Genomic DNA, 57,671 nt, shown 5'->3' with positions numbered 1-57,671 from the left:
ATCGCGAAGAAGCTGACGACCCAGGTCCTGGGGTCGCTGAAGGGCAAGACGGGCGCGTGATCAACGGCATCGGCGGCCGGGCTCCACGGGGGCGCCCGGCCGCCGGGCCGGTCAGCGGGCCGGCCAGCAGGCCGGTCAGCAGGCCGGTCAGCGGGCGCGGAAGCGGTCCGGTGCGCTGGTCGGGTTGCCGCCGGTGGGGAGCTTCTGGTCGGGGCAGGTGGCGAGCACCTTGCGCATCGCGGACTTCTCGGCGGCGGTCACCCACAGGCCGTACTTCTTCTTGACGGCGACCTGGGCGGCGACGTAGGTGCAGCGGTAGGCCTTGTCGGGGGGAAGCCAGGTGGCCGCGTCGCCGTCCCCCTTGCCGCGGTTGGTGCTCGCGTCGACCGCGAGAAGGTTGAGGGGGTCGTTGGCCAGGGCGATGCGCTTGCCGGGGTCCCAGTACTTGGCGCCCTTCTGCCAGGCGTCCGAGAGGGCCACGACGTGGTCGATGTCGACCTGGCTGCGACCGCGCCGGTAAGTGATCTCCTTGCCGGAGTAGGGGTCGGACGCCAGCAGCCCGTACGAGACCTTGCAGTCGCCGCCGGTGAACCTGACCTTCTCCAGGTCGCGTTTGAGTATGTCGTCGCGCGTGTCGCAGGAGTTGGAGTCGGTGTCCGCCCAGGCGGTGCCGAACCGCTCCCGGGAGTAACCGGTCTTCGGCGCACGCCCCTTGACGGCCAGTGAGCCGGCGGCGGCCATGGCCGGGCCCCCGCCCGCGGTCCGCTGCGGTCCGCCGGACCCCTTCGTCTGCTCCACCTTGCAGCCGGTCACGGCGACCATCATGGCCACGGCGATGACCGCCCCGCCCCTCAGACGCGTCACGGTGCGCCCCCTCGCTCGCCCTGAACCGCCCTCCGGGTACGGGCGGATCGTTCCGCCCCCAACGGTAACGTCCCTTCGGCGCCCATCAGATGGGGCACAAAGGGGCGATTACCGGGCAAGCAGGGCTTTACGGGGGGGGCGGTCGGCGCCGTGGCGGGGAGAGCGGGGACCAGCCCCACAGCCGCTCCGCGCCCGCGCCCCCCGTCGGTCAGTTGAGGACCGAGGTGAGGAACTCACCTACCCAGCCCAGCAGTTCGCGGCCGACCACCGGCTTGCCGCCCACCTTGGCGGTCTTGGGGCGCGGGACCAGGATCTGGTGGGCGGTGGGCTTGATGACCGTGCCGGGGTAGAGCCGCTTGAGCCGCAGTTCCTGCGATTCGCGCAGCTCCACCGGCGCGAAGCGGATGTTGGTGCCCTGGAGGACGATCTCGCCGACGCCGCTCGCGCGCGCGAGCATGCGCAGGGCGGCCACCAGCAGCAGGTTCTCCACCGGCTCGGGCAGCTTGCCGTAGCGGTCGGTGAGTTCCTCGCGGACGGCCTTGATGTCCTCCTCGCTGTTGGCGGAGGCGATGGCCCGGTACGCCTGGAGGCGCAGCCGCTCGCCGGGGGCGTAGTCGTGCGGGACGTGGGCGTCGACGGGCAGTTCGATCTTGACCTCGAGCGGCGGCTCCTCCTCGGCCCCGCCGGTCTCCAACTGCCGCCGGTAGTCGGCGACGGCCTCGCCGACCATGCGGACGTACAGATCGAAGCCGACGCCCGCGATGTGCCCGGACTGTTCGCCGCCGAGCAGGTTGCCGGCGCCGCGGATCTCCAGATCCTTCATCGCGACGTACATGCCGGCGCCCATCTCCGTGTGCTGGGCGATCGTCGCGAGCCGCTCGTGGGCGGTCTCCGTCAGCGGCTTCTCCGGCGGGTACAGGAAGTAGGCGTAGCCGCGATCGCGGCCCCGGCCGACCCGGCCGCGCAGTTGGTGCAACTGGGACAGGCCGAAGGTGTCGCCGCGTTCCACGATCAGGGTGTTGGCGTTGGAGATGTCGATGCCGGATTCGACGATCGTGGTGGAGACGAGGACGTCGAACCGCTTCTCCCAGAAGTCGACGACGACCTGCTCCAGGGCCGCCTCGGACATCTGGCCGTGGGCGATGGCGATGCGGGCCTCGGGGACGATCTCCCGCAGCTTCGCCGCCGCGCGGTCGATGGACTCGACCCGGTTGTGGATGTAGAAGACCTGGCCCTCGCGCAGCAGTTCGCGGCGGATGGCGGCGCCGATCTGCCTCTCCTCGTACGGCCCGACGAAGGTGAGCACCGGGTGGCGCTCCTCCGGCGGGGTGGTGATCGTGGACATCTCGCGGATGCCGGTGACCGCCATCTCCAGGGTGCGGGGGATGGGCGTGGCGGACATGGTCAGCACGTCGACGTTGGCGCGGAGCTTCTTGAGCTGCTCCTTGTGCTCGACGCCGAAGCGCTGCTCCTCGTCGACGATGACGAGGCCGAGGTCCTTGAACTTGGTCTCGGAGGAGAACAGGCGGTGGGTGCCGATGACGACGTCCACGGTGCCGTCCTTCAGGGCTTCCAGGACGGCCTTGGCCTCGGTGTCGGTCTGGAAGCGGGAGAGCGCCCGCACGTTGACCGGGAACTGCCCGTACCGCTCGGAGAACGTGCCGAAGTGCTGCTGCACCAGCAGGGTCGTGGGCACCAGGACGGCGACCTGCTTGCCGTCCTGTACGGCCTTGAAGGCGGCCCGTACGGCGATCTCGGTCTTGCCGTAGCCGACGTCGCCGCAGACCAGGCGGTCCATGGGGACCGACTTCTCCATGTCCTCCTTGACCTCGGCGATGGTGGTGAGCTGGTCGGGGGTCTCGGCGTAGGGGAAGGCGTCCTCCAGCTCGCGCTGCCACGGGGTGTCGGTGCCGAAGGCGTGGCCGGGGGCGGCCATGCGCGCGCTGTACAGCTTGATCAGGTCGGCCGCGATCTCCTTGACGGCCTTCTTCGCGCGCGCCTTGGTCTTCGTCCAGTCGGCGCCGCCCAGTCGGTGCAGGGTGGGCGCCTCGCCGCCGACGTACTTGGTGATCTGTTCCAACTGGTCGGTCGGGATGTACAGCCGGTCGCCGGGCTGGCCGCGTTTGGCGGGCGCGTACTCGACGACCAGGTACTCGCGGGTGGCGCCCTGCACGGTGCGCTGCACCATCTCGATGTAGCGGCCGACGCCGTGCTGTTCGTGGACGATGTAGTCGCCCGGTTCCAGGCTGAGCGGGTCGATGGTCTTGCGGCGGCGGGCCGGCATGCGGGCGCCGTCGCGGCTCGCGGTGCGCTGGCCGGACAGGTCGGTCTCGGTGAGCACGGCGAGCTTGAGCGCCGGATCGACGAAGCCGTACTCGACCGAGCCGCAGGAGACGTGCACGACGGAGGGGCTGAGCGTGCCGAGGTCGGAGTCCAGGCGGGCGGCGATGCCCTCGCCGCCGAGCACCTCGACGGTGCGGGCGGCCGGGCCGTGGCCCTCGGTGATGAACACCGTGCGCCAGCCGTCGGCGAGCCAGCCCTTGGTGTCGGCGAGGGCCCGCGCCGTGTCGCCGCGGTAGGTCTCGGGGGCGTGCATGCCGAGCTTGAGGGTGTCGGCGTCCGGTTCCAGGTCGGCCGCGAACGGGGACACCGACCACCACATCATGTCCAGCTCGCGCGCGCGGTCGCGTACGTCGGCGATGGACCACAGGGAGGCGGCGCCGACGTCGATCGGGGCCTCGCCGCCGCCCGCGGTGGCCGCCCAGGAGGCCAGGAGGAACTCCTGGGAGGTCGCCACGAGGTCGGCGGCGCGGGTGCGGACCCGCTCGGGGTCGCAGACGACGGCCATGGCGCCCTCGGGCAGCACGTCGAGGAGCAGTTCCATCTCGTCCACCAGGACCGGGGCCAGGGACTCCATGCCCTCCACCGCGATGCCCTCGGCGATCTTGCCGAGCAGTTCGCCCAGCTCGGGGTGTTCCTCGGCGAGGGCGCGCGCCCGCGTGCGGACCTCGTCGGTGAGGAGCAGCTCGCGGCACGGGGGCGCCCACAGGCCGTGCTCGGCGACTTCGAGGGAGCGTTGGTCGGCGACCTTGAAGTAGCGGATCTCCTCGATGTCGTCGCCCCAGAACTCGACGCGCAGGGGGTGTTCCTCGGTGGGCGGGAACACGTCGAGGATGCCGCCGCGCACGGCGAACTCGCCGCGCTTCTCGACCAGCTCCACGCGCGCGTAGGCGGCGGCCGCGAGGGCTTCGACGGTCTGGTTCAGGTCGGCGGTCCGGCCGGTCCTCAGGGACACCGGCTCCAGGTCGCCGAGGCCCTTGACCTGCGGCTGGAGCACGGAGCGTACGGGTGCGACGACGACGGAGACGGGGCCGGCCCCGGGGTCGTCGGTGCTGGGGTGGGCGAGGCGCCGCAGGACGGCGAGGCGGCGGCCCACGGTGTCGCTGCGGGGGCTGAGCCGCTCGTGCGGGAGGGTCTCCCAGGAGGGGTACTCCACGACGCCGTCGGGAGGCAGCAGCGAGCGCAGGGCCGCGGCGAGGTCCTCGGCCTCGCGGCCGGTCGCCGTCACGGCCAGCACCGGCCGGCCGGTCTCGCGGGCCAGGGCGGCGAGGGCGAAGGGGCGGGCCGCCGGGGGGCCGACGAGGTCGACGTGCTTGCGGTTGCCGTCCGCTGCCGCGCCGATCGCTTCCGCGAGGGCGGGGTCCTTGACGACGGCGTCGAGCAGACCGTGCAGGCTCATGGAGGGGGCTTTCCGTCCGGGTCGTGGGGGCAACGCGAAGAGCCCGACGCTTGGAGCGGCCGGGGGTGTCCAGCGTACGACGCCTCGCCCGACGGTGCGGGAGCTGTGGACAACCACCGGGGCCGCGGCTGTGGACAACCACCGGGCACACGGCTGTGGACGCCCCCTGGGAACACGGCTGTGGACGACGCCCGCTTTTGACGACCGCCGTCGTCCGGCGTCCCGCGCGGTGGCGGAGAGGAGCCGGTGCCGACTCGGGGAAACCCGGTGCCGGTGGCGCCCGAAGGCGTCCCGGCACCGGGTTCTTCCCCCGCAACCCCCGTGTGCGGTGGCGGTCGGCGCGGTGCGGTGCGGCTAGTCCGTCGCGATGGCGTTCAGGACGTTCAGCCGGCCCGCCCGGAACGCCGGGACGAGCGCGGCGAAGAGGCCCACGAACGCGGAGCCCACGAAGACCGCGATGATCGTCGGCCAGGGGATGTCCAGGACGGTCAGACCCTCCAGGGCGAGGAGTTCGTGGGCGGTGGCGCCCCAGCCCATGCCCAGGCCGAGGCCCAGGAGCGCCCCGAAGACGGCGATGACCACGGACTCCAGGCGGATCATGCGGCGCAACTGGCGGCGGGAGAGGCCGATGGCCCGCATGAGGCCGATCTCCCGGGTCCGCTCGACCACCGACAGGGCCAGGGTGTTCACCACGCCCAGGACGGCGACGATGATCGCGAGGGCGAGCAGGCCGTAGATCATGTTCAGGAGCTGGCCGATCTGGTCCTTCAGCTCCTGCTTGTAGTCGGTCTGGTCGCGCACGGTGTACTGCGGGAACTCGTGCAGGGCCGACTTCAGCGCCCGGTAGGCGGTCTTCTCCTGGCCGTCCTTGGCCGTGGCGAGGACCGACTGGTCCAGCGGCATCCGGTCGGCGGGCACGTACCGCGCGGCGGTGGCGATGGACGCGTACATCGCGCCCTTGTCGATGACGGCGTCGTCGCTGGTGATCGCGCGGACGGTGAGTTCCGCCGTCCTGCCGCCCTTGAAGTGGACGGCGACGGTGGAGCCCAGCCTGACGCCGTGGTCCTTGGCGAAGCCCTCGAAGACGGACATCGAGTCGGGTGCGTAGGCGTCGGCGAGCCGGCCGGCCACGGTCTTGGTGCGCACGTCGCGCGCGTAGGCCGGGTCGGCGGCGTTGACCGTCTTCCTGCTGGTGGTGCGGCCGTCGGGGGTGGTCAGGGAGGCGTCCAGCACCTTGTACTCGGTGACCCGCGCGAGGCCGGGTGCGCGCTTGACGGCTTCGACGGCCGGCGCGTCGATGACCTGGCCCTGGTCCTCCTCGACGATGAAGTCCGCGCCCACGGTCCTGTCGAGCTGGTCGGTGGCGGAGGCCACCACGGAGGAGCCGACCACCGACAGGCAGGCCACGAGGGCGAGGCCGATCATCAGGGCGGCGCCGGTGGCGCCGGTGCGGCGCGGGTTGCGCAGGGCGTTGCGTTCGGCCATCCGGCCGACGGGCCCGAAGACCCGCAGGACGGCCACGCCGAGGACGCGGACCAGACCGGCGGCGAGCAGCGGGCCGATGACGACGAACCCGATCAGGGTGAGCACCACGCCGAGGCCGAGCCAGACCGACCCGGTCGTGGCGCGGTCGGCGGTGGCGGCGGTGGACAGGCTCCAGGCGCCGGCGGCGGTGAGGAGCAGGCCGATGCCGGCCCGGACGGCGCCGGCCCTGGCGTCGGTGGGGGCGCCCGCGTCGCGCAGGGCGGCCATCGGGGAGACCTTGCCGGCGCGCCGGGCGGGGAGGTAGGCGGCGAGCACGGTGACGACCACGCCGAGCAGCAGGCCGATCGCCGGGGTGGTCCAGGCGACCGTCAGGTCGTCGGTGGACAGGTGCATGTCCATCTGGCCCATGAGTTTCATCAGGCCGACGGCGAGGCCGATGCCCGCGCCGACACCGAGCACGGAGCCGATCACGCCGAGCAGCAGCCCCTCGACCAGCACCGACCGGTTGACCTGCTTGCGGGAGGAGCCGATGGCGCGCATCAGGCCGATCTCCCGGGTGCGCTGGGCGACCAGCATGGAGAAGGTGTTGATGATCAGGAAGATGCCGACCAGGAAGGCGATCCCGGCGAAGCCGAGCATCGCGTACTTCATGACGTTCAGGAAGCTCCCGACGCTCTTCCGGTTGGCGTCGGCGACCTCCTTGGCGGTCCGCACCTTGTAGGTGTGCCCGAGGGCGGCGGTGACGTTCTTCTTCAGCCGCGCGTCCGTCACGCCCTTGGCGGCGGTGACGTTGACGTCGGTGTAGACGCCGGTCCGGCCGACGATGACCTGCTGGGCGGTCCGGGTGTCCAGGTAGAAGAGGGCCGCGCCGGGGTTGGTGACCCGGAAGGCGGCGATGCCGGACAAGCGCGCGTGGTGCGTGCCCACGGCCGTGATCACGCCGATCTCGTCACCGAGACGCAGGTGGTGCTTGCCCGCGGTGTCGGCGTCGACCATCACCTGGTTCGGGCCCTTGGGCGCCGTACCGGAGGTGATGTCCATCGTGCGGGCGTCGTTGCGGTTCCAGCCGCCGACGATGGTGGGCGCGCCGCTGCTCGGTGACAGTTTGTCCTTGCCGGCGTCCACGACGGTCGCCGTGGTGGAGAACACCGTGCCCTCGGCGGACTCGACGCCCCGGGTGCCGCGGACCCGGCCGAGCACGGAGGCCGGCATGACGGGCGGCTTGCCGGTGCGGGAGACGGTCTGCCCGTTGTCGGAGGAGCCGTCGGCGCTGACCGTGACGTCCGAGGCGGTCGCCTGGAACAGCTTGTCGAAGGTGGTGTTCATCGTGTCGGTGAACACCAGGGTGCCGCACACGAAGCCCACGGACAGCAGGACGGCGACCGCCGACAGCGCCATGCGTCCCTTGTGCGCGAAGAAGTTGCGCATCGACGTCTTCAGGACGGTCATGACGTGCGCCCCCGGGCGTCGAAGTCCTTCATGCGGTCCAGGACCTGGTCGGCCGTCGGGTGGTGCATCTCGTCGACGATGCGGCCGTCGGCGAGGTAGAGCACGCGGTCGGCGTAGGAGGCGGCCACGGGGTCGTGGGTGACCATCACGATGGTCTGCCCGAGTTCGTCCACGGAGCGGCGCAGGAAGCCCAGGACCTCCGCTCCCGCGCGCGAGTCGAGGTTCCCGGTCGGCTCGTCCCCGAAGATGACCTCCGGGCGGGCGGCGAGCGCGCGGGCCACGGCGACGCGCTGCTGCTGGCCGCCGGAGAGCTGGGTCGGCCGGTGCTTGAGCCGTCCGGCGAGCCCGACGGTCTCCACCACCCGGTCCAGCCAGGCCCGGTCGGGCTTGCGGCCGGCGATGTCCATGGGGAGCGTGATGTTCTCGATCGCGTTCAGCGTCGGCAGCAGGTTGAACGCCTGGAAGATGAAGCCGATCCGGTCCCGGCGGAGCTGGGTGAGCTTCTTGTCCTTCAGCCCGGTGATCTCGGTCTCGTCCAGGTGGATGTGACCGCTGGTCACCGTGTCGAGGCCGGCGAGGCAGTGCATCAGGGTGGACTTGCCGGACCCGGAGGGGCCCATGATCGCGGTGAACCGGCCGCGGTCGATGTCCACGTCGACATGGTCGAGGGCGACGACGCGGGTCTCGCCGGACCCGTACGCCTTCACGACCTGTCGCGCCCGTGCGGCAACGGCCGTACGCCCTCCAGTGCCCCCGTGCCTGGGAATGGTCACAGCCGATGTCACGGTATGTCTCCTATGTCATGGACAGGTCGGTGCGAAGCCCCGGTGTGCCGGGCGGCCGTCCTGGATACGTCGTCGAGTCTCGCGGCCGACGGGGGTGGCGCGCGCTGGTGCGGAGCCCCGTCTTTCCGGGGGGTGAACCCCACCCCCGCCGGTACGGTCCGCCACCCCCCAGCGGCGTTGAAACCAGGTTAGGGACTCCCCCCGGCCGGCCTCGTCCTCCGCCGGGACGACCCCTCCCCGAGCCGTGATACGGAGATACCCCTAGGGGTGCTCCACCGCCGGGTGGAGCCGTTTCCGGGGTCGCCTCCACCCTTCGGTGCGGGAGGCCTCCACCCTTGTGCCGCGTCAGGGCCGGTGTCCCGCCCGCCGTGGGAGGCTGTCGTCCGGGCGACAGGTGCAGGGGGCACGGAACGCCGCCCGGCAGGGCTGACGGGAGGGGAATGCGGTGGGGAGCACGACACCGGCGATACGCGGCGGGGCCGCGCGACAGTTCAACACCGGCCGACGGGGTGCGGTGGTCGCCGCCCTGATGCTGGCGATGGCACTGGCGGCGCTCGACTCCACCATCGTCGCCACGGCCGTACCGCAGATCGTCGGCGACCTGGGCGGGTTCTCCGTCTTCTCGTGGCTGTTCTCCGGCTATCTGCTCGCCGTCACCGTCACGCTGCCCGTCTACGGCAAACTGTCCGACACCTTCGGCCGCAAGCCGGTGCTGGTGGTGGGCGCGGCCGTGTTCCTGCTGGGTTCGCTGCTGTGCGCGGCGGCCTGGAACATGGCGGCGCTGATCGCGTTCCGGATCGTGCAGGGCCTGGGCGGCGGGGCGTTGCAGGGCACGGTGCAGACCCTGGCCGCCGACCTGTATCCGCTGGCGGAACGCCCGAAGATCCAGTCCAGGCTGTCCACGGTGTGGGCGGTGGCCGCGGTGGCCGGCCCCGGGCTGGGCGGGGTGCTCGCCGCGTACACCGACTGGCGCTGGATCTTCCTGGTCAACCTGCCGATCGGCACCGCCGCGCTGTGGCTGATCGTCCGTCACCTGCACGAACCCGAACGGCGGCACCCGCGCCACGCGCGCGTGGACTGGGCCGGCGCGCTGGCGGTGTTCGCGTGCGGCGGGGTGCTGCTGACCGCGCTGGTGCAGGGCGGGGTGGCCTGGCCGTGGCTGTCGGCACCGTCCCTGGCCCTGTTCGCCACCGGCCTCGCCCTGGTCGGCGTGGTGGTCGCGGTGGAACGGCGGGCCGCGGAGCCGGTCATCCCGGGGTGGGTGTGGCGGCGCCGGACGATCGCGGCCGTCAATCTGGCGCTCGGCGCGCTGGGGCTGCTGATGGTGGCACCGGCGGTGTTCCTGCCGACGTACGCGCAGTCGGTGCTCGGGCTCGCGCCGGTGGCCGCGGGGTTCGTGCTGTCGGTATGGACGCTGAGCTGGCCGGTGACGGCCGCGCTCAGCCAGCACGTCTACCGCAGGATCGGCTTCCGGGACACCGCGCTGCTCGGCATCGGCCTGGCCGCGCTGATCCTGTCCGCGTTCCCCTTCCTGCCGTACCCCGGGTCCTGGTGGCAGCCGACGCTGCTGATGCTGCTGCTCGGCGGGGCGCTCGGACTGTTCCAGCTACCGCTGATCGTCGGGGTGCAGTCGACGGTGGGCTGGTCGGAGCGGGGCACCACGACCGCGTCGGTGCTCTTCTGCCGGCAGACCGGGCAGACCGTGGGCGCGTCCCTGTTCGGCGCCGTCGCCAACGGCGTGCTGGCCGCGCGGCTGGGCGGCGCGGGCGACCTGGACTCCGTCACACGCGCGCTGCGCGCCGGTACGGCCCCGGAGACCACCCGGCGGGCGATCGCGGAGGCGGTGCACGCGGTGTACCTCGGCGCGGCGGCAGCGGCGGCACTGGCGTTCGTCCTCCTGCTGCTGGTGGCGCCACGCCGGTTCCCGGTGCTCGACGAGGAGTGAACGGCGCGGAGACCTTCCTGTTCACCCTGGTCACCGCCGCGATCTTCCTGACCCTGCTCGCCTCGGTGGCCGGGATGATCCTCGCCTGCGCCAACTCCCTCGCCCACGACGTGTTCGCGGCCCGGGTGCAGGAGATGCCGGCCCGCCGCGAGATGACCCTGGCGCGCGTCTCGGCGCTCGCCATCGGCGCGCCGACGATCCTGCTGGCCACCCTGGTGCAGCACCACAGCCTCCAGCCCCTGGTGACGCTCTCGTTCTGCCTGGGCGCCTCCGCGCTCGCCCCCGCCCTGGTCTACGGCCCTCTTCTGGCGCCGCTACACCCGCGCCGGGCTGCTCGGCGCGCTGATCGGGGACTCCCTGCCCGTGCTGCTGCTCATGCCGGGCACCGAGCTGGTCTCCGGATCGCTCACCGCGGCGTTCCCGCACGCCCACTTCGCCTGGTTCCCGTTCACCACCACCGGCCCCGTCTCCATCCCGGCCGGCTTCCTCTTCGGCTGGCTGGGCACGGTGCTGTCCGGCCGCGCGGGGGCGGAACGGCAGCGGCACCGGTACGAGGCGGTGGAGGCCCGGATCCTGGCGGGCGCGGTACGGGAGGAGGACTGACGACGCGTGCGCCGCACCGGCCGCCGCTCCGGGACCCCGCGGTGACCGCACCGGCCGCTACTCCATGGCCACCCTCCCGGTCAGCGAGATGAGGCTGTCGCGTACGGAGTCCATGTGCGCCTGGACGTCGTCCCAGGTCTCACTGTGCTCACGCAGCACCCGCTCGGTCTCCCGGGCGATGCGCTCCCCGCGCACGCGCGCGTCGGCGACGGTCTCGGCGGCACGCGCGTGTGCCTCCTCCTCTCGGCGGCGCGCGGACTCCTGGGCCTCCGCCAGAGCCCGCTCGGCCGCGGACAGCTCCGCCTCGGCCCGGCTCACCCGTTCGGCGTGCCCGGCGTCCAGCGCGGCCACCCGTTCGGCCTCCTCACGTTCGGCCTCGGCCCAGCGTTCGGCCTGCTCCCGGGCGTGCTCGGCGAGCATCGCGGTGATGCGCTGCCGCGTCTCGCGCAACGCCGCGAGCGCCTGCCCGCGCCCTTCCTTCACCTCGCACCGGGCGCCGACCCGGTGGCCGTCGGCCTCGGCACGCGCGGCGAGGAGGCACTCGCCGGCGCGTTCGTCGGCCTCCGCGCGGACCGCGTCCGCGGCCTCCCGCGCCTCCCGGCGCACCTCCTCGGCCCGCTCCTCGGCCCGCGCGACCTCCTGCCCGGTCTCGCACCGCGTGCGTTCCCGCAGGTCGGCACATGTCTCCAGTGCGAGCTGGAACAGGCGCCGCGCGGGCTCCCCGAGCGTCTCGTACGTCTGCGGCGCGAGCTGCGCGACGGTCTCCCGCAGCCGTACGGCCTCCTCCTCCATCTCCCGGGCGAGCACCGTCAGCCGGGCGGCACGCTCCCAGGCGGCGTCGCGGTCCTCGGAGAGCGCCTCCAGGTACGCGTGGACCTGGTCGGGGCGGTAGCCGCGCCCCCGGACGGTCACGAAGCCGTGCGGCGGCATCGCTGCGCTGCTCATCCTGGAACCCCTCTCCACCGGACATACACGACGGGATGATTTCGCGCACATCTTGATGGATGGGACGTAAGTGTTCATAACGCGACACTCCGCAGTCACGTCACGGTCGGTGTCCCCGCACGCCTCACCGACGGGTGCCCCAGGTGCCCGCAAACGCCTCGTGCCCTTCACGCGCGCGTGAAGGGCACGAGGGCTCACACCCGGCCGGTGTCCGCTACAGCAGTCCGTCCCACATCTGCTCCAGCAGCACCGACCACCAGCTCTCCGGCGACCCGAGCGCCGCCGGGTCCAGCGCGGCCAGTTGCGCCTGGAAATCGACGGTCCAGCGGCCCGCCTGCTCCTGGTTCAGCCCGTACCGCAGCCGCCACATCCGGCCCAGCAGGGCCAGGCAGCGGACGAACTCCGGCAGCCCGGAGTTCACGAACTGCGGCGGCACCGGCGCCCCGCCCGGCCCCGCCTCCACCGGAACGGCCACGATGTTCGCCGTCCCGTACTGCACACAGACCGCCTTGCCGAAGTCGGTGCCCATGACGAGGTACGAGCCCGCGTCCGCGGCCGGCTGCACCCTCCGCTCCGCCGCCAGCTCCGCCAGCGTCGGCACCGGACGGCCCGGCTGCGCCTGCGCCCAGAAGAACGGGCCCATGTCCAGCGGCAGCCCCGCCACCACCAGCGTGTGCGCCACGACCGGCGGCACACCCTGCCGGGAGACCGCCTGCTGCTCGAACCGGAAGACCCCCGGCCCGAACGCCGCGGCCAGCTCCTGCGCGACGCCCTCCGGCGGGACGGGCGGCACGGCCTGCACCGGCGGCAACGGCGCCCGCACCGGCGCCGGCCGCGCGGGACCGTCCGCCACCTGGTGCAACTCGCCCTGGTGCGCCAGCAACTGCCGCATGCCCTGCTGCCGGCTCGCGTGATCGGTGCCGTACGGCGCGATGCTCGCGATCCGCGCCTGCGGCCACTGCTCCCGGATCATCCGCGCACAGTAGGCACCCGGCAGCTCGCACGACTCAAGCTCCGTGTGCAGCTCCAGCACCTGGTCCGGCGGTACGTTCATCACCCGCAGCTCATGGAAGATCTGCCACTCCGGGTGCGGCGTACCCGGCGCCGAACGCCGGATCAGCTGCTGCTCCGAACCGTCCTGCGCGCGGTAGCGCAGCACCGCCTGATAACCGGGGCCGACCGTCGGCTGCCCCAGTTGCGGATACCCGTACGCCCCGGCCTGCCCGGGGAACGGCCCACCGGGCGGTGGCATCGCACCAGGCGGCGGCATCGCACCAGGCGGCATCGGCGGGGCTCCCGGTGCGCCCGGGGACATGCCGGGTGCGCCCGGCGCACCGAGCGCGCCGGGGGCGGGCGGCGGGGGCATGCCCGGGCCGGACGGCGGAGGCGCGGACAGCACGGTCTCGGCATGGTGCACGGCACCGTGCATCCCGGGAGCGCCCGGAGGCTGGGGCGGGCCGGGGTGGTGGGGCATACCCGGGCCACCCGGGCCCCCCGGAGCGCCGGGCGGGTACGGCATGCCCGGGGAGCCCCCCGCAACCGGCGCGCCCGGGGCGCCCGGAGGCTGGGGTGTGCCGGTCCCGCCCATCGGGCCGGGACCGGCCAGCATCGTGGCCGCCTGGTGGACGCCGCCCGCAGGCGTACCGCCCGGAGCGCCCGGGGGTGCGACAGGCGGACGGGGGGCGCCCGGAGCGTTCGGCGCGCCCGGCGCCCGCGTCCCGTCCACGCTCCCCGGACCGGCCGGCGCGCCCGTGCCACCCCGGCCCTCGGACCCGGCAAGCCCCTCAGGCCCCGCCGGCCCCTCGGGTCCGAGCGCCGAGACAAGCTGCGTCGGCACGTATCCGCCCTCGGACGCGCCCGGCGCGGGCGGCGTCGCCGCGTTCCCCGGGCGCGCGCCCGGCAGACCGGGGACACCCGGGGGCGGCGGAGGTGCTCCCGCTCCACCGCGGGCCTTCTTCGGCGGCGGCGCCGCCTTGCTCGTCGCGGCGTCCGCGATGTCCCCGGCGTTCGGCGCGAGCCGCCGTCCCGGGACGCCCGGCCCGGCCGGCGCCAGCGGGTAGCCGTACCCCGGGGCATCCTGCGGACCGGCGCCCTGCGGATAGCCGGACGACGGCCCGACCGGCGGCAAAGGCGGCGGCGTGCTGCTCTGCGGGGCGCCCGGCGCGCCCGGCATCGTGGGAGGCGGGGGCGGAGTCCCCGGGACCGTCTGCGCCTGCGGGGTGCCGTACACCGGCGCGCCCGACGGGGGCGGGGGCGTGCCGCCCTGCCCGGCACCCGGCGCGGCGCCGGCGGCGGACGCGTCTCCCGGCACGCCCGGCGGAACGTCCTGCGCGCCCGGCGCGAACGACGCGTCGAGCGCCGGTGCGATCGCCGTCGGCGGCAACTGGCTACCGCCCGACATCAGCGCCGTCGGCGCGTCCGGCGCGGCCATCGGCGGGCGCGGCGGGGCGCCCTGGTCGCTGAGCGGCGGCGCGAACACCGTCGCGGGCAGCGGCACGGAACGGTCGTCCTCACCGCCGTTGGTGTCGGTACCGGCCCAGGGGGTGGCTCCCGGAGGCACGTCCACCGGGCCGGGCGCCCCGGCACCGCTCCGCTCCCCCGCGGACGCCCCCATCGGCAGCCCGGCCTGCGTCTGCGCCGGCGCGCCTCCGCCCAGGGAGGCCGCGGCGCCGGAGGACGCCACGCCCGGCACCGCGTCAGCGACCGCGGCAGCAGAGGCCGAACTCGCAACCGGACCCGGGCCCGCAGCCGCAGCGCCAGCCGCAACCGGACCCACGGCCGCACCGGCAGCGCCAGCCGGACCCGGTCCCGGACCCGCAGCGCCAGCCGGACCCCCAGCCCCAGCCCCAGCCCCAGCCGGATCAAAGCCCGGCCCGGAAGCCGACCCCGGCCCCCCGGACGGCCCCGAACCCCCGGCGACACCCGAACCCTCGGACGATTCCGGCCCCGTTGCCGGCCCCGAGCCGGCCTCGTCCCGGCGCTCTCCCACTCCCAGCCTGTCCGCCGCCTCCTGCAACCACTCCGGCGGAGTCAGCAGGAACGACGTCTGGTTCAGGTCCACCCGGGCGGCAGCCACCGGTGCCGCGTCCTCGGGCCCGTCGGGGCGGCCGTACTCCTCCTCGTACCGGCGGATCACCTCACCCACCGGCAGGGCGGGCCACAGCGTCGCCTCCCCGCTGTCCCGGGCGATGACCAGTCGCTGGCCGCCCGCGTCGGACCGCGGACCCTCCGCCCGGTCCTCACCCCACACCACGAAACCCAGCTCGAACTCCCGCACCCGCACCTCACGGTGCTGGTACGCCGGCACGTCGCCGTTGACCCACTCCTCGGCGCGCTCCTGCGCCTGCGCGTACGTCACCATCGTCGTCAGCTCACTCCCCCGCCGGACCCGGCGACGCCGAGCCGGAGGACACCGGGACGGCACGTACGAAACCGCCGTCGACCATCAGATCCGCCACCGTCTCCAACTCCGGCGGATGGCCGGCCAGCCGGGACAGGAAGGCGTCGAAGTCGTCCCCGCACGGCAGCAGCAGGCGCTCCACCCGCTCCGCCGGCGACCACGACGGGTCCACGTCCCGCACATCGTCGTACGCGCAGAACCACACCGAACCGGCCCGCTCACCCTTCACCTTCACCGCGAGCAGGCCGCCCTGCACGAAGACGACACCGAGGTAGTCCTTCGTCAGATGGTCCCGCAGGCACTTGTTCACGTACGCCAGGTCGTTGACCGCGGCCTCGTCCCGCACCGTGAAGAACGGCTGGTCCAGCAGCAGCCCCAGCTCGGCGTCCAGCGCCGCGCCGACGGGCGCGCAACCGCCCGCCGCCTTCAGGAACGAGCGGTACGCGCCGGGGAGCCGGTAGCCCAGATCCTCCTCCAGCCCCTGCACCTGCGTCTCCGGCACCGCCACACCCGACTTCGGCAGACGGAAGTGCGCCGGCCGCGCCTCCTGCAACGGCCGCGTCCCCCGCTTGGTGTGGTCCACCGGCGCCGTCGCCACCCCGCCGTGGTGCCGCAGCAACGCCTTCACCTCGACCGGGATCAGCTCCAGCCGCCGCGTTCCCGCCACGTGATGCCACGTCCAGCCGTGCGGCGTCGCCACATCCGGCACCGTGTCCCACAACGTGTGGCCCTGCGCCGCCAGCGCGGCGTTCGCCGACACGTAGTCCGTCAGCCGCAGCTCGTCCACGCCGAACCCCTCCGGGGGCTCGGCGATCTCCACCGCCACGCGCGCGTACGGCGAGAAATCCGGGTGACCGTGCTCGTCGACCCGTACCCCTCTCGGGTGACGCGCCGCCCGCACCGGGTCCGGGAAGTGCACGACCTGCCCGGCGTAGGCCGCGTTCGGCGGCGCGACTCGTCCCCCGGCCTGGCGGCTGGGCGGTGCCCCCAGCCCGAGCCGACCTGTCGTCATGGCGGTTGCCCCCTGCGGCGTTGTCTGTGGCGCCTGAACGGCGGTGTCGATCGCGGACGGCGACAGCCTATGCGGTACGCCCACCACGGTCACCGGCCCACCGCGTCCCCGCCACCACCCCCGCTCCCCGCGCGCCGCACCCCCTCGCCCGCCTCCGTGACCAGCCGTCAACCCACCGTCACCACCCACCCTCGCACGGGCGTGTCGCGCCGCCCCAGCTTCCCCACCAGCCACGGCATTTGGCACCCTGTGTCCGTCAGGGGGACGCCCCGGGAGGGAAAACGACCATGAACGCGTTGCAGACCGGAGGTGCCGACGTGCGGGCCGGCGACCCCCGCATCGGCTGGAGCGGCACCGGCACACCCCCCGCCCCCACCCTCCGGCACCGCCGCGACGGCATCATGCCCACCATCGCCGCCGCCCTCTCCGTCCGCGGCGCCATCCTCACCTGCACCGCCACCCGCAGCGACCAGCCGCCCGCCCTGCACCCCCTGGTCCAGGACTTCCTCGACACCCTCACCAGCGCCCAACGCGACCGCTTCACCGGACGCTGCGCCGAGACCATACTCATCTCACGGCACCTCACCACCGCCGACGCCGCCCGCAGCAAACGCGCCGCCCGCAGACCCATGACCAACGGCGAGGCCCGCAAAGCGCTCCGAAACGCCAAGCTCACCGCCCGCCGCATACGCGAGGACGGCGACCCCCTCCACGGCAGCTTCGCCGCCCCCTGCCGCGCCTGCACCGCCCTCAGCGCCCACTTCGGCGTCCGCATCGTCGACCCCACCCCGACCGACGGCTGACCACACCCGTGACCACACCCGCCGGGCCCGACCGACGGCGACCGCCCCCGTCCACCACGACAGGACCACTGGCAGGAACCACTGACGGAGACGACTGACAGAAACCGCCGACACAACCCGCCGACACAACCCGCCGACGGAACCCGCCGCACCGGCACGACCCCGCGAGCACGACGAACGAAGGGCAGATGCACCCCGACCGCGCCTCCACCCCCCAGCCCCCGGCCCCCCGCACCCCGGCAGGGTCCTCCACACGCTTCTCCGTGCCCGTCGACGCCGCCCTGCGCGCCGCCGGCTGGCACCCCGGACGCTGGGACATAAAACAGGCCGAGATCTGGGCCGACACCCTGCGCGAACACACCTCACCCGCAGGCCACCGGCACACCATCTTCCCCGCCGCCGTCGAGGCCTGGGCCGAGTTCGGCGGACTCGACATCACCCCCACCGGCCCCGGCCGCCAGATCGCCCCCGCCACCCTCCGCCTCGACCCCCTGCACGGCCGCCACCTCGCCCGCACCCTCGGCGACCTCGGCCGCGCCCTCGGCACCGAGCTGTGCCCGCTCGGCGAGGAGACCGACACCGCCGCCGTCCTCGCCATCGACACCGAAGGCCGCGTCTACACCGTCGACCACACCGGCGACTGGTATCTCGGCCCCGACATCGACCACGCCCTGACCACCCTCATCACCGGCATCCCACCCGTACGCCTCACCGCCGGCTGAGCGACGGCCGAGCACCCGCCCCACACCACCGGGACCACGGCCACCACCCGCCCGCCCCGCCCTACACCGCCGGAATCACCGCCGACACCCGGAACCCGCCCGCATCCGTCGGCCCCGACACGAACACCCCGCCCAGCGCCGCGACCCGCTCCCGCATCCCCACCAGCCCGTTCCCGCCCGACGGCAGCCCCGCCGACGCCGACGCGGGCTCCGGCGGCGGCTCGTTCTCCACCTGCATCGCGATCTCCGACACCCGGTGCGCCAGCCGCACATACGTCTTCGCACCCGCCGCATGCTTGTGGACGTTCGTCAACGCCTCCTGCACCACCCGGTACGCCGTCTGCTCGACCTCCGCCGCATACGACCGCACCTCCCCCTGCACCGACAGCTCCACCACCATCCCCGCGGCAGCCGACTGCCCCACCAGCTCCTCCAGCTCCGACAGCCAGGGACCCTCCAACCGCCCCCTCCGCCTCGGCCACCCGCGAAGCCGCCGCCGCGGCAGCCTCCCCGACCGCCGCCAACGACGACGCCGAAGCAGCCCGCCGGCCCACACCCTCCCCCGCCCGCAACACCCCGAGCATCTCCCGCAACTCGGTCAACGCCTGCCGCCCCATGTCCCCCACCAGCGCGGCATTCCGCACAGCCTTCTCCGGCTCCTTCCGCGCCACCGCCTGAAGCGCCGCCGCGTGCACCACCATCAGACTCACCCGGTGCGCGACCACGTCGTGCATCTCACGCGCGATCCGCGTCCGCTCCTCGTTACGCGCCCACTCGGCCCGCTCCTCCGCCCGCTCCGCGAGGAGCTGCAACTCCCGCTCCAGCGAGTCCGCCCGCTCCCGCAGACTCTCCATCAGCCGCCGCCGCGCCCCCACGTACAGCCCCAGCAGCAGCGGCGGCGCCGTCAGACCCAGCGCCGTCGTCACCGCCGCGAACGGCAGGAACCAGTCACCGAGCGTCAGATCCCCCCGCGCCATGTCCTGCCGCACCCGCACGAACGTCACCACCGCCGTCCCCAGCAGCGACATCCCCGCCAACGCGGCGAGGACCCGCCGCGGCAGCTCACACGTGGCGAGCGTGTACAGGCCCACCACCCCCAGCAGAAAGCCCATCTGCGCCGGCGTGATCGCGATCGCCACCAGCACCACCGCGATCGGCCACTTCCGCCGCAGCAACAGCACCGACCCGGCGATCACCCCGAACACGATCCCCACCCACACCGGGACACCCGAGTCCCGGGCGAACGGGATCCCCTCCGCACCGCACTCCACGGCGGACACCAGCGCGACACTCCCGTCGAGCACCGCGCTGCGCCACCTGGCCCACCACCAGGGGCCGGTCAGAGCCCTGGCATGGTCTTCCCCCGTCGTGGTCATGCACCCAGCCTACGGGCGGGAGGTGCGGCTTTTCCGGTGAGTTTCCCCTACCTCCACACGCCACACTCCGTAACCGAACGGCCTCGAAACCCACCGCTATCCCCCGAACTGGTGAACCGCCGCCGTCCACCCCCGGAACCCGACATTCCACCCGGACGGTATGCGTATGACACACGCACCCGGCACACCCCCCGACTTCGAGTCCCTGCGCCGACGCGCGGTCGCCCTGCGACGGGCGGGTCACAGCCTCCGCCAGATCCGGGACGAGCTGAAGGTCTTCAACAACGACACCCTCAACCAGCTGGTGAAGGGGGAGCCGCCGCAGGAATGGACGAAGCGCCCGAACGCGAAGGACGGCCTGCGGGAGAGGGCGCGGGAGCTACGACGCGAAGGCTGGACCTACGACCGGATCCAGGCGGAGCTGGGGTGTTCGCGGAGTTCGGTCTCCCTGTGGGTACGGGACCTGCCGAAGCCGGAGCCGCGCTACACCCCCGAGGAACAGCGGGCCCTGATGAACGAGGGCCTCGCGGCCGTGCGGGCGGCGCAGGACCGCGAACGCGCCGCGACCAAACGGCGGCCGCGGCGGAGGTCGGCGAACTCTCCGACCGCGAGCTGTTCCTGATCGGTGTCGGCCTCTACTGGGCCGAGGGCGGCAAGGACAAGCCCTACGACCGCCGGGAGTGCGTCGTCTCCGTCAACAGCGACCCCGGCATGATCAGGGTGTTCCTCGCTCGGCTGCGCCTCGTCGGCGTGGAGCGCGACCGCATCCGCTACACGGTGACGATCCATGAGAACGCCGACGTGGCGGGCGCCGAGCGGTACTGGGCGGACCTCGTCGACGCCGACATCCGCGCCTTCAACAAGACCACCCTCAAGAAGCACAACCCCAGGACGGTCCGCAGGAACACCGGTGTGACGACTACCGCGGCTGTCTCGTGATCAAAGTCCTGAAGGGTGCCGACTTGTACCGTCGCATCGAGGGCTGGTGGTGCGGCATAGTAGGTGCCGCGGCCTCCACGGACTAGCCAAATGTCCGTTAAGGGGCTTACACACTCCCCTGTGGTGTAATCGGCAACACGGGTCACTTTGGATGATTTGTTCCAGGTTCGAGTCCTGGCAGGGGAGCCACACACGACCGGGCCCTGACCTCACCGTCAGGGCCCGCACTCATTTCCCCCCCAACCCGCCCCGGTATCCTGCGGCTGTCACCCCCACCCATCCAGAGCCGAAGGGCAACCCCGTGAGCGCCATCCGCCCGGCCGCCGTCGTCGTTCTCGCCGCGGGTGAGGGCACCCGTATGAAGTCGGCCACACCCAAGGTCCTCCACCAGCTCTGCGGCCGCTCCCTGGTCGGACATGTGCTGGCCGCCGCGCGCGAGTTGGACCCGCAGAACCTGGTCGTCGTGGTGGGGCACGCCCGTGAGCAGGTCACCGCGCACCTGACGGAGATCGACCCGGACGTGCGCACGGCCGTGCAGGCGCAGCAGAACGGCACCGGACACGCCGTACGGATGGGCCTGGAGGAGCTGGGCGGGACCGTGGACGGCACCGTCGTGGTGGTGTGCGGGGACACCCCGCTGCTCACCGGGGACACGCTGACGCGTCTCGCCGAGACGCACCGGGCGGACGGCAACGCGGTGACCGTGCTGACGGCCGAGGTGCCGGACGCGACCGGGTACGGCCGGATCGTGCGGGACGGGGCGACGGGGGCCGTCACCGCGATCGTGGAGCACAAGGACGCGACCGGGGAGCAGCGGGCGATCCGGGAGATCAACAGCGGGGTGTTCGCATTCGACGGGCCGTTGCTGGCGGACGCGCTGAAGAAGGTGCGGACGGACAACAGTCAGGGTGAGGAGTACCTCACGGACGTGCTGGGGATCCTGCGGGAGGCCGGGCACCGGGTCGGGGCGTCGGTGGCCGGTGATCACCGGGAGATCGCCGGGATCAACAACAGGGTGCAGTTGGCTCAGGCGCGCCGGATCCTGAACGACCGGTTGTTGACGCGGGCGATGCTGGACGGGGTGACGGTGGTGGATCCGGCGACCACCTGGGTGGATGTGACGGTGTCGTTCGAGCGGGACGTCGTCGTGCATCCGGGGACGCAGTTGTCCGGGTCGACGCATCTGGGTGAGGGGTGCGAGGTCGGGCCGAACAGCCGGCTGAGGGACACGCTCGTGGGTGCGGGGGCGCGCCTGGACAACTCGGTGGCGGAGGGGGCGCGGATCGGTGCGCGGGCGGTCGTCGGGCCGTACGCGTATCTGCGTCCGGGGACGCGGCTGGGTGCGAAGGGCAAGATCGGGACGTACGTGGAGACGAAGAACGCGTCGATCGGTGAGGGGACGAAGGTTCCGCATCTGTCGTACGTGGGGGATGCGACGATCGGTGAGTACACGAACATCGGGGCGGCGAGTGTGTTCGTGAACTACGACGGTCAGGACAAGCACCACACGACGGTCGGGTCGCACTGCCGGACGGGTTCGGACAACATGTTTGTGGCTCCTGTCACGGTCGGGGACGGTGCCTACACCGCTGCCGGGTCGGTGATCACGAAGGATGTGCCGCCGGGTTCGCTGGCCGTGGCCCGTGGCCAGCAGCGGAATATCGAGGGTTGGGTGGCGCGGAAGCGTCCGGGGAGTGCGGCGGCGAAGGCGGCGGAGGCGGCGTCGCGGCAGGGTGAGCGCGAGGACTGAGCGCGAACGGGTGGGCCGAACACGGCGTACCGTGATAAGTGCACATCCGCACGCGTGCACCCGCACCCCTATCCGCTGATACGGCCTCTCACGCCCAGCCGAGAGGTCGCCGAGCAGCCGGTTGGCTGAGACAACCTCTGAGGAGACAGTGCTGTGACCGGGTTCAAGACGACCGGCGAGAAGAAGTTGATGTTCTTCTCCGGCCGCGCCCACCCCGAGCTTGCCGAGGAGGTCGCCCAGCAGCTAGGTGTCGGGGTCGTCCCGACGAAGGCCTTCGACTTCGCGAACGGTGAGATCTACGTCCGTTACCAGGAGTCGGCTCGTGGTGCGGACTGCTTCCTGATCCAGAGCCACACGGCTCCGATCAACAAGTGGATCATGGAGCAACTGATCATGATCGACGCGCTGAAGCGTGCGTCGGCTCGTTCCATCACGGTGATCGTGCCGTTCTACGGTTACGCCCGGCAGGACAAGAAGCACCGGGGCCGTGAACCGATCTCGGCGCGGCTGATCGCCGACTTGATGAAGACGGCGGGTGCGGACCGGATCCTGACGGTGGATCTGCACACGGACCAGATCCAGGGCTTCTTCGACGGTCCGGTGGATCATCTGTTCGCGTTGCCGCTGCTGGCGGACTACGTGGGCCGCAAGGTGGACCGGAGCAAGCTGACGGTGGTCTCGCCGGACGCCGGCCGGGTGCGGGTGGCGGACCGGTGGTGCGACCGGCTCGGTGCGCCGCTGGCGATCGTGCACAAGCGGCGTGACAAGGACGTGGCGAACCAGGTGACCGTCCACGAGGTCGTGGGTGAGGTCGAGGGCCGGGTGTGTGTCCTGGTCGACGACATGATCGACACGGGTGGGACGATCTGTGCGGCAGCGGACGCGCTGTTCGCGCACGGTGCGGAGGACGTCATCGTGACGGCGACGCACGGTGTGCTGTCGGGTCCGGCGGCGGACCGGCTGAAGAACTCGCGGGTGAGCGAGTTCGTGTTCACGGACACGCTGCCGACGCCTGGTGAGCTGGCGGTGGATCTGGACAAGATCACGGTGCTGTCGATCGCCACGACGATCGCGAGCGCGGTGCGTGAGGTCTTCGAGGACGGCTCGGTGACCAGCCTCTTCGACGAGCAGTGAGGTTTCTGCACCGTCGTCGCCGGCGTTAGCCGTTGATCCTTTTGGGTGCGGCCTCCCTTTCCGAGTAAACTGCACGAGTTGCTCGGCGAGGGAGGCCGTGTTCGTTTCCGCGAACGTGGTGGTCCGTTATCGACGCGCTCTTCGTAGCAGGCCGTTCGTGGCCGGGTGACCACGTCCGTTCCGAGTTCTACGAGGAGTGATTCACATGTCCGAGGTCAAGCTCGCCGCCGAGACCCGCACCGAGTTCGGCAAGGGTGCCGCCCGCCGCATCCGCCGTGACAACAAGGTTCCCGGTGTGCTGTACGGCCACGGTTCCGACCCGCTGCACCTGACCCTCCCGGGTCACGAGCTGCTGCTGGCGCTGCGTACGCCGAACGTCCTGATCTCGCTGGACATCGACGGCAAGGCCAACGAGCTGGCGATCCCGAAGGCCGTGCAGCGTGACGCGGTGAAGGGCTACCTGGAGCACGTCGACCTGCAGCTCGTGAAGCGCGGCGAGAAGGTCAACGTCGAGATCTACGTGCACACCGAGGGCGAGCTGGCCCCGGGCGGCAACCTGCTGGAGCACGTGCTGAACACCGTGCCGGTGGAGACCGAGGCCACGCACATCCCCGAGTCGGTCACCGTCTCCATCGAGGGCCTGTCGGCCGGTGCCTCCGTCCTCGCCAAGGACATCCCGCTCCCGTCCGGCACCACGCTGGCCGTCGACGGTGACACGGTCGTCCTCCAGGTCCTGGCCGCGCAGGCCGAGGAGGCCGCGGGCGAGGCCGAGGGCGGGGAGGCGGCCGAGGCCTGATCCTCGCCGTCGTCGTCAACCGGTCAGCCGCCGCTCCCCTCGCCGGGAGCGGCGGCTGGCGCGTATCGAGGAGAGATGGACGTGAGCACTCCCGCCAGCGAGCCCTGGCTCATCGTCGGGCTCGGTAATCCCGGGCCGGATTACGCCATGAACCGGCACAACGTCGGTTTCATGGTGGCCGACCTGCTCGCGGAGCGGATCGGGGGAAAGTTCAAGCGGGCGGGCAAGGCGCAGGCACAGGTCCTGGAGGGGCGGATCGGTCCGGTGGGGCCGGCCAACCGCCGGGTGATCCTGGCGAAGCCGATGTCGTACATGAACCTGTCCGGCGGCCCGGTGAACGCGCTGAAGGACTTCTACAAGGTGCCGGTGGCGAACGTCGTGGCGGTCCATGACGAGCTGGACATCGACTACGGCACGCTGCGGCTGAAGCTGGGCGGCGGCGACAACGGGCACAACGGTCTGAAGTCGATGACGAAGGCGATGGGGCCGGCCTATCACCGGGTGCGGTTCGGGATCGGCCGGCCGCCGGGGCGGATGCAGGTGGCGGACTTCGTGCTGAAGGACTTCTCCGGGGCGGAGCGCAAGGAGCTGGACTACTTCGTGGACCGTGCGGCGGACGCGGTGGAGGCCCTGGTGATCGAGGGGCTGGAGCGGGCGCAGGGCACGTACAACTCCTGAGGCGGTGCCGCGGGCTGCTGACGGCGGCGGCGTTCGTGGCGTCGCGGTGACGGCGGACGCGGACACCGACGCGGCTACGACGGGTGCGGATGCGCCTGACGCGGGATGCCCCCGGGGCCTGGTGGCCTCGGGGGCATCCTTGTGCCGGGGCGGGGGTGGTCAGCCGGTGTTGCGCAGGCCGGCCGCCACGCCGTTGACGGTGAGGAGCAGGGCGCGGGAGAGCAGCGGGTCGGGGTTGGCTCCCGCGGCGGCGGCGTCGCGCTGCCGCTTGAGGAGGGTGACCTGGAGGTAGGAGATCGGGTCGAGGTAGGCGTCGCGGATGGTGAAGGTCTGCTTGAGGACCGGGTGGGCGTCGAGGAGTTCGGTCTCGCCGGTGACCCGCAGGACCTCGCGGACCGTCAGCTCGTGCTCGGCCCTGATGGTGTCGAAGACGTGCCGCAGCTCGTCCGGGACCAGGGTGTCGACGTAGTGCTGGGCGATCCGCAGGTCGGTCTTGGCGAGGGTCATCTCGACGTTGGAGACGAAGTTGCGGAAGAAGTGCCACTGCTGGTGCATCTCGTCCAGGACCGTGTCCAGGCCGGCCTCGCGCAGGGCCTTCAGGCCGGTGCCGACGCCGAACCAGCCGGGGACGATCTGCCGGGACTGGGTCCAGCCGAACACCCACGGGATGGCGCGCAGGCCGTCGAGGCCGGCGCCGGAGTCGGGCCGGCGGGAGGGCCGGGAGCCCAGGTGCAGGTCGGCGAGCTGGTCGACGGGGGTGGAGGCGAAGAAGTACGCCGGCAGGTCGGGGTCCTCCACCAGGCGGCGGTAGGCGCCGTGGGCGGCCTCGGAGACGACGTCCATGGCGGCGTCCCAGCGGGCGAGGGCCTCGTCGGACTGGCGGGGCGCGGTGTGCAGGGCGGAGGCCTGGAGGGTGGCCGCGACGGTCAGTTCCAGGTTCTCGCGGGCCAGCGAGGGGATGAGGTACTTGTCGGAGATGACCTCGCCCTGCTCGGTGACCTTGATCTCGCCCTCCAGGGTGCCCCAGGGCTGGGCGAGGATGGCGTCGTGGGAGGGGCCGCCGCCACGGCCGACGGTGCCGCCGCGGCCGTGGAAGAGGCGCAGCCGGACGCCGTAGCGGTGGGCGACGTCGCGCAGGCGGCGCTGGGCGCGGTGGATCTCCCACTGGCTGGTGGTGATGCCGCCGAACTTGGAGGAGTCGGAGTAGCCGAGCATGACCTCCTGGACGTCGCCGCGCAGCGCGACCAGGCGCCGGTAGGACGGGTCGGAGAGCATGTCCTCGAGGATGGTGTCGGCGGCGCGCAGCTCGTCGGTGGTCTCCAGCAGCGGCACGATGCCGATCTTCGCCCAGCCGGCGTGCAGGTCGAGGAGGCCGGCCTCGCGGGCGAGGACGGCGGCCGCGAAGACGTCGTCGGCGCCCTGGCACATGGAGATGATGTACGACTCGATGACCTCGGGTCCGAAGACCTCCAGGGCCTTCCTGACGGTCCGGAAGACGCCGAGGGTCTTCTCGCCGGCCGCGTCCACCGGTGCGGGGGTCGGCGCCAGGGGCCGGCGGGACCGCAGCTCCTTGGCGAGCAGCTTGCCGCGGTAGTCGCGGGGCATGTCGGCGTAGCGCCAGGACTCCTCGCCGAGCCGGTCGAAGAGCTGGCCGAGGGCGTGGTGGTGGGCGTCGGCGTGTTCGCGGACGTCCATGGTGGCGAGCTGGAGGCCGAAGGCGGCCAGGGTGCGGATGGTGCGGGCGAGGCGGCCGTCGGCGAACAGGCCGCCGCGGTGCTCGCGCAGGGAGGTCTGGATGATCCGCAGATCGGCCAGCAGTTCGCCGGTGCCGAGGTAGTCGCGGCCCGGCTCGTGCGGGGTGCCCTTGGCGAGGCGCTGCTTGGTGTTCTCCAGCTTCTGCCGGATGCAGGTGGCCTTGAGCCGGTAGGGCTCCTCGGCGTTGAGGCGCTTGTAGCGGGGGCTGATCTCGGGGAGCAGCTCCAGGTCGGTGCCGAGCGACTCCAGCAGTTCCTCGGTGGCTCCGGCGTAGCGGATGGAGTTGGAGAGCAGGCCGCGCAGCTCGTCGATGGTGGCGAGGGCGTCGTTGATGCCGTGTTCGTGCTGGAGGATGAGGACGTCCCAGGTCACCTGGGGGGTGACGTTGGGGTTGCCGTCGCGGTCGCCGCCGATCCAGGTGCCGAACGTGAGGGGGCGGGTGTCGTCGGGGAGCTTGACGCCGACGCGTTCGAGTTCGGCGGTGAGGTCCTCCAGGACGTCGCCGACGGCGTCGGCGTGCAGTTCGTCGAGGTAGTAGATGGCGTTGCGGGCCTCGTCGGCGGGTTCGGGCCGTACGACGCGCAGCTCGTCCGTCTGCCACACCAGGTCGATGTTCTCGGCGAGGCGGATGTCGTGGCGGCGGCGGTCGGAGTCGAGGACGGGGGTGTCCAGGAGGGCGGCGACGCGCCGGAGCTTGTTGAGGACGGAGCGGCGTGCGGCCTCGGTGGGGTGGGCGGTGAAGACCGGGCGGACGTTCAGGTGCTGCACGGCCTCGCGCAGGTGTTCGGGGTCGGCGTCCTTCAGCCGGTCGGCCGTGCGGGCGAGCAGGCCGCCCTCGGCGGCGCGCCTGGCCCGCAGCTCCCGGCCGCGGTGCACCTGCTCGGTGATGTTGGCCAGGTGGAAGTAGGTGGAGAAGGCGCGGACCAGCTTGGCCGCGGTCTCCAGCTCCGTGCCGCGCAGCAGCTCGGCGGCGGCTTCGCCGTCCTCCCGGGTGAGGCGGCGGACCTTCTCGACCAGTTCGAGGAGTTCGGGGCCCTCCTGCCGGACGAGGGTCTCGCCCAGGAGATCACCCAGGCGGCGGATGTCGGCGCGCAGTTCGGTGCTGGCCGTGGTGGTCTGGTCGTCGGCACTGCTCACAGGTGCGGCTCCTTGCAGTGTTGAAGCTCGTCTGGAGGGGAACCCGGTCGGCTGCCGGGCGGCGGGCGCCGCATACGGGCCGGAGCGTCCGGGAAGGGAAACGTCAGCGGACCGCGCTGTCCGACCGCTTCCAAGGATAGGTGTCCGCGCGGACGCGCAGGGTTCGGGGCTCTTGCCGCGGCGCGGCACGCTGCGATACTTACGGCGCCGTAGGTTACGGAACCGTAGGGAGTACCGGCGAGTCCACCCGGTCCCGGCGGCCCGCACCTGCCTGTCTTGACCCTCGACCCCACAGGGGACCGCATGACCTCACGTTCCGATGTGATCGAAGAAGCCCGTAAGGCCACCGACACACCCTCTCCCCCCGCCACGCTGGGCGGCGAGCAGAAGCGTTCGATCGAGCAGATCGCGCTGCTCGTGTTCATCGTCGTGCCCTTCGTGGCTCTGGTGGCGGCCGTGCCGCTGGCCTGGGGCCGGGGGGTGAGCTGGCTCGATCTGGGCCTGTTGGTCTTCTTCTACTTCCTCGCGTGCCACGGCGTCACCATCGGTTTCCACCGGTACTTCACCCACGGTTCGTTCAAGGCCCGGCGGCCGCTGCGCATCGCGCTGGCGATCATGGGCTCGATGGCGGTGGAGGGCCCGGTGGTGCGCTGGGTGGCCGACCACCGCAGGCACCACAAGTTCTCCGACGCCGAGGGCGACCCGCATTCGCCGTGGCGGTTCGGTGAGACGCTGCCGGCGTTGATGAAGGGGCTGTGGTGGGCCCACATCGGCTGGCTGTTCGACGAGGAGCAGACCCCGCAGGAGAAGTACGCGCCGGATCTGATCAAGGACAGGGCCATCCGGGCTATCTCCCGCCAGTTCCTCCTGTGGACCGTCGTGTCCCTCGGGCTGCCGCCGCTGATCGGCGGTCTGGTGACGATGTCCTGGTGGGGCGCGGCGACCGCGTTCTTCTGGGGCTCACTCGTCCGGGTGGCGCTGCTCCACCATGTGACGTGGTCGATCAACTCGATCTGTCACGCGGTCGGCAAGCGGCCGTTCAAGTCGCGGGACCGGTCGGGCAACGTGTGGTGGCTGGCCGTGCTGTCGTGCGGTGAGTCCTGGCACAACCTGCACCACGCCGACCCCACCTCGGCGCGGCACGGGGTGATGCGCGGCCAGATCGACTCGTCGGCCCGTTTCATCCGCTTCTTCGAGCTGCTCGGCTGGGCGTACGACGTGCGCTGGCCGTCACGCTCGCGTATCGATTCACGCCGTGACACCGGGGAGGGCGGCTCCCGGCGCCGGAAGGAGACCGCCGAGGCGGCATGATTGACGCCGTGGCGACCGACTTCAGCAGCACCCCGGGTGATCCGGGCAACGACAAGCAGCGGCGGACCCGCCGGACCCGTATGACCGGTGCGGAGCGGCGTCAGCAGCTACTGGAGATCGGTCGCACCCTCTTCGCCGCCAAGGGCTTCGAGGGCACGTCGGTGGAGGAGATCGCGGCGAAGGCCGGGGTGTCCAAGCCGGTGGTGTACGAGCACTTCGGCGGCAAGGAGGGGCTGTACGCGGTGGTGGTCGACCGCGAGATGCGCCGCCTGCTGGACATGGTGACCAGCTCGCTGACCGCCGGTCACCCGCGTGAGCTGTGCGAACAGGCGGCCTTCGCGCTCCTGGACTACATCGAGGAGTACACGGACGGTTTTCGCATCCTGGTCCGTGACTCCCCCATCCCGCAGTCCACGGGCACCTTCGCCTCGCTGATCTCGGACATCGCCACCCAGGTGGAGGACATCCTGGGCCGCGAGTTCAAGTCCCGCGGTTTCGATCCGAAGCTCGCCCCGCTGTACGCCCAGGCGCTGGTCGGCATGGTCGCGCTGACCGGCCAGTGGTGGCTGGACGTGCGCCGCCCGAAGAAGGCGGAGGTGGCGGCGCATCTGGTGAACCTGGCCTGGCACGGCCTGGACGGACTGGAGCAGAGGCCGCGGCTGATAGGCCACCGCAAGAGCTGAGGTCCGTGGGCCGCAGTCCTTGCGCCGTGGTGCCGGGCGCGCCCGGGCCCCAGTCCTCCCGCCGCGCCCGGGTGTGCGCTCAGCCCGTCTTCCGGGCGACGGCGAACAGCCGCCGGAACGGCAGGACCGTCCCGTACGGTGCGCGCGGGTAGGCCGTGCGCAGCAGGTCCCGGTACTCGGTGAGGAACGCGTCCCGCGCCCCGGGGTCGTCGGCGAGGGCGGTCAGGGCGGGGCGCAGGCCGGTGCCCTTGACCCAGTCGAGCACCGGGTCCTCGCCCGTGAGGACGTGGAGGTACGTCGTCTGCCACACGTCGGTGGCGCAGCCGAGGCGGGCCAGGCGGTCCAGGTAGGCGCCGGGGGTGTGGACGGAGTCCGGGCGGCGCAGGACGCCGGCGAGGCGGGCGCGCCAGCGGGGCGTGGCAGCGAGGTCGCGCATCAGGGTGTGCAGCGGGGCGTCGGTGTTGTCGGGCACCTGGAAGGCGAGGGTGCCGCCGGGGTTCAGGGCGGCGGTCCAGTCGGCGAAGCGGTCGGCGTGCCCGGGCACCCACTGGAGGGTGGCGTTGGAGACGATCAGGTCGTACGGCTCCTCGGGCGTCCAGGTGCGTACGTCGGCGTGGGAGAAGTCGAGGCGGCCGCCCCCGGCGGTGGGGCCGTCGTGCTCGACGTGGGCCCTGTCGAGCATCGCGGGCGAGTTGTCGTAGCCGGTGATGTGCGCGGTGGGCCAGCGGCCGGCGAGCAGGGCGGTGACGTTGCCGGGGCCGCAGCCGAGGTCGGCGACGCGTGGCCGGCCGGTGGGCGGGTCCGGGATGCGGGCGAGGAGATCGGTGAAGGGGCGGGCCCGGTGGCCGGCGTGGCGGAGGTACTGGGCGGGGTCCCAGGCGGGCGGCGTCGTCATGCCTCCCACTCTCCCCGCTCATTTATCTCAACGTCAAGAGACTCGACATCAAGAGACTTCATGTCGACACAACCACTACACTGATCTCCATGGAGGACGAGGTCGATCGGCTGGTCGCAGCGTGGCGCCGGGAGCGTCCGGACCTCGACGTGGAGCCGCTGGAAGTGCTCAGCCGGGTGAGCCGACTCGCCCGGCACCTCGACCGCGCCCGCCGGCTCGCCTTCGCCGAGCACCAGTTGGAGCCCTGGGAGTTCGACGTGCTGACCGCGCTGCGGCGCGCCGGAACGCCGTACCAGCTCTCTCCCGGCCAGCTCCTCACCCAGACCCTGGTCACGTCGGGCACGATGACCAACCGGATCGACCGGCTGGCGAAGAAGGGTCTGGTGGAACGGCTGCCCGACCCCAGTGACCGGCGCGGTGTGCTGGTCCGGCTGACCGACGAGGGCCGGGACCGCGCCGACCAGGCGCTGGCGGGCCTGCTGGACCAGGAGCGGGCGATCCTCGGCGAGCTGTCCCGCGCCCAGCGCGGCGAACTCGCCGGACTGCTACGCCAGTTGACCGCCCCGTTCGACAACGTCCCCGGCTAGGACCGCCGGCCCCACTCCGGCCCGCCGGGCGAGCGCCACCGCGGCCAGCGTCGAGTGGACGCCGAGTTTGCCGAGGACGTTCTGCATGTGGGTGCGGACGGTGTGCGGGGAGAGGAACAGCCGCTCGGCGACGGCCTTGCGGCCCAGCCCGGCCACCATGCAGCGCAGCACCTCCCGTTCCCTCGGGGTGAGGGACTCCACCAGCCGCTCGCTCTCGGTGCGGTGCCGGCGCGCGGCCGTCAGCTCCCTGAGCACGCCGGTCAGCAGCGCCGGCGGCAGATGGGTCTCGTCGCGCAGCACTCCGCGTACCACCGTCAGCAGGCGGGACAGCGAGCAGTCCTTGGCGACCCACCCGGAGGCACCCGCCTGCAACGCGAGGGCCGCGCGGCGCGGGTCGTCCTTCTCGGCGAGGACGACGATCCGGACCCGCGGCTGGGCGGCCCGCACCCCGGCGACGAGCGAGATCCCGTCGACCAGGCCCTCCGCGTCGCCGTCCTGCACCGGCACGGCCGGTCGGGCGCCGGGCAGGTTGCCGCCCAGGTCGGCGTCGGCCAGGAGGACGTCGAAGCGGCGGCCCTCGCCGGCCGCGCGCTCCAGGCAGCGCAGCGCCGCCGGGCCGCTGCCGGCGGCGGAGACCTCGACGTCGGGCTCGGCGGCCAGGGCGGCGGCGAGCGACTCGGCGAAGATGCGGTGGTCGTCCACGACCAGGACTCGGATACGAACCACGAAACCCCCTTCCCCAGGCTCCGCGCGGAGCAGGGGATGCCAAGGTCCGGAAGACTCCGGATGAGCCGGTCCGGAAAGCCCGGAAAAGGTGCGGAGCACGACGGCATGCGCGGGCACGGCACCCGCGGCGAAGCAGGCACACCGCATGGCCGCCGCCGTTGCGGAGTCCGCTACCCCCACCGCGGGCGCCGTACCCGCCTGTCTCGCCCCCTGAACGGCACCGGCCCCCACCGGTGCTGCTCCTCAGAGTACGGATGCGGGCACGCAGCGGAAGACGATTTGCAGAACTGGCCGCCCGGCGCGCCTATCGTGTGCCGCATGTTTCGTATTGAGGCGGAAGTCGACAGAGACCGACGTGATCTGCTCCGCTCACGGCTGAGGGAGACCAACACCGCGGCGTCCCCGGTGCTCGCCGCGCTGCGCGACACCCCCGCCGAACGCGAGGCACCGCTCCATGTGTGGGCGCTGGACGGCGCCGGTGACCTGGCGGGCGGCCTGGTCGGCCACACCTGGGCGGCCTGGCTGCACATCACGTACCTGTGGGTCGACGCCCGCCACCGCGGCACGGGCCTCGGCACCCGTCTGCTCACCGAGGCCGAGCACCTGGCCGTCACCGACCGCGCCTGCACGGCGTCCCGCCTGGAGACCTGGGACTTCCAGGCCCCTGACTTCTACCGCCGGCAGGGCTACGAGGTGGTGGGCACGGTCCCCGACTACCCGCCGGGCATCACGGAGTACACCCTCACCAGACGCCTGACCTGACGGGGGCCGAGACGGCACGTACGTCACCGGTACCTGGCAGGCGGCGGGGCCGCGGGAACGACCACCCCGGCCCCGTACGTCCTGGTGGGGTACGGGGCCGGGGCGCGGTCAGGGGAGGTGGCGGGCTCCCGGGGACGGGACGGCCTCGAAGACGCGGGGGGCCGTGAAGCCCGCCGCGGTGAAGGCCTCCTCGACCGCCTTGGTCAGCGTGTCCACGTCGGCCGCCTCCGCCAGGACGATCGCCGAGCCGCCGAAGCCGCCGCCGGTCATGCGGGCGCCCAGCGCGCCGTGGGCCAGGGCGGTGTCGACGACCAGGTCCAGCTCCGGGCAGGAGATGCGGAAGTCGTCGCGCAGGGAGGCGTGGCCCTCGGTGAGGACGGGGCCGATCGCGCGGGGCTCGCCGGAGCGGAGGAGGTCGACGACGCGTTCGACCCGGTGGTCCTCGGTGACGACATGGCGGACGAGGCGGACGACCTCCTCCTCGTCGCCCAGACGGGCCAGCGCCGCGTCCAGGCCGGCGTAGGGGATGTCCCGCAGGGCGTCGACGCCGAGCAGCGCCGCCCCCTTCTCGCAGCCGGCCCGGCGCTTGCCGTACTCGCCGCCGCTGTGGGCGTGTTTGACCTGGGTGTCCACGACCAGCAGGCGCAGACCCTCGGCCGCGAGGTCGAAGGGGATCTGCTGCTGGGACAGGTCGCGGGTGTCGAGGAAGAGGGCGTGGCCCTGCTCGCAGCACGCCGACGCCGTTTGGTCCATGATGCCGGTGGGGGCGCCGACGTAGACGTTCTCGGCGCGCTGGCACAGGCGGGCCAGTTTCCAGCGCTGCAGGCCGAGGCCGTACAGGTCGTTGAGCGCGAGGGCGATGACGACCTCCAGCGCGGCGGACGAGGACAGGCCGGCGCCCGTCGGCACGGTGGACGCCAGGTGGACGTCGGCGCCGGTGATCTCGTGGCCCGCCTCGCGCAGGGCCCAGACCACGCCCGCCGGGTACGCCGTCCAGTTCTCGTCGCTGCCGGGCGCGAGGGCGTCCAGCCGCAGTTCCACGACCCCGCCCTCGACGTCCGCCGAGTGCAGGCGCAGCAGCCCGTCGTCCCGGCGGGAGACCGCCGCGAGCGCCTGGTGCGGCAGTGCGAACGGCATGACGAAGCCGTCGTTGTAGTCGGGTGTGCTCACCGATCAGGTTGACCCGGCCGGGGGCCGCCCACACGCCCTCGGGCCGCGCCCCGTACAGCTCGGCGAAGCGTTCCGCGACCTGCTGTGCCCCCACTAGTGCTCCCTTGTGATGCTCTGCGCGAACTCCCACGCGTCCGCGACGATGCCCGCGAGGTCCGCGCGGGACGGGTTCCAGCCCAGTTTCTCGCGGGCCGTGTCCGCCGAGGCGACCAGGACCGCGGGGTCGCCGCCCCGGCGCGGGGCGACCACCTCGGGGATCGGGTGGCCGGTGACCCGGCGGACGGTCTCGACGACCTCGCGGACGGAGAAGCCGTTGCCGTTGCCGAGGTTGCAGATCAGGTGCTCGCCCGGCCGGGCCGCCGTCAGGGCCAGCAGGTGGGCCTCGGCCAGGTCGGCGACGTGGATGTAGTCGCGGACGCAGGTGCCGTCGGGGGTCGCGTAGTCGTCGCCGTAGACGGAGATCGCCTCGCGGCGGCCCTGGGCGACCTGGAGGACCAGCGGGATCAGGTGCGACTCGGGGTCGTGGCGCTCGCCGTGGGCACCGTAGGCACCGGCGACGTTGAAGTAGCGCAGCGAGACCGCGGCCAGGCCGTGGGCGTGCGCCTCGCTGGTGATCATGTGGTCGACGGCGAGCTTGGTGGCGCCGTAGGGGTTGGTCGGCCGCGTCGGCGCGCTCTCCGTGATCGGGACCTGTTCGGGCTCGCCGTAGGTGGCCGCCGTGGAGGAGAAGACCAGCGAGCGCACGCCCGCGTCGCGCATCGCGGCGAGCAGGGCCATGCTGCCGCCGACGTTGTTGTCCCAGTACTTCTCCGGCTTCACCACCGACTCGCCGACCTGCGAGGACGCGGCGAAGTGCAGCACGCCGTCGTAGGAGGAGTCGAGCCATTTGGCGGCGTCGCGGACGTCGCCCTCGACGAAGGCGGCGCCGGCGGGCACGCCCGCGCGGAAGCCGGTGGAGAGGTTGTCGAGGACGGTGACCTCGTGCCCGGCCTCCAGCAGATGCTGCGCCACGACACCGCCGACGTATCCCGCGCCACCCGTCACCAGGTACTTCATGAACTCGCTACCTCTCGCAGTCGCTCGGCCGCGCGCTCCGGCGGCACGTCGTTGATGAACACGTTCATGCCGGACTCGGAACCCGCGAGAAACTTCAGCTTGCCGGAAGTGCGGCGGATGGTGAAAAGCTCGAGGTGGAGCGCGAAGTCGTCGCGCGTGACGCCGTCGAACTCCTCCGGCGCGCCGAACGGGGCCTGGTGCCAGGCCGCGATGTACGGCGTCGCAGGCTCACCCTCGCCGAAGATCCGGTCGAAGCGCCTCAAGAGTTCCAGATAGACCTGGGGGAATTCTGTGCGCGCCGCCTCGTCGAGCCCGAGCAGATCGGGGACGCGGCGCTTGGGGTACAGGTGGACCTCGTACGGCCAGTGCGCCGCGTACGGCACGAAGGCCGCCCAGTGTTCACCCTCAAGGACGACCCGCTCCCCGGCGAGTTCCCGCTGCAGGACCGCGTCGAAGAGGTTCTCCCCGCCGGTCGCCTCCTTGTGCGCGGCGAGCGAGCGGAGCATCAGCGCGGTGCGCGGGGTGGTGAAGGGGTAGGCGTAGATCTGTCCGTGCGGGTGACCGAGGGTCACACCGATCTCGGCGCCACGGTTCTCGAAACAGAACACCTGCTCGACGGAGGGTAGCTGCGACAGCTCCGAGGTGCGGTCCGTCCACGCGTCCAGCACCAGGCGCGCCTGCTCCTCGGTCAGGGCCGCGAAGGAGGCGTCGTGGTCGGAGGTGAAGCAGACGACCTCGCAGCGGCCGGAGTCGCCGGCGAGCGAGGGGAACCGGTTCTCGAAGACGACGACGTCGTACGAGGAGTCCGGGATCTCGCTGAGCCGCTCGCCCCGGGTCGGGCACAGCGGGCACTCGTCGGCCGGCGGATGGTAGGTGCGGCCCTGGCGGTGCGAGGCCACGGCGACCGCGTCGCCGAGCAGCGGGTCGCGGCGGATCTCGGAGGTGGTGACGGTGGGGTCCAGCGGACGGCGGTCGACCGCGTCGCGCACGGTGTCGTCCCCGAGGTCGTAGTAGATCAGCTCACGACCGTCGGCCAGCCGGGTCGAGGTCTTCTTCACGCCGGACTCCTTGCTCGACGCCCCGCGGGGGCGTGCCCGCACCCAATGAATCAACACAATCAAACATAACAGATCACAACTCGACATCGCCTCGCTCGATCACAATCAAACAAAGAACACCAGTCGAAGTGTTCAAATACTGAACACGGCGGCGTAGGTTCCGCTCTGGATCAGTTCGCGCAACGAAGCGAGTTCTCATGCAAACCCCCACAGAGTCCCCCACCTACCTGGCGGCGGAGCTACGGCTCCCCACCAACTGGCTGGATTACACGATCCTGGCGATCTACTTCCTCGTCGTCCTCGGCATCGGCCTCGCCGCCCGCCGGTCCGTGAAGACCAGCCTCGACTTCTTCCTCTCCGGACGCTCCCTGCCCGCCTGGATCACCGGCCTCGCCTTCATCTCCGCCAACCTGGCCGCCACCGAGATCCTCGGCATGGCCGCGAACAGCGCCCAGTACGGCGCCTACACCGTGCACTGGTACTGGATCGGCGCCATCCCCGCCATGGTCTTCCTCGGCCTGGTGATGATGCCCTTCTACTACGGCAGCAAAGTCCGCTCGGTCCCCGAGTTCCTGCTGCTGCGCTTCGACCGGGCCGCCCACCTGCTCAGCTCGATCCTGTTCGCGTTCGCCGCCATCCTGATCGCGGGCGTCAACCTCTACGCCCTCGCGATCGTCGTCGAGGCCCTGCTCGGCTGGCCGCAGTGGGTCGCCATCGTCGTCGCCGGCGCCTTCGTGCTCGCGTACATCACCCTGGGCGGCCTGTCCTCGGCGATCTACAACGAGGTGCTCCAGTTCTTCGTGATCCTCGCCGCCCTCATCCCGATCACCATCCTCGGCCTGAAGAAGGTCGGCGGCTGGGGCGGGCTGACCGACAAGCTGACCGCCACCCATGGCGGCAACTTCACCACCGCCTGGGGCGGCACCGGCATCGGCAGCGCCAACCCGCTCGGCGCCAACTGGCTCACCATCGTCCTCGGCCTCGGCTTCGTGCTCTCCTTCGGCTACTGGACCACCAACTTCGCCGAGGTGCAGCGCGCCCTGTCCGCGAAGAACATGTCCGCCGGGCAGCGGACCCCGCTGATCGCCGCCTACCCGAAGATCTTCATCGTCTTCCTGGTGATGATCCCGGGCCTGGTCGCCGCCGCCCTCATCCCGAACTTCGGCACCGCCGCCTCCGGCTACCAGTACAACGACGCCATCCCGTTCCTGATGCAGGAGCTGCTGCCCAACGGCGTGCTCGGCATCGCCGTCACCGGTCTGCTGGCGGCCTTCATGGCCGGTATGGCCGCGAACGTGTCGTCGTTCAACACGGTGTTCACCAACGACATCTGGGCCAAGTACGTGGTGCGCGGCCGTGAGGACGCCTACTACGTCCGCTTCGGCCGCCTGATCACCGCGGTCGGCGTGGCCGCGTCCGTCGGCACGGCGTTCCTGGCGTCGTCGTTCTCGAACATCATGAGCTACCTCCAGACGCTGTTCTCCTTCTTCAACGTGCCGATGTTCGTCGTCTTCATCGTCGGCATGTTCTGGAAGCGCGCGTCCGCCAAGTCCGGGTTCTGGGGCCTGCTGGCCGGCACCGTCACGGCGATGGTCAACTACTTCGTCCTCTACAAGAAGGGCATCATCTCCATCCCCACCGACCAGGGCGCCAACTTCGTCTCCGCCATCGCGGGCTTCGTCGCCGGCGCGGTCGTGATGGTCGCGGTGTCCCTGTTCACCAAGCCGAAGCCGGCGGAGCAGCTCCAGGGCCTGGTCTACGGCACCCGCTCCCCCGGCATGACCGAACCGGCCGCCGCGGGCGACGACGCCTGGTACCGCAGGCCGGCCCTGCTGGGCTGGGGCGCGGTCGTCCTGGCCGCCGCCTGCTACATCCCGTTCTCGTTCTGACGCGGGAGGATCGAGGAAATCATGAACGAGCACTCCGACCGTCACCCCGAGCGCCCCGGCTACTCGGAGGAGGACGTCCAGCGGGAAGTCACCGAGCTGGAGGGCAAGTCCGCCACGGCGGCGCGCATCTTCGACCTGCGCCGCATCATCGGCGGCCTGTTCGTGGTCTACGGCATCATCGTCACGATCACCGGCATCACCGACTCCCAGGCCGCGATCGACAAGGCCGAGGGCGTCAACATCAACCTGTGGACCGGCATCGGCATGCTGCTGCTGGGCATCTTCTTCCTGGGCTGGCTGAAGCTGCGGCCCACTCCGCCGGCGGTTCCTCCGCAGGACACGGAGTAATTGCCCGCCGTCTTGTGGGCGCGGGCGCGTGGGAACCGGTCGCGCGGTTCCCCGCGCCCCTTCCGGGGCGGGTCAGGGGTGGGGGTCCTGGGTGGGGCGGGAGGTGGACGCCCGGTCCAGCAGGCCCGTGCGGGCGGCCAGGGCCGCTGCCTCCAGGCGTGATCCCACCCCCAGCTTCATCAGCACCCGCTGCACATGCGTCCGCGCGGTGCTGGGGGCGATGCCCATGCCCGCCGCGATCAGCCGGGTGTCCTCCCCGTCGGCCACCCTGACGAGCACCTCCACCTCCCTCGGTGTCAGCATCTCCAGCAGCCGCTGCGCCTCGTCGTCGGGCTGTGCGGCGGGGTTCAGCAGCTCACCGAAGGCCTGCTGGAGCAACTGGGGCGCCACCGCGGCCTCGCCGGCCCGGGCCTTGCCGATGGCCCGCTCGACGCCCTCGATCCGCTCGTCGTGCCGTACGTATCCCGACGCCCCCGCGGCGAAGGCCGCCGCGATCCCGCGCGGTGAGGGCACCGGGCCCAGCACCAGCACCGCCACCTGCGGCCGTTCCCGCTTGATCTTGACGACCGGGTCGAAGATCCCCGGTTCGGCCGGGGCCGCCGTACCCAGCAGGCACACCTCGGGCGCCCGTGCGATCACCAGATCGGCCGCGCCCGCGGCCGGTGCCGCCGCGGCCAGCACCCGGTGCCCGCGCAGCTTCAGTGCCGACGCCAACGCCTCCGCGAGCAGGCGGTGGTCGTCGACGACCACGAGCCGCACTCCCATAGCCCAACCCCCCAGACCCCCGGGCACCCCCGCCCTTCATGCCCCCGGAAGCTACACGCTTGTTCGACGTCGCGCTGCCTGTCTTGCCGAGAAGTGCCCCGGATCGATGAAATCCGGGGCACTTCTCGGCAAGCCACTCATTCGGGTGACACCGGTGACGGGGTCCGCGCCGGGTCAGCCGTCCGTGCCGAACGCCATCAGCAGGTACTCCTTGCCGTACGCCGGGTTCGTCTTGTGGGCGAAGACGGCCGACATGTACAGGCGGCCCTTGCCGAAGAGGATCTCCGCGTACTCGGGCAGCAGGCCGCTCTCGCCCTGGTGCACGCTGCGCGTGCCCGGGTTCTCCAGCAGCTTGGTCGTCCTCAGCGAGTCGCCGTCGATGCTGACGACCTGGCCGCCCTTGTTCCACGGGGGCGCCATGTAGGCGAGCAGGTTGCCGCCGTCCATGCGCAGCGGGGAGAGCGTGTAGCCGTCGCCGGCCTCGGCGCGTCCACGGGCCGGCTTGCCGGTGTTCAGGTCGAAGGAGACGACCTCGTTGGTCTTGTTGTACTGGCCCGAGCCGTCGTGGACCTCGGTCGCCAGGTACAGCCTGCCGTGGCCGGCGACGATCTGCCGGCACCCCTCGATGCGGGTGATGCCGTCGCAGTGGCCGCCGTACGTGTCGCCGGGCGCGGGGATGCGGGCGAGGAGCCGGCCGGTCCTGCCGTCGAGGGAGAAGTAGTCCGAGACGCCGCTGCCGTCGCCCGCGCTGTCGCCGACGTCGGCGGCGATCACGAGCGGGTCCGTGGAGACGACGGAGGCGTACTCGACGCCGTCGGGCATCTTGTACTCGGAGATCACCTTCCCGGTCTTCGGGTCGATGGTCTGGATGTGAAGCTGCCGGTTGTCGTACGAGCCGCACTTGCGGACCGCGACCAGCCGGGTGCCGCCGCCGTAACCCGCGTCGTAGCAGGTGTCGTCCGGCTTGGGCTGCCACAGGACCTTGCCGGAGCCGATGTCGAACGCGGCGCCGCCGTCGGAGCTGCCGACCGCGACGGTCTGCTGAGCGACCGTCACGTTCTGGAAGGTGATCGGGACGTCACCCGTCTTGATCGACTTCGTCCACAGCTTCTTGCCGGCGGAGAGGTCGATCGCGGCGACCTTGCTGCATCCCGCCGTCTTGTTCTTGGTGGGCATCTTCGGCTGGAACGTGATCGCCGTCAGGCCGGCGGAGGTGACGTGGCTGCTGGCCGCGCAGACCGGCCCCGGGAGCTTGAGCGTCCACAGCTCGGTGCCCTTGGCGGGGTCGTGGCCGACGATCTCGGCGATGCCGCTCTTGGCGTACACCGTGTCGGTCAGCCACGAGCCGGAGGTGCCGATCGTGTCATCCGTCCGGGGCATCGGCACCTGGAAGAGCACCTTGGACGCGGTGTCGGCCGGCGCCTTCTCCTTGCCGCCGCCACCCGAGGTGCCCGCGGAGGTGTCCGCGCCGTTCTTGCCGCCGGTGCCGCCGGAGGAGGAGGCGGTGTCGTGCTTCTTGCCGTCGTCGCCGGAGGACCGGGCGTACCAGACGCCGCCGCCGATGATCAGCGCGATGGCGACGACCGCCGCGACGACGATGAGCAGCGCGGTGTTGTTCCGCCCGCCGCCGCCCTTCCCGGGCTGGGGCTGCATCGGCACGGTGGCCGGCTGGCCGGGGTGACCGGGATAGCCGGGCTGGCCCGGATAGCCGTAGCCCGGGTGCGTGGGCTGGGCGTACGGGTTCTGCTGTGCGCCGGGATAGCCGTAGCCGGGCTGGGCCGGTGGCTGCGGGTAGCCGTAGCCAGGCTGGGCCGGTGGCTGCGGGGGCGCCGGCTGGGGGTAGCCGTAGCCGGGCGGAGGGGGCGGCGGGGGCTGGTTCGGCGGCTGATCGGGGGGGCGGCGGGGGCTGGTTGGGGGGCGGCGGGGGCGGCTGGGTCATGGCGCGGGTACCTCGGGGACGGTCGGGCGGCCGGACGGGCGGAGAGGAACTCGGAAGTACGGGCGGGAGGCCGGGAACGGGCGCCGGGCTCAGTCGCCGAAGGCCATGATCAGCTTTTCCTTCGAGGCGTCGTTGCCGGACAGCCGGCCCGAGGAGACGAAGAGCCGCCCGCCGGAGAAGTCGACGACACCGTCGTAGAAGGAGTTCTCGGCGTCGGCGCCGCCCTGCGGGTTCCGCAGCAGCCCTGGTCGTCGTGTGGGAGGAGCCGGTGACCGGGAACGAGACCACCTGGCCGCCCGCGTCGTACGACGGCCGCACGTACGCGACGAGTTTGCCGTCCTCGATCTTCACGGGGGTCATCGGCTGGTTCGCCGGGGACTTGACCCGCCACTTCGCCTTGCCGTCGGAGAGGCTGATCGCGACGACCTCGTTGGCGCTCATGGTGGAGTCGGTGGGCAGGTAGAGCGTGTCGGCGTCGGCCACCACACCCTGGCAGCCCTGGAGTTCGCGTTCGAGGATCGCCCAGCCGCAGCGGGGGGCGAACTTCTCGTCCACCTTGACCTCCGAACGGAACGCGCCGTCCTTGGTGAAGGTGGAGATGTTCCAGGCCTTCTTCTCCCGGTTGGTCAGGTAGACCACGAGCGGGTCGACGGAGTACGCCCGGGAGACCTCCCAGCCCTTCTTGACCGGCCGGGTCCAGCGGACCTTGCCGGTGGCCGGATCCAGTTCCTGGATCTCCTCGTGCTCGTTGCCGGTGCCCACACCGCAGGAGGCCACCTGGATCAGCCGCCCGGTGCCGCCCGCGAACGCGGCCGGGAAGCAGGCCTCGCCGTACCTCTTCTTGTCGTACAGCTTCTTGCCGCTGTCGATGTCGTACGCCGTGCCCGACTGGGAGCGGCCGACCATCAGCGTCCTGCCGCTGATGCTCAGTTCGACGGTGAGCGCGCTGTCGAACAGCCCGCCGTCGGCGACCTCGCCGCTCCAGCCCTTCTCGCCCGTCGCGAGGTCGATCTGCTGGAGCTGGTTGCACTTGGCGCGGTCGCTGCCGCCGCTCATGTACGCCACGACGACCTTGTCGTCGGCCGACTTCTGCGGAGTGACCGCGCATATCTTCTGCGGGAAGGCGATCGGCCCCCAGGCGGTCTTCCCGTCCTGCGTGCCGAAGGCGAAGACCTGCTTGTACGCCGCCTTCACCACCGTGTCGCCGCTGATCCACAGGCCGGGCGCGTCGGCACCCGACGCCGGGGCGTCCGGCGCCGGCTTGTACCAGAGCACCCGGCCGTCGCCGGTCTGCCGGCCCTCGTTGAGGTGCTCGGGGTCGTCACCGCCCGCGGCCGCGGTCGGTGTGCCGGAGGCGGACGGCTTCGGGGCGTCGCTGCCCTGGGCCACGGGCTTCTTCTGCCCCTCGTCACCGTCGCCCGAGGTGACCGCGTACACGGTGCCGCCGATGACGAGCAGCGCCGCGACCGCCGCGCCGATGACGAGCGCCGTCTTCTTCCGGGAGCCCGGCTTGCCGGGGCCGCCGGGGAAGGGGCTGCCGGGCGCGGTGCCGGGCGCGCCGGGGTACGGCGGCTGCTGCGGGTGGCCGTAACCGGGCTGCGGACCGGCGTACGGGCCCGGCTGCTGCGGGGGTTGCGGGTAGCCGTAGGGGCCCGGGGCGCCGGCGTACGGGCCCGGCTGCTGGGGGTAGCCGTAACCCGGCTGGGGCTGCGGCGGGGGCCCGGCGGGCGGCGGAGGAGCACCGAACCCGCCCTGGGCGGACGGCACTTGCGGTGCACCGAACCCACCCTGCGCGGGCGGAGTCTGCGGGACACCGGGCGCGCCCTGCGCGGGCGGAGTCTGGGGAGCACCGGAACCGCCCTGCGCGGGCGGGGCGTCGGGGGTGCCGGGACCGTTCTGGGTCGGTGGAGTCTGCGGAGGGCCGAAACCGCCGGGCTGCGGCGGCTGGTCCTGCGGTGCTCCGAACCCGCCCTGCGGCGGCTGGTCGGGCGGCTGAGTCATCAGCGCTCTTCCCCCTCGTTCACTGATTTTCAGCCACGCCCTGAGGTTCGTGACGGACCCAAGGTCGTACTGAGTCGGTTCTCGGACGGCTCTTTCTATCACCCGGCACCGACAGCGCACGGGCCCGCGCCCCCCGCTGTTCCCAAGGGAGGACCGGCCCGTGACGCCCCCGTTATGCGCCTTCACGCCCCCTTCACGCAGGGCGGCGCGCCGGCGTCGTACGCGACTGGTGCGCTGCCGGTACGCGGCTGGATCCCGCCGTACGTGCGCGCTGCGCGTTGTGCTCGCGTCGTGCCGCGCGCTACGCGTCCTCCGCCAGTTCCAGCCAGCGCAGCTCCAGTTCGTCGCGCTCCCCGGCGAGGTCCCGCAGCCGGGTGTCGAGTTCGGCCACCTTCGCGAAGTCGGTGGCATTGTCGGCGATCTGGGCGTGCAGCGTGGACTCCTTCTCGGAGATCTTGTCCAACTGGCGCTCGATCTTCTGGAGTTCCTTCTTCGCGACGCGCTGGTCGGCGGCGCTCCGCTCCGTGGTGGCCGGCTTGGAGGCCGCGGTGGCGGTCTGCGCGGCGACCGTCTCCTCCATGCGCCGGCGCCGCTCCAGGTACTCGTCGATGCCGCGCGGCAGCATCCGCAGGGCGCCGTCGCCGAGGAGGGCGAACACGCGGTCCGTGGTGCGCTCCACGAAGAACCGGTCGTGGGAGATGACGATCATCGAGCCGGGCCAGCCGTCGAGGACGTCCTCCAGTTGGGTGAGGGTCTCGATGTCGAGGTCGTTGGTGGGCTCGTCCAGGAAGAGGACGTTGGGCTCGTCCATGAGAAGCCGCAGCAACTGGAGCCGCCGGCGCTCACCGCCGGAGAGGTCCCCCACCGGGGTCCACTGCTTCTCCTTGTTGAAGCCGAACGTCTCGCACAACTGCCCGGCGGTCATCTCGCGCCCCTTGCCGAGGTCGACGCGCTCGCGGACCTGCTGTACGGCTTCCAGCACCCGCAGGGCGGGGTCGAGTTCGCCGACCTCCTGGGAGAGGTAGGCGAGCTTGACGGTCCGGCCGACGGCGATACGGCCGCCCGCAGGCTGGGCCTCGCCCTCCGTACGGGCCGCCGCCGCCATCGCGCGCAGCAGGGAGGTCTTGCCGGCGCCGTTGACGCCCACGAGGCCGATCCGGTCGCCCGGGCCGAGCTGCCAGGTGACGTGCTGCAGCAGCACCTTGGGTCCGGCCTGCACGGTGATGTCCTCGAGGTCGAAGACGGTCCTGCCGAGCCGGGAGGAGGCGAACTTCATCAGTTCGCTGCTGTCCCGGGGCGGCGGCACGTCCGCGATCAGCTCGTTGGCGGCCTCGACGCGGAAGCGGGGCTTGGACGTCCGCGCGGGCGCGCCGCGCCGCAGCCAGGCCAGCTCCTTGCGCACGAGGTTCTGCCGCTTGGTCTCCTCCGTCGCGGCGATCCGCTCGCGCTCCGCGCGCGCGAAGACGTAGTCGGAGTAGCCGCCCTCGTACTCGTACACGTCACCGCGCTGCACGTCCCACATGCGGGTGCAGACCTGGTCCAGGAACCACCGGTCGTGGGTCACGCAGACCAGCGCCGAGCGCCGGTTGCGCAGGTGCTCGGCGAGCCAGGCGATGCCCTCGACGTCGAGGTGGTTGGTGGGCTCGTCGAGGACGACCAGGTCCTGCTCCTCGATGAGCAGCTTGGCGAGCGCGATCCGGCGCCGCTCGCCGCCGGACAGCGGCCCGATCACGGTGTCGAGGCCCTTGGGGAACCCGGGCAGGTCGAGGCCGCCGAACAGCCCGGTCAGCACGTCCCTGACCTTGGAGTTGCCGGCCCACTCGTGGTCGGCCATGTCGCCGATGACCTCGTGGCGGACGGTGGCGGCGGGGTCGAGGGAGTCGTGCTGGGTGAGCACGCCCAGGCGCAGCCCGCCGGAGTGCGTGACCCGCCCGGTGTCGGCGTCCTCCAGCTTGGCGAGCATCCGGATGAGGGTGGTCTTGCCGTCGCCGTTGCGTCCGACGACCCCGATCCGGTCCCCCTCCGACACACCGAGCGAGACGCCGTCCAGCAGGGCACGGGTGCCGTACACCTTGCTGACGTTCTCGACATTGACCAGGTTGACGGCCATTTCACTCCTGTGCGCGGGGGTCGGTCAGCCTTCTAGCGTAGGCCTTCGGGGGGTGGATGCGGGGTGCGAGGGGACGGACCTCAGGACCTCTGTCGTTCGAGCCTTCTGTCCTTCGAGCCTTCTGTCCTTCGAGCCTTCTGTCAGAGGACGGTCGCCCCCGGCACCGGTCCCGCCGCCGTCCGTACCGACCGGCACGCTCCCGAGGTGCGCAGCGCCGCCGCGATCCGCTCCGCCGACTCGGTGTCGCGTGCCAGGAACGCGGTCGTCGGCCCGGAACCCGAGACGAGCGCGGTGAGCGCGCCCGCCGCGCGGCCCGCGTCCAGGGTGTCGGCCAGTTCGGGGAACAGGGACAGGGCCGCGGGCTGGAGGTCGTTGGACACGGCCGCCGCCAACGCCTCCGGGTCGCCCTTGGCGAGCGCCTCCAGGAGGTCCGGGGAGGCGACCGGTGCGGGGATGTCCCGCCCCTGCGCCAGCCGGTCGAACTCCCGGAAGACCGCCGGCGTGGACAGGCCCCGCCCGGCCATCGCGAACACCCAGTGGAACGTGCCGCCGACCTCCAGGGCGGTGAGCCGCTCACCGCGCCCGACGCCGAGGGCGGCGCCTCCGACCAGGCTGAACGGTACGTCGCTGCCCAGTTCGGCGCAGAGGTCGAGCAGTTCGGCGCGGGAGGCGCCCGTGCCCCACAGGGCGTCGCAGGCGAGCAGCGCGCCCGCGCCGTCCGCGCTGCCGCCCGCCATGCCGCCGGCCACCGGGATGTCCTTGGCGATGTGGAGGTGCACGGCGGGTTCGATGCCCCGGCGCCCGGCGAGGGCGAGGGCCGCGCGCGCGGCGAGGTTGGTGCGGTCCAGCGGCACCTGGGCGGCGTCGGGGCCGGCGCAGGTGACGCGCAGTTCGTCGGCCGGGGTGACGGTGACCTCGTCGTACAGGCCGACGGCGAGGAAGACGTTGGCGAGGTCGTGGAACCCGTCGGGGCGGGCGGCGCCCACCGCGAGCTGGACGTTGACCTTGGCGGGGACGCGGACCGTGACGCTCACTGCTGACCGGGCTCCTTGGAGGACGAAGGCTGTACGGGGCGGTGCGGGCTTTACGGGGCTGGGCGGTGCGGGCTTTACGGCGGTGCCGGCGCCGCTCCCTCTCGCCGAGGGTGCCGGCGGTGCGGGGGTTACCGGCGGTGCCTTAGGGGCGGGGCGCCGCCGGCTTCGCGTGCCGCGGGCGCTACCCGCCCTGCCGGGGGGCGTCGTCCCCGGCGTCGCGGTGCTCGGCGATGCGGGCGAACTCCTCGACGGTCAGGGCCTCCCCGCGGGCCTGCGGCGACACGCCGGCCGCGACCAGGGCCGCCTCGGCCGCCGCCGCGGACCCGGCCCAGCCGGCGAGCGCCGCCCGCAGCGTCTTGCGGCGCTGGGCGAAGGCCGCGTCGATCACCCGGAAGACCTGGTCCTTGGCGGCGGTCGTCCGGACCGGATCGGTCCGCCGGACGAGGGAGACCAGCCCGCTGTCGACGTTCGGCGCGGGCCAGAACACGTTGCGTCCGATGGCCCCGGCCCGCTTCACCTCGGCGTACCAGTTGGCCTTCACGGACGGCACGCCGTACACCTTGTTGCCCGGCGCGGCGGCGAGCCGGTCGGCGACCTCCGACTGCACCATCACCAGCGTCCGCTCGATGGTCGGGAAGGTGTCGAGCATGTGCAGCAGCACGGGGACGGCGACGTTGTACGGCAGGTTCGCCACCAGGGCCGTCGGCGGGGGGCCGGGCAGCTCGGTGACGTGCATCGCGTCGGAGTGGACCAGCGCGAACCGGTCGGCCCGCTCCGGCATGCGCGCGGCGATGGTCCCGGGCAGCGCGGCGGCCAGGACGTCGTCGATCTCGACGGCGGTGACCCGGTCCGCGACCTCCAGCAGGGCGAGGGTGAGGGAGCCGAGCCCGGGGCCGACCTCGACGACCACGTCGTCGGGGCGGACGCCGGCGGTGCGGACGATCCGGCGGACCGTGTTGGCGTCGATCACGAAGTTCTGGCCGCGCTGCTTGGTGGGACGGACACCGAGTGCTGCGGCGAGTTCACGGATGTCGGCCGGGCCGAGGAGGGCGTCGGGGAGGGGGCTGCTCACGGGACAAGGGTACGGGGGTGGCACCGCCCCTCTCACCAGGCGTCCGCGCCCACCCGTGCCGCCCGGCCCGCGGGCGCCCCGGGCCGTCTACGTGTGCAGGCGTGCCCCGCAGTGCGGCCAGGGGGTCGCGCCGCGGCTCATGTACAGCTTCTTCGCGCGGTACGTCTGCTCCTCCGCCGGTGCGTCCTGGGGGCGTCCGCTGCCGCCGAGGCTGCGCCAGGTGCGCGCGTCGAACTGGTACAGGCCGCCGTACGTCCCCGAGGCATCCACCGCGTGCGGCCGGCCGCCGGACTCGCAGGCCGCGAGGCCGCGCCAGTTCAGGTGGTCGGCGCCGTCCACGGAGGCGGGCCGCGGTCTGGTGCCCACCCGCACCACCTGCCGGCGCGGCTCGCGCACCAGCTCGGTCCGCTCCCGGCGCGGTTTCTCCCGGACCCCGTTGACGGTGCGCAGCACGTAGGTGGTCCGGCGCAGTCCGGGCTGTCCGGGCCGGGCGATGACCTCGGTGCCGCGGAACAGGGTGGGGTCCTGGACGCGCCGGACCCCGAACGGGACCTGCTCGTCGCGGACCTCCCGGACGCCGCTGATCCGCAGCACGGTCACCGTCTGCCCGTCGCGCGGGAAGCTGTGCGGGGGGACGGAGACGGTGTCCTGGCCGCGCAGGGTGATCCCGGCCTCCTCGACCGCCTCGCGGACGGTGGCCGCGTTGGTGCGGACGGTCCGGGTCCGGCCGTCCGCGAGGACGGTGACGGCGCGCTCGGTGCGCACGTCGAGCGCGAGCCCGGCGCGTCCGATGGGCCGGGAGCGGGAGGCCGACAGGTAGGCGCCCTCGGCGCGCACCCCCAGCTCGTCAAGCGCGCCCTCCACCGTGTGCGCCGTCGTCCACACCTCGCGCGGCCGGCCGTCCAGGGTGAGCCGGACGGGGCGGCCGTACCGCACCGCGACCGCGTCGCCGCTGTGCAGCGCCGCGCCGGGAACGGGCGCGATCATGTCGTGCGCTCCCGCCCGTACGCCCTCCTCGGCGAGCAGGTCGCCCACGTCGTCGGCGAAGGTGTGCAGGATGCGCTGCCGGCCGTCGACGCTCAGGTCGACGGCTTTGTCCTCGGCGACGAAGGCGGTGGTGCCGCCGGCGAGGAAGGCCACGACCAGTGCCTGCGGCAGCAGGCGGCGCATGGCGGAGTCCGGGCGCTCGGTGTAGCGGGCCCTGCGCCGGCGCGAGGCCCGCCCGTCCGTTCCGGCGTGCGCGCCCGGCTCGTACGCGGGCGCCGCCGTCAGCGTAGGCGTGGGAACGGGCGCGGGCGCCCGGGTGAGCGCGAGCGTGGGGGCTGCCGAGGGCGCGAGTGTGGGTGCCACCGGGAGCGGGGCCGTCCGCGCCTCGTACGCGGGCCGGTAGGTGTCGTCGTACGCGTGCACCGGGACCGGGACCCCGTGCACCGGGACCCCGTACGTCACGGTCTCCGCGTCGTGCAGAGCGGGCCACGCGCCGTCGGGCGCACCGGGTGGCGCGCCGTGGGGGCCGTACGCCTCTTGGGTCTCGTACTGCGATGTGCTCACGCCGACACGCTCCAGAGGGCCACAGGGGTCCGGATCGGGCCCCCAGAACCTAGCGGAGCGTCGGTCACTCTCCAAAGCGGCGCGACTACGGAGTGTCGCGGCCGACGGGTGGTTCAGTACCCGAAGGCGCGGGCGGTGTTCGCGTTCAGGGCCGTCGCCAGCGTGTCCTCGCCGGTGCCGCGCACGGCGGCCATGGCGCGGACCGTGACCGGGACGAGGTACGGGGCGTTGGGCCGTCCGCGGTACGGCGCCGGGGTCAGGAAGGGCGCGTCGGTCTCCACGAGGACCAGCTCCAGCGGGGCGGCGGCGAGCGCGTCCCGCAGGTTCTGGGCGTTCTTGAAGGTGACGTTCCCGGCGAAGGACATGTAGTAGCCCTCGCGGGCGCAGATCCCGGCCATCTCGGCGTCGCCGGAGTAGCAGTGGAAGACGGTGCGCTCGGGGGCGCCCTCCTCCTTCAGGATGCGCAGGACGTCGTCGTGGGCGTCGCGGTCGTGGATGACGAGCGCTTTGCCGTGCCGCTTGGCGATCTCGATGTGGGCGCGGAAGGACCGCTCCTGTGCGGCCTTGCCGCCGGGTCCGGTGCGGAAGTGGTCGAGCCCGGTCTCGCCGACGCCCTTCACCTGGGGCAGCCCGGCCAGCCGGTCGATCTCGGCGAGGGCCTCGTCCAGCGCCGCGTCGCCGCCCGGTGTGCGGGCGCCCTGCCGGGACCAGCCGTCGGGGTCGCCGTGGACGATGCGCGGTGCCTCGTTGGGGTGGAGGGCGACGGCGGCGTGGACGGCGTCGAACGCCGCCGCGGTCTGTGCGGCCCACTGCGAGCCCTTGATGTCGCAGCCGACCTGGACGACCGTCGTGACGCCCACCGACGCGGCCTTCGCCAGAGCCTGCTCGACGGTGCCGGACTGCATGTCGAGATGGGTGTGCGAGTCGGCGACGGGCACCTGGAGGGGTGCCGGGAGCGGTGGTGCCGCGTTGCGGTCGTCCGTGGAGCCGCGGCCGGTGTTCGAAGGCATGCCCCGATCCTACGAAAGGGGCGGGCCGGTGCTCCGGTCAGCTCGCCCTGCGCTGGAACGGGTGCAGGAGGTCGGACAGGTGCCAGTGGTGCGGCGGCCCGGCCGGCGCGCCCTGCCCGGGCACCTGCGGCGCCTCGGCCGGACCGGCCTGCGGCACCTGGTGGTGCTGCCGCTCGGCCGCGCGGCGCACCGAGGAGACCTGGCCCGCGCGCATGATCCGCACGACGTGCCCGTCGCAGTTCTGGCAGGCCGGCCGGCTCAGCGGCGACGGCACGATCCGCCCGTCGGCCACGTACCGCACGAACTCCTCCCCCTGCGTGTCCGTGTGGTGCTCTATCTCGTACGACTGTTCCCAGCCGTGCCCGCAGCGCATGCAGGCGAACGAGTACGACTCGTGAACGACCGCCGTGGCCGTGCCGTGGAGACCGGTCCGCCCTGCGTTCTCACTCATGCCAGCTCCCTCGTGGACGGGTGCGTCCTTGCGACCAGTGGACTGCGCCACCGGCCTGAGCGCACGGGGGCTGTCGAGTGTTGGAGTCGATTTGGGCCGGGCTTGCCCAAGCACCGCGGATGAGGCGCGTGGGCTTTGCCTGGCTCGTCAGCCCTTTGCCGTCCTATGGGGCGTGAAGTGCACGGACCGGCTCATTCTCCGGCGCGCTTGGCGGCGACGACGGCGTCGAAGACCACGCGCTTGGGCAGCCCCGCCTCCGCCGCGACGGCCGCGATGGCCTCCTTGCGGCGCTCGCCCGCCTCCTCGCGGTCCCGCACCCGGCGGACCAGCTCCGCGGGGCCGACCTCCTCGGGTCCGGTGTCGGGGGCGCCCTCGACCACGACGGTGATCTCGCCGCGGACGCCCTCCGCGGCCCACCGCGCCAGCTCGTCCAGCGGGCCGCGCCGCACCTCCTCGTACGTCTTGGTCAGCTCGCGGCAGACGGCGGCCCGCCGGGCGGCGCCGAAGACCTCGGCCATGGCGGCGAGGGTGTCGTCGAGCCGGTGCGGGGCCTCGAAGTAGACGAGGGTCCGCCGTTCGTCCGCGACCTCGCGCAGCCGGGACAGCCGCTCACCGGCCTTGCGCGGCAGGAACCCCTCGAAGCAGAACCGGTCGACGGGCAGCCCGGACAGGGCGAGCGCGGTGAGCACGGCGGACGGGCCGGGTACGGCGGTGACCCGGATGTCCCGTTCGACGGCGGCGGCGACCAGCCGGTATCCGGGGTCGGACACCGACGGCATGCCGGCGTCGGTCACCAGCAGGACGCGGTCCCCGCCGAGCAGGTTCTCGACCAGCTCCGGCGTGCGGGCGGACTCGTTGCCCTCGAAGTAGGAGACCACGCGCCCCCTGGGCGTGACGCCCAGCGCCTGGGTGAGCCGGCGCAGCCGCCGGGTGTCCTCGGCGGCGACGACGTCGGCGCCGGCCAGTTCCGCGGCGAGCCGGGGCGGCGCGTCCGCGACGTCGCCGATGGGGGTACCTGCGAGGACAAGGGTTCCAGTCACGCCCCCATCCTCCCAGGAGTTCAGGGGCCGGTTCCGGGCGCCCGGCGGCCGGGGAGCGCGACCGTGTCCCGACCGGTACCTCGCTTGCACGGGACTCGCACAGCACGGTTCCCTACGATGGCGCGGTGACCAGTACCGCGTCCTCCATGGACCTCCGGCAGGGGCAGGCGCCGCACGACCGGCGGCCGTCGTGGCAGCAGCGGCTGCGCCGCTTCGGGTACGCGCCGTCCGCGGACGCGCCCACGGGCGACGTACGCGACCGGCTGGTGCCGCCGTACGCCGAGCCGAGTCCCCGGCTGTGGCGGGTGTTCGGCGTGCCGCCGGTCCTGGCCGAGCGGATCACCCGCTGGTCGGCCTGGGGCGGGCCGCTGCTGGTGACGCTGATGGCGGGCCTGATGCGGTTCTGGAAGCTGGGCCGGCCGGATGAGGTGATATTCGACGAGACGTACTACGCGAAGGACGCGTGGGCGATCGTCCACCGCGGTTTCGAGGTGAGCTGGGACAAGTACGGCAAGACCGCCAACGATCTGGTGCTGCACCAGCACGACCGGATCGGCATCCCGACGGATCCGTCGTACGTCGTGCATCCGCCGGTCGGCAAGTACGTCATCGGGCTGGGCGAGCTGATGTTCGGGTTCGACCCGTTCGGCTGGCGGTTCATGACGGCGGTGCTGGGGACGCTGAGCGTGCTGCTGCTGTGCCGGATCGGGCGCCGGATGTTCCGCTCGACGTTCCTCGGCTGCCTCGCGGGCGCGCTGATGGCGGTGGACGGACTGCACTTCGTGATGAGCCGCACCTCGCTGCTCGACGGGGTGCTGATGTTCTTCGTGGTGGCCGCGTTCGGCTGCCTGGTCGTCGACCGGGACCGGGCCCGGGAGCGGCTGGCCGCCGCGCTGCCCGTGGACCCGGACGGCCGGGTCCGCCCGGACGCGCACGTCGCCGACACGTTCCGCTTCGGTCTGCGGCCCTGGCGCTGGGCGGCCGGGCTGATGCTGGGCCTGGCCGTCGGCACGAAGTGGAACGGCCTGTACGTGCTGGCCGCGTTCTGTGTGATGACGGTCCTGTGGGACGTCGGCACCCGCAGGGTGGCGGGCGCCCGCCGCCCGTACGCCGCCGTCCTCAAGTACGACACCGGCCTCGCGTTCGCGGCGACGGTCCCGGTGGCCCTCGTCGTCTACGTGGCGTCCTGGACGGGCTGGATCCTGTCCGCGACCGACGGCACCGGCGGCTACTACCGCAACTGGGCGGACACCGAGGGCAAGGGCGGCACGTGGTCCTTCCTGCCGGACTGGCTGCGCAGCCTGTGGCACTACGAGCACGAGGTGTACGAGTTCCACCTGCACCTGTCGCAGCCGCACACGTACCAGTCCAACCCGTGGAGCTGGATCGTGCTGGGCCGCCCGGTGTCGTACTTCTACGAGTCCCCCTCCCCCGGCGCCGACGGCTGCCCCGTGGACGCGGGCCAGAAGTGCGCCCGCGAGGTCCTCGCGCTCGGCACGCCGCTGCTGTGGTGGGCGGCCTGCTTCGCGCTCGTCTACGTCCTGTGGCGGTGGGCGTTCCGCCGGGACTGGCGGGCCGGCGCCATCGCCTGCGGCATCGCGGCGGGCTACCTCCCCTGGTTCCTGTACCAGGAGCGGACGATCTTCCTCTTCTACGCGGTCGTCTTCCTGCCGTTCCTGTGCCTGGCGCTGGCCATGATGACCGGCGCGGTGATCGGCCCACCGGGCTCCAGCGACACCCGCCGCGTGATCGGCGCGTCGGCGGCGGGCGTACTGGTCCTGCTGATCGCCTGGAACTTCATCTACTTCTGGCCCCTGTACACCGGCACGGCGATCCCCCTCGACTCCTGGCGGTCCCGGATGTGGCTGGACACCTGGGTCTGAGTCACGGTTTCGACACGATCCGTCGCGGCGGCTTCCCCACCGCATAGAGTGCCTGCGGCAACCTGTTTTGAACGCGTTCAGGAAACCGGGCGTGACAGGGTCCGACGGGGACACGGGGAGGGGCGCGCGATGCGCAGGGGAGTCAGGGCCGGGGTGACAGGCGTCGTGTGCGCGGTGCTGGTGGGCGGTGCCGGTTACGGGGCCTACAACCTGCTGAGCGCCCTGGACGGCGACGCGGGCGGCGGCGGTGGCACGGCGGTCAGCACCGGGCCGCCCGGCGCCGGCGAGGTCAGGGAGACATCGGCTCGGTTCTTCGCCGCCTGGGAGAAGGGCGACGCGGCGACCGCCGCCTCGTACACGAACTTTCCGGAGGCCGCCCGGCAGTTGCTGACGGCCTACCGCGGTGACGCGCACATCACCAAGGTGCGCGTCACCCCCGGCACGGCCGCCGGCAGGTCCGTGCCGTTCACGGTCACGGCGGCCGTGTCGTACGACGGCACGTCGCGACCGCTCGCCTACCGCAGCAGGCTGACCGTCGTCCGCGGGGAGACCTCGCACCGCCCGCTGGTCGACTGGCAGCCGTCCGTGGTGCATCCGCGGCTGCGCAAGGGGGACACGCTCGTGACCGGCGAGGCGGCGGCCCCGCCGATCGAGGCCGTGGACCGCGACGACGGCGTGCTGACGAAGCAGAAGTACCCGTCCCTCAGCCCCGTGCTGGACGAGTTGCGCAAGCGGTACGGCGACAGGGCGGGCGGCCGGGCCGGCGTGGAGCTGGCCATCCGTCACGCGAGCGCCGACGGTGAGGGCCGGGCGGACACGCCGCTGCTCACCCTCGTCAAGGGCAGGCCGGGCAGGCTCCGTACGACGTTCAGCGCGAAGGCGCAGACGGCGGCCGAGACGGCCGTGGGGAAGTACCCGGACGCCTCCGTCGTGGCCGTCCGGGCGAGCACCGGCGAGATCCTGGCCGTCGCCGACCACCGCAACGACGGTTTCGACGCGGCCCTGCTCGGTGAACGCGCGCCCGGCTCCACGATGAAGATCATCAGTGCGGCGGCCCTCATCGACAACGGCCGGACCACCGCGAACGGCCCGGCACCCTGCCCGCCGTCCGCCGTCTCGATGAGCCAGACCTTCCACAACCTCAAGGACCTGGCGCCGGACCACCACGCGACCCTGTCCGACAGCTTCGCCCGTTCCTGCAACACGGCGTTCGTGAAGTTCGCGGACGAGGTGAAGCCCGACACCCTCACCCGGGAGGCCGAGGAGCGGTTCGGGCTCGGGCGGAACAACTGGCGGATAGGGGTGCCGTCCTTCGACGGCCGGGTACCCGCCGCCGGGGGCTCCGACAAGGCGGCCGGTCTGATCGGCCAGGGCCAGGTCCAGATGAGTCCGCTGAACATGGCGTCCGTGACGGCGACCGCGATGACCGGCGCCTTCCGGCAGCCGGTGCTCGTGCCGCTCTCCCTGGACGGCCGCACACCGGCACGCGCGCGCGGGCTGGCGCCGGGCACGGTCGCGCAACTGCGCGCCATGATGAACCGCACCGCGCGCAGCGGTACGGCGGCGGGTGTGATGGCCGGGCTGAACGGGAACGTGGGCGCGAAGACGGGGTCGGCGGAGGTCGACGGGGAGGCCAGGTCGGACAGTTGGTTCACCGGTTACCGTGACGACGTGGCCGCGGCGGCGATGGTCGAGGACGGTGGCCACGGCATCGACGCGGCCGGTCCGATTGTCGCAAGCGTGCTACGGAACGCCGGCTGATGTCACCCGTGAAAACGGGGACTCTAAGGTGAATGGCGTCGTCGGAGTGTGTGAGGGCTGCGGGCAGCCCGGGGAAGATGCGGAGGAACCGGGGCTGTGGGCAAGCGAAGGCGTGTCGCCGAGCGACGGAGGACCCGTCCGGCCGTACTCGGCGGGATGATCGCCGTGGTGGTCGGCGGCGCCGGGTTCGGTGTCTACGCGCTCTACGTCGGCGGGGCGGCGGCCGACGAGCGGCCCGCCGCCACGGCCGGCCACAAGCCCGTGCCGGCCGGCCCGCTCGCCGTCACCGAGGTCCGCACGGCCTCCACCCGCTTCCTCACCGCCTGGCAGCGGGGCAGGATCTCCGAGGCCGCCGCCGCCACCGACGACCCGTCCGCCGCCGGCAGGCTGCTCACCGGCTACGGCAAGGACGCCCACCTGACAGACGTCAGGCTCACCCCCGGCCCGGCGAAGGGCGCCACGGTGCCGTTCTCGGTCAGGGCGACGGTGGCCTACCGCCACGTCGCCAAGCCGCTGTCCTACGGCAGTTCGCTCACCGTCGTGCGCCGGGCGGGCGACGGCAGGCCGCTGGTCGACTGGCACGCCTCCGTGGTCCACCCGGACCTGAAGGACGGCGACACGCTCGTCACCGGCGCGTCCGGCACCCCGCCCGTCAAGGCGCTCGACCGCGACGGCGCCGAGATGACGGCCGCCCGGTTCCCGTCGCTGGGCACGGTGCTGGACGGGCTGCGGGAGAAGTACGGCAAGACGGCGGGCGGCACCGCGGGCGTCGAGCTGCGCGTGGTGCGCGGCAAGGCGTCCAGGGCGGCCAAGCTGTCCGACAAGACGCTGGCGGAGCTGACCGAGGGCACGCCGGGCACGGTACGCACGACACTCAGCCCGACGCTCCAGACGGTGGCCGAGCGGCAGGTGGCCCGGCGCGCGCGTGCCTCAGTGGTCGTCCTGCGCCCCTCGACCGGTGAGATCCTCGCGGTCGCCAACAGCGGCCACGGCTTCAACACCGCCTTCCAGGGCTCCCTCGCACCCGGCTCCACGATGAAGATCATCACTTCGTCGCTGCTGATCGACAAGGGCCTGGCGGCCACGGACCGGACGCACCCCTGCCCGAAGACGGTCACCTACGGCGGCTGGAAGTTCCACAACGACGACGACTTCCAGATCAAGGGCGGCACGTTCAAGGCGAGCTTCGCCCGCTCCTGCAACACCGCCTTCGTCAGCCAGGCGAAGAAGCTGAGGAACGACGACCTGACCCGGCAGGCCCAGCAGGTCTTCGGCCTGTCCATGAACAACTGGGCGATCGGCGTACCCACCTTCGACGGCTCGGTGCCGGTGCAGTCGGCGGCCCAGATGGCGGCCTCGCTGATCGGGCAGGGCGGGGTGCGCATGAACCCGCTGAACATGGCCTCGGTCGCCGCCACGGTCAGGTCGGGCACCTTCCACCAGCCCTACCTGGTGTCCCCGGCCGTGGACCACCGCACGCTGGCCAAGGCGTCCCGCCGGCTGCCGGCCGGGACGCTGTCCCAGTTGCGCGAGCTGATGCGGTACACGGCCGCCTCCGGTACGGCCGCTGAGGCCATGTCGGGGCTCGGCCCGGACTACGGCGCGAAGACCGGCTCCGCGGAGGTCGACGGGCAGAAGAAGCCCAACGGCTGGTTCACCGCCTACCGGGGCGACCTCGCCGCCGCGGGCGTGGTCCAGGCTGGCGGCCACGGCGGCGACACGGCGGGCCCGATCGTGGCGACGCTGCTGCGGACGGGCGGCTGAGCCGGCCGGTCGGATCCGTACGGCCTCGGCCGGTCAGATCCGTACGGGCTCGGCGGTGTAGGTCCGGCGCAGGAACCGGACCAGGGCCTTGGACTCGAACTGCACCACCTCGACACCGTGGTCGGTGTGGAACTCGACGACGGCCTGGACGCGTCCGCAGGGCCAGACCCGGACGTCGCCGCTCTCGGCCGGCGTCCGCAGCCCCTGCTCGAGGAGGGCGCGGGAGAAGGTCCACTCGTGCGGTCCGGGAAGGCCGACGCGGACGGAGCGGGGATCGCTGTCGGGGTCGTAGCGCAGCATGACGGGCACGGCCCCCGGGTCCTCCTCGTCCGTGACGATATGGGCGCGTGCGTACTGTTCGACCACCGACATCGGACCGCCCTCTCACGCATCGTGACGTATGCGAAAGCCGTGCATCCGCGTGCATCCGCTTTCTATCCAGAGTCGCACACTCGTCCGCGTCCCGCCCCGGCGAGAAACGAGACCGGGTCTCTCTTGCAAAGCATTCGCAACAAGGGCCTAAAATCGTACGGTGCACGTACCTGACGGATTCATCGACGCCCCCACCTCCGCGGTCACCGCCGTGGTCGCCGCCGGCGCCCTCGCGGTCAGCCTGCGCGGCGCACGCCGCGAACTCGACGAGCGGACGGCGCCGCTCGCGGGTCTCGTGGCGGCGTTCATCTTCGCCGTACAGATGCTCAACTTCCCCGTCGCCGGCGGCACCAGCGGTCATCTGCTCGGCGGGGCCCTCGCCGCGATACTCGTCGGCCCGTACACCGCCGTGCTGTGTGTGTCGGTGGTGCTGCTCATGCAGGGCGTGCTGTTCGCCGACGGCGGCCTGACCGCGCTCGGCGTGAACATCACCGACATGGCGATCGTCACCACCGTCGTGTCGTACGCCGTCTTCCGCGGCCTGCTCGCCGTGCTGCCCCGCAAGCGGCGCTCGGTGACCGTCGCCTCCTTCGTCGCCGCGCTGGTGTCCGTACCGGCCGCCGCCGTCGCCTTCACCCTGATCTACGCGGTCGGCGGCACCACCGACGTCTCCCCCGCCAAGGTCGCCACCGCCATGATCGGCGTCCATGTCCTGATCGGCATCGGTGAGGCGGTCATCACCGCGCTCACCGTCGGCGCCGTCATCGCCGTACGGCCCGACCTGGTGCACGGCGCGCGCGGCCTGCACCAGCGGCTCCGGCTGCGCGTGGACGGCGTGCTGGTGGACGCGCCGGCGCCCGCGGCACCCGCGGCGGCGCGCACCTCGCGGCGCACGCTGTGGGTGACCGGCCTCGTCACCTCCCTCGTCCTCGCCGGCTTCGTCAGCTTCTACGCCTCCGCCAGCCCCGACGGCCTGGAGAAGGTCGCGCACGACAAGGGGATCGACAAGAAGGCGAGGAAGCACACCGCGTCCGGCTCGCCGCTCGCCGACTACGGCGTCAAGGACGTCAGGGACGCCCGGCTGTCCGGCGGCCTCGCGGGCGTCATCGGCGTCGG

40 protein-coding genes, 1 tRNA gene and 5 pseudogenes (2 of these 46 running past the window's edge) are annotated in these 57,671 nt (G+C 72.4%); 21 read left to right on the top strand and 25 right to left on the bottom strand.

Annotated elements, in window-relative coordinates:
• Positions 1-60 carry the 3' portion of a hypothetical protein gene (locus D9753_RS20920; RefSeq protein WP_121788376.1) on the top strand. The gene continues 654 nt to the left of window position 1, outside the view, so 60 of the gene's 714 nt are visible here — the last part of the coding sequence; its start codon lies beyond the left edge, outside the window; it ends in the stop codon at positions 58-60.
• A gap of 87 nt (positions 61-147) precedes the next feature.
• Here the strand turns inward: D9753_RS20920 and D9753_RS20915 are convergent, their stop codons facing one another.
• From D9753_RS20915 to D9753_RS20900, 4 genes are all read right to left on the bottom strand, one after another.
• Positions 148-864 (bottom strand): HNH endonuclease family protein, encoded by a 717-nt coding sequence (locus D9753_RS20915; protein WP_121788375.1) that lies wholly within the window; start codon positions 862-864, stop codon positions 148-150.
• A 208-nt stretch (positions 865-1,072) separates the two neighbouring features.
• A complete protein-coding gene (mfd, locus tag D9753_RS20910; protein ID WP_121788374.1) occupies positions 1,073-4,603 on the bottom strand; it encodes a transcription-repair coupling factor in 3,531 nt (1,176 codons plus the stop codon).
• A gap of 354 nt (positions 4,604-4,957) precedes the next feature.
• Complete coding sequence (locus tag D9753_RS20905) at positions 4,958-7,537, bottom strand: ABC transporter permease (RefSeq protein ID WP_121788373.1); 2,580 nt, start codon at positions 7,535-7,537, stop codon at positions 4,958-4,960.
• Complete coding sequence (locus D9753_RS20900; protein ID WP_121788372.1) at positions 7,534-8,322, bottom strand: ABC transporter ATP-binding protein; 789 nt, start codon at positions 8,320-8,322, stop codon at positions 7,534-7,536. The genes D9753_RS20905 and D9753_RS20900 overlap by 4 nt, the downstream gene beginning before the upstream one ends.
• A gap of 445 nt (positions 8,323-8,767) precedes the next feature.
• On the opposite strand from D9753_RS20900, the gene D9753_RS20895 reads away from it, so the two are divergent.
• Both D9753_RS20895 and D9753_RS39705 read left to right on the top strand, forming a co-directional pair.
• The gene (locus D9753_RS20895; protein ID WP_121788371.1) at positions 8,768-10,267 is read left to right on the top strand and encodes an MFS transporter; all 1,500 of its coding nucleotides are present in this window, start codon (positions 8,768-8,770) and stop codon (positions 10,265-10,267) included.
• Positions 10,264-10,870: pseudogene (locus tag D9753_RS39705) on the top strand (sodium:solute symporter family transporter); the annotation flags it as partial. The gene D9753_RS20895 and the pseudogene D9753_RS39705, both read left to right, overlap by 4 nt.
• 57 nt (positions 10,871-10,927) lie before the next feature.
• Here the strand turns inward: D9753_RS39705 and D9753_RS20885 are convergent.
• The 3 genes from D9753_RS20885 to D9753_RS20875 all read right to left on the bottom strand — a co-directional run bounded on the left by D9753_RS20885 (position 10,928) and on the right by D9753_RS20875 (position 16,227).
• The gene (locus D9753_RS20885; RefSeq protein ID WP_121788370.1) at positions 10,928-11,815 is read right to left on the bottom strand and encodes a cellulose-binding protein; all 888 of its coding nucleotides are present in this window, start codon (positions 11,813-11,815) and stop codon (positions 10,928-10,930) included.
• A 214-nt stretch (positions 11,816-12,029) separates the two neighbouring features.
• The gene (locus tag D9753_RS20880; protein WP_121788369.1) at positions 12,030-15,176 is read right to left on the bottom strand and encodes an SUKH-4 family immunity protein; all 3,147 of its coding nucleotides are present in this window, start codon (positions 15,174-15,176) and stop codon (positions 12,030-12,032) included.
• 10 nt (positions 15,177-15,186) lie between these two features.
• The gene (locus D9753_RS20875; protein WP_121788368.1) at positions 15,187-16,227 is read right to left on the bottom strand and encodes an SMI1/KNR4 family protein; all 1,041 of its coding nucleotides are present in this window, start codon (positions 16,225-16,227) and stop codon (positions 15,187-15,189) included.
• Positions 16,228-16,514: 287 nt separating this feature from the next.
• On the opposite strand from D9753_RS20875, the gene D9753_RS20870 reads away from it, so the two are divergent.
• Positions 16,515-17,030, top strand: a complete 516-nt coding sequence (locus D9753_RS20870) for a YwqJ-related putative deaminase (protein WP_121788367.1) — start codon at positions 16,515-16,517, stop codon at positions 17,028-17,030.
• Positions 17,031-17,218: 188 nt separating this feature from the next.
• Positions 17,219-17,752 carry an SUKH-3 domain-containing protein gene (locus tag D9753_RS20865; RefSeq protein ID WP_121788366.1) on the top strand — a complete coding sequence of 178 codons (534 nt, stop codon included), beginning with the start codon at positions 17,219-17,221 and terminating at the stop codon, positions 17,750-17,752.
• Between the two features lie 61 nt (positions 17,753-17,813).
• Here the strand turns inward: D9753_RS20865 and D9753_RS20860 are convergent.
• Positions 17,814-19,128, bottom strand: a pseudogene (locus tag D9753_RS20860) (sensor histidine kinase).
• Positions 19,129-19,294: 166 nt separating this feature from the next.
• On the opposite strand from D9753_RS20860, the pseudogene D9753_RS20855 reads away from it, so the two are divergent.
• The 6 genes and pseudogenes from D9753_RS20855 (at position 19,295) to pth (ending at position 24,425) form a co-directional block, all read left to right on the top strand.
• Positions 19,295-20,153: pseudogene (locus D9753_RS20855) on the top strand (hypothetical protein).
• A 28-nt stretch (positions 20,154-20,181) separates the two neighbouring features.
• Positions 20,182-20,256 (top strand) — tRNA-Gln (locus D9753_RS20850).
• A 112-nt stretch (positions 20,257-20,368) separates the two neighbouring features.
• On the top strand, positions 20,369-21,817 hold the full coding sequence (glmU, locus tag D9753_RS20845; RefSeq protein WP_121788365.1) for a bifunctional UDP-N-acetylglucosamine diphosphorylase/glucosamine-1-phosphate N-acetyltransferase GlmU: 1,449 nt from the start codon (positions 20,369-20,371) through the stop codon (positions 21,815-21,817).
• Positions 21,818-21,970: 153 nt separating this feature from the next.
• Entirely contained in the window at positions 21,971-22,951 is a 981-nt protein-coding gene (locus D9753_RS20840) for a ribose-phosphate diphosphokinase (RefSeq protein WP_121788364.1), read from the top strand.
• Between the two features lie 205 nt (positions 22,952-23,156).
• Positions 23,157-23,747: a 50S ribosomal protein L25/general stress protein Ctc gene (locus D9753_RS20835; protein WP_121788363.1), complete on the top strand. Its 591-nt coding sequence runs from the start codon at positions 23,157-23,159 to the stop codon at positions 23,745-23,747.
• 75 nt (positions 23,748-23,822) lie between these two features.
• Entirely contained in the window at positions 23,823-24,425 is a 603-nt protein-coding gene (pth, locus tag D9753_RS20830; RefSeq protein ID WP_121788362.1) for an aminoacyl-tRNA hydrolase, read from the top strand.
• 159 nt (positions 24,426-24,584) lie between these two features.
• On the opposite strand, the gene ppc is transcribed toward pth, so the two are convergent.
• On the bottom strand, positions 24,585-27,317 hold the full coding sequence (gene ppc / locus D9753_RS20825) for a phosphoenolpyruvate carboxylase (protein ID WP_121788361.1): 2,733 nt from the start codon (positions 27,315-27,317) through the stop codon (positions 24,585-24,587).
• Between the two features lie 303 nt (positions 27,318-27,620).
• Between ppc and D9753_RS20820 the strand changes: the two genes are divergently transcribed.
• Both D9753_RS20820 and D9753_RS20815 read left to right on the top strand, forming a co-directional pair.
• Positions 27,621-28,628, top strand: a complete 1,008-nt coding sequence (locus tag D9753_RS20820; RefSeq protein WP_121788360.1) for an acyl-CoA desaturase — start codon at positions 27,621-27,623, stop codon at positions 28,626-28,628.
• The gene (locus D9753_RS20815; protein ID WP_121788359.1) at positions 28,625-29,311 is read left to right on the top strand and encodes a TetR/AcrR family transcriptional regulator; all 687 of its coding nucleotides are present in this window, start codon (positions 28,625-28,627) and stop codon (positions 29,309-29,311) included. Before D9753_RS20820 ends, D9753_RS20815 begins: the two co-directional genes overlap by 4 nt.
• Positions 29,312-29,390: 79 nt before the next feature.
• Here D9753_RS20815 and D9753_RS20810 read toward each other — a convergent pair whose 3' ends face one another.
• Positions 29,391-30,206, bottom strand: a complete 816-nt coding sequence (locus D9753_RS20810) for a trans-aconitate 2-methyltransferase (protein ID WP_121788358.1) — start codon at positions 30,204-30,206, stop codon at positions 29,391-29,393.
• An 89-nt stretch (positions 30,207-30,295) separates the two neighbouring features.
• Between D9753_RS20810 and tamR the strand changes: the two genes are divergently transcribed.
• Positions 30,296-30,793, top strand: coding sequence for a MarR family transcriptional regulator TamR (gene tamR, locus D9753_RS20805; protein WP_121788357.1), 498 nt, complete (start codon positions 30,296-30,298; stop codon positions 30,791-30,793).
• Here tamR and D9753_RS20800 read toward each other — a convergent pair.
• Positions 30,752-31,519 carry a LuxR C-terminal-related transcriptional regulator gene (locus D9753_RS20800; RefSeq protein ID WP_163010748.1) on the bottom strand — a complete coding sequence of 256 codons (768 nt, stop codon included), beginning with the start codon at positions 31,517-31,519 and terminating at the stop codon, positions 30,752-30,754. The genes tamR and D9753_RS20800 overlap by 42 nt on opposite strands.
• Before the next feature lie 318 nt (positions 31,520-31,837).
• Between D9753_RS20800 and D9753_RS20795 the strand changes: the two genes are divergently transcribed.
• Positions 31,838-32,281 (top strand): GNAT family N-acetyltransferase, encoded by a 444-nt coding sequence (locus D9753_RS20795; protein ID WP_121788356.1) that lies wholly within the window; start codon positions 31,838-31,840, stop codon positions 32,279-32,281.
• A 108-nt stretch (positions 32,282-32,389) separates the two neighbouring features.
• Here D9753_RS20795 and galK read toward each other — a convergent pair.
• The 3 genes and pseudogenes from galK to galT all read right to left on the bottom strand — a co-directional run bounded on the left by galK (position 32,390) and on the right by galT (position 35,565).
• A pseudogene (gene galK / locus D9753_RS20790) lies at positions 32,390-33,545 on the bottom strand (galactokinase).
• Complete coding sequence (gene galE, locus D9753_RS20785; protein WP_121788355.1) at positions 33,545-34,507, bottom strand: UDP-glucose 4-epimerase GalE; 963 nt, start codon at positions 34,505-34,507, stop codon at positions 33,545-33,547. The pseudogene galK and the gene galE overlap by 1 nt, the downstream one beginning before the upstream one ends.
• The gene (galT, locus tag D9753_RS20780) at positions 34,504-35,565 is read right to left on the bottom strand and encodes a galactose-1-phosphate uridylyltransferase (RefSeq protein ID WP_121788354.1); all 1,062 of its coding nucleotides are present in this window, start codon (positions 35,563-35,565) and stop codon (positions 34,504-34,506) included. Before galT ends, galE begins: the two co-directional genes overlap by 4 nt.
• Before the next feature lie 197 nt (positions 35,566-35,762).
• Between galT and D9753_RS20775 the strand changes: the two genes are divergently transcribed.
• Positions 35,763-37,454, top strand: a complete 1,692-nt coding sequence (locus tag D9753_RS20775; RefSeq protein ID WP_121788353.1) for a sodium:solute symporter family protein — start codon at positions 35,763-35,765, stop codon at positions 37,452-37,454.
• A gap of 21 nt (positions 37,455-37,475) precedes the next feature.
• Positions 37,476-37,802, top strand: a complete 327-nt coding sequence (locus D9753_RS20770; protein ID WP_121788352.1) for a hypothetical protein — start codon at positions 37,476-37,478, stop codon at positions 37,800-37,802.
• A 72-nt stretch (positions 37,803-37,874) separates the two neighbouring features.
• On the opposite strand, the gene D9753_RS20765 is transcribed toward D9753_RS20770, so the two are convergent.
• The 10 genes and pseudogenes from D9753_RS20765 to rsmI all read right to left on the bottom strand — a co-directional run bounded on the left by D9753_RS20765 (position 37,875) and on the right by rsmI (position 50,775).
• Positions 37,875-38,567, bottom strand: coding sequence for a helix-turn-helix transcriptional regulator (locus D9753_RS20765; protein WP_121788351.1), 693 nt, complete (start codon positions 38,565-38,567; stop codon positions 37,875-37,877).
• A gap of 174 nt (positions 38,568-38,741) precedes the next feature.
• Positions 38,742-40,220, bottom strand: a complete 1,479-nt coding sequence (locus tag D9753_RS20760; RefSeq protein WP_276209463.1) for an outer membrane protein assembly factor BamB family protein — start codon at positions 40,218-40,220, stop codon at positions 38,742-38,744.
• 375 nt (positions 40,221-40,595) lie between these two features.
• Positions 40,596-42,507, bottom strand: a pseudogene (locus D9753_RS20755) (outer membrane protein assembly factor BamB family protein).
• 301 nt (positions 42,508-42,808) lie between these two features.
• Entirely contained in the window at positions 42,809-44,617 is a 1,809-nt protein-coding gene (locus D9753_RS20750) for an ABC-F family ATP-binding cassette domain-containing protein (RefSeq protein WP_121788350.1), read from the bottom strand.
• A gap of 140 nt (positions 44,618-44,757) precedes the next feature.
• Positions 44,758-45,651 (bottom strand): 4-(cytidine 5'-diphospho)-2-C-methyl-D-erythritol kinase, encoded by an 894-nt coding sequence (locus tag D9753_RS20745; RefSeq protein WP_121788349.1) that lies wholly within the window; start codon positions 45,649-45,651, stop codon positions 44,758-44,760.
• A gap of 181 nt (positions 45,652-45,832) precedes the next feature.
• Positions 45,833-46,723 (bottom strand): 16S rRNA (adenine(1518)-N(6)/adenine(1519)-N(6))-dimethyltransferase RsmA, encoded by an 891-nt coding sequence (gene rsmA / locus D9753_RS20740; RefSeq protein ID WP_121788348.1) that lies wholly within the window; start codon positions 46,721-46,723, stop codon positions 45,833-45,835.
• A gap of 87 nt (positions 46,724-46,810) precedes the next feature.
• Positions 46,811-48,274, bottom strand: a complete 1,464-nt coding sequence (locus D9753_RS20735; RefSeq protein WP_121788347.1) for a resuscitation-promoting factor — start codon at positions 48,272-48,274, stop codon at positions 46,811-46,813.
• Positions 48,275-48,387: 113 nt separating this feature from the next.
• The gene (locus tag D9753_RS20730) at positions 48,388-49,284 is read right to left on the bottom strand and encodes a TatD family hydrolase (protein ID WP_121788346.1); all 897 of its coding nucleotides are present in this window, start codon (positions 49,282-49,284) and stop codon (positions 48,388-48,390) included.
• A gap of 37 nt (positions 49,285-49,321) precedes the next feature.
• On the bottom strand, positions 49,322-49,735 hold the full coding sequence (locus tag D9753_RS20725; RefSeq protein WP_121788345.1) for a hypothetical protein: 414 nt from the start codon (positions 49,733-49,735) through the stop codon (positions 49,322-49,324).
• A gap of 191 nt (positions 49,736-49,926) precedes the next feature.
• Entirely contained in the window at positions 49,927-50,775 is an 849-nt protein-coding gene (gene rsmI / locus D9753_RS20720; RefSeq protein WP_121788344.1) for a 16S rRNA (cytidine(1402)-2'-O)-methyltransferase, read from the bottom strand.
• Positions 50,776-50,900: 125 nt separating this feature from the next.
• Here rsmI and D9753_RS20715 point away from each other — a divergent pair, with 125 nt between their 5' ends.
• From D9753_RS20715 to D9753_RS20705, 3 genes are all read left to right on the top strand, one after another.
• Positions 50,901-52,658: a dolichyl-phosphate-mannose--protein mannosyltransferase gene (locus D9753_RS20715; protein WP_163010747.1), complete on the top strand. Its 1,758-nt coding sequence runs from the start codon at positions 50,901-50,903 to the stop codon at positions 52,656-52,658.
• 129 nt (positions 52,659-52,787) lie between these two features.
• The gene (locus D9753_RS20710; RefSeq protein WP_121788343.1) at positions 52,788-54,419 is read left to right on the top strand and encodes a penicillin-binding transpeptidase domain-containing protein; all 1,632 of its coding nucleotides are present in this window, start codon (positions 52,788-52,790) and stop codon (positions 54,417-54,419) included.
• Between the two features lie 96 nt (positions 54,420-54,515).
• Complete coding sequence (locus tag D9753_RS20705; RefSeq protein WP_121788342.1) at positions 54,516-56,183, top strand: penicillin-binding transpeptidase domain-containing protein; 1,668 nt, start codon at positions 54,516-54,518, stop codon at positions 56,181-56,183.
• 33 nt (positions 56,184-56,216) lie between these two features.
• Here D9753_RS20705 and D9753_RS20700 read toward each other — a convergent pair whose 3' ends face one another.
• On the bottom strand, positions 56,217-56,555 hold the full coding sequence (locus D9753_RS20700) for an SsgA family sporulation/cell division regulator (protein WP_121788341.1): 339 nt from the start codon (positions 56,553-56,555) through the stop codon (positions 56,217-56,219).
• Positions 56,556-56,715: 160 nt separating this feature from the next.
• Between D9753_RS20700 and D9753_RS20695 the strand changes: the two genes are divergently transcribed.
• Positions 56,716-57,671, top strand: partial view of an energy-coupling factor ABC transporter permease gene (locus tag D9753_RS20695; protein ID WP_121788340.1) — the 5' portion only. The gene runs 88 nt beyond the window's last position; only the first 956 of its 1,044 coding nucleotides appear in the window; the start codon lies at positions 56,716-56,718; its stop codon lies off the right edge, out of view.

Source organism: Streptomyces dangxiongensis, from assembly GCF_003675325.1.
Lineage (GTDB): Bacteria > Actinomycetota > Actinomycetes > Streptomycetales > Streptomycetaceae > Streptomyces > Streptomyces dangxiongensis.
Note: the sequence above shows the minus strand (reverse complement) of the source record. Positions and strands in the feature narration are given on the sequence as shown.

Bases quoted from the DNA above. Each gene is read 5' to 3' on its own strand.
- D9753_RS20700 (WP_121788341.1), bottom strand. From the start codon at position 56,555: ATGTCGGTGGTCGAACAGTACGCACGCGCCCATATCGTCACGGACGAG.
- D9753_RS20880 (WP_121788369.1), bottom strand. From the start codon at position 15,176: ATGGTGACGTACGCGCAGGCGCAGGAGCGCGCCGAGGAGTGGGTCAAC.
- D9753_RS20810 (WP_121788358.1), bottom strand. From the start codon at position 30,206: ATGACGACGCCGCCCGCCTGGGACCCCGCCCAGTACCTCCGCCACGCC.
- D9753_RS20730 (WP_121788346.1), bottom strand. From the start codon at position 49,284: ATGCCTTCGAACACCGGCCGCGGCTCCACGGACGACCGCAACGCGGCA.
- galE (WP_121788355.1), bottom strand. From the start codon at position 34,507: ATGAAGTACCTGGTGACGGGTGGCGCGGGATACGTCGGCGGTGTCGTG.
- D9753_RS20770 (WP_121788352.1), top strand. From the start codon at position 37,476: ATGAACGAGCACTCCGACCGTCACCCCGAGCGCCCCGGCTACTCGGAG.
- D9753_RS20815 (WP_121788359.1), top strand. From the start codon at position 28,625: ATGATTGACGCCGTGGCGACCGACTTCAGCAGCACCCCGGGTGATCCG.
- D9753_RS20750 (WP_121788350.1), bottom strand. From the start codon at position 44,617: ATGGCCGTCAACCTGGTCAATGTCGAGAACGTCAGCAAGGTGTACGGC.
- D9753_RS20765 (WP_121788351.1), bottom strand. From the start codon at position 38,567: ATGGGAGTGCGGCTCGTGGTCGTCGACGACCACCGCCTGCTCGCGGAG.
- D9753_RS20725 (WP_121788345.1), bottom strand. From the start codon at position 49,735: ATGAGTGAGAACGCAGGGCGGACCGGTCTCCACGGCACGGCCACGGCG.
- D9753_RS20760 (WP_276209463.1), bottom strand. From the start codon at position 40,220: ATGCAGCCCCAGCCCGGGAAGGGCGGCGGCGGGCGGAACAACACCGCG.
- D9753_RS20835 (WP_121788363.1), top strand. From the start codon at position 23,157: ATGTCCGAGGTCAAGCTCGCCGCCGAGACCCGCACCGAGTTCGGCAAG.
- D9753_RS20775 (WP_121788353.1), top strand. From the start codon at position 35,763: ATGCAAACCCCCACAGAGTCCCCCACCTACCTGGCGGCGGAGCTACGG.
- mfd (WP_121788374.1), bottom strand. From the start codon at position 4,603: ATGAGCCTGCACGGTCTGCTCGACGCCGTCGTCAAGGACCCCGCCCTC.
- D9753_RS20865 (WP_121788366.1), top strand. From the start codon at position 17,219: ATGCACCCCGACCGCGCCTCCACCCCCCAGCCCCCGGCCCCCCGCACC.
- tamR (WP_121788357.1), top strand. From the start codon at position 30,296: ATGGAGGACGAGGTCGATCGGCTGGTCGCAGCGTGGCGCCGGGAGCGT.
- D9753_RS20905 (WP_121788373.1), bottom strand. From the start codon at position 7,537: ATGACCGTCCTGAAGACGTCGATGCGCAACTTCTTCGCGCACAAGGGA.
- D9753_RS20710 (WP_121788343.1), top strand. From the start codon at position 52,788: ATGCGCAGGGGAGTCAGGGCCGGGGTGACAGGCGTCGTGTGCGCGGTG.
- D9753_RS20820 (WP_121788360.1), top strand. From the start codon at position 27,621: ATGACCTCACGTTCCGATGTGATCGAAGAAGCCCGTAAGGCCACCGAC.
- D9753_RS20885 (WP_121788370.1), bottom strand. From the start codon at position 11,815: ATGAGCAGCGCAGCGATGCCGCCGCACGGCTTCGTGACCGTCCGGGGG.
- D9753_RS20795 (WP_121788356.1), top strand. From the start codon at position 31,838: ATGTTTCGTATTGAGGCGGAAGTCGACAGAGACCGACGTGATCTGCTC.
- D9753_RS20870 (WP_121788367.1), top strand. From the start codon at position 16,515: ATGAACGCGTTGCAGACCGGAGGTGCCGACGTGCGGGCCGGCGACCCC.
- D9753_RS20875 (WP_121788368.1), bottom strand. From the start codon at position 16,227: ATGACGACAGGTCGGCTCGGGCTGGGGGCACCGCCCAGCCGCCAGGCC.
- pth (WP_121788362.1), top strand. From the start codon at position 23,823: ATGGACGTGAGCACTCCCGCCAGCGAGCCCTGGCTCATCGTCGGGCTC.